The sequence below is a fragment of the Streptomyces himalayensis subsp. himalayensis genome (assembly GCF_013778455.1).
In the GTDB taxonomy this organism is placed as follows: Bacteria; Actinomycetota; Actinomycetes; order Streptomycetales; family Streptomycetaceae; genus Streptomyces; species Streptomyces himalayensis.
On sequence record NZ_JACEHE010000007.1, the window covers coordinates 223347 to 280796 of the forward strand.

General features: G+C 69.7%; 49 protein-coding genes and 6 pseudogenes (1 of these 55 cut by a window edge). 34 read left to right on the forward strand and 21 right to left on the reverse strand.

Going from position 1 to position 57450, the window contains the following annotated elements:
• Positions 1-149: 149 nt before the first annotated feature.
• From H1D24_RS14480 to H1D24_RS14495, 4 genes are all read right to left on the reverse strand, one after another.
• Complete coding sequence (locus H1D24_RS14480) at positions 150-473, reverse strand: DUF6221 family protein (RefSeq protein WP_181657939.1); 324 nt, start codon at positions 471-473, stop codon at positions 150-152.
• Positions 457-639 (reverse strand): hypothetical protein, encoded by a 183-nt coding sequence (locus H1D24_RS14485; protein ID WP_181658052.1) that lies wholly within the window; start codon positions 637-639, stop codon positions 457-459. The genes H1D24_RS14480 and H1D24_RS14485 overlap by 17 nt, the downstream gene beginning before the upstream one ends.
• A 313-nt stretch (positions 640-952) precedes the next feature.
• Positions 953-1822 carry a helix-turn-helix domain-containing protein gene (locus H1D24_RS14490; protein ID WP_181657940.1) on the reverse strand — a complete coding sequence of 290 codons (870 nt, stop codon included), beginning with the start codon at positions 1820-1822 and terminating at the stop codon, positions 953-955.
• The gene (locus tag H1D24_RS14495; protein WP_181657941.1) at positions 1819-2703 is read right to left on the reverse strand and encodes a helix-turn-helix domain-containing protein; all 885 of its coding nucleotides are present in this window, start codon (positions 2701-2703) and stop codon (positions 1819-1821) included. Before H1D24_RS14495 ends, H1D24_RS14490 begins: the two co-directional genes overlap by 4 nt.
• Positions 2704-2875: 172 nt before the next feature.
• Here H1D24_RS14495 and H1D24_RS14500 point away from each other — a divergent pair, with 172 nt between their 5' ends.
• The 8 genes and pseudogenes from H1D24_RS14500 to H1D24_RS14535 all read left to right on the forward strand — a co-directional run.
• Positions 2876-3892 (forward strand): zinc-dependent alcohol dehydrogenase family protein, encoded by a 1017-nt coding sequence (locus H1D24_RS14500; RefSeq protein ID WP_181657942.1) that lies wholly within the window; start codon positions 2876-2878, stop codon positions 3890-3892.
• A gap of 76 nt (positions 3893-3968) precedes the next feature.
• Complete coding sequence (locus tag H1D24_RS14505) at positions 3969-4634, forward strand: SDR family NAD(P)-dependent oxidoreductase (RefSeq protein WP_181657943.1); 666 nt, start codon at positions 3969-3971, stop codon at positions 4632-4634.
• Positions 4635-4842: 208 nt separating this feature from the next.
• Positions 4843-5193 carry a cyclophilin-like fold protein gene (locus tag H1D24_RS43560; RefSeq protein WP_309484308.1) on the forward strand — a complete coding sequence of 117 codons (351 nt, stop codon included), beginning with the start codon at positions 4843-4845 and terminating at the stop codon, positions 5191-5193.
• 187 nt (positions 5194-5380) lie between these two features.
• A complete protein-coding gene (locus tag H1D24_RS14515; RefSeq protein WP_181657945.1) occupies positions 5381-6637 on the forward strand; it encodes an MFS transporter in 1257 nt (418 codons plus the stop codon).
• Positions 6638-6759: 122 nt separating this feature from the next.
• A complete protein-coding gene (locus tag H1D24_RS14520) occupies positions 6760-7527 on the forward strand; it encodes a glucose 1-dehydrogenase (protein ID WP_181657946.1) in 768 nt (255 codons plus the stop codon).
• A gap of 35 nt (positions 7528-7562) precedes the next feature.
• Complete coding sequence (locus tag H1D24_RS14525; RefSeq protein ID WP_181657947.1) at positions 7563-7991, forward strand: (R)-mandelonitrile lyase; 429 nt, start codon at positions 7563-7565, stop codon at positions 7989-7991.
• A 101-nt stretch (positions 7992-8092) separates the two neighbouring features.
• Positions 8093-10180: an alpha-galactosidase gene (locus H1D24_RS14530; RefSeq protein ID WP_374064239.1), complete on the forward strand. Its 2088-nt coding sequence runs from the start codon at positions 8093-8095 to the stop codon at positions 10178-10180.
• Positions 10181-10454: 274 nt separating this feature from the next.
• A pseudogene (locus H1D24_RS14535) lies at positions 10455-11085 on the forward strand (GTP 3',8-cyclase MoaA); the annotation flags it as partial.
• Positions 11086-11244: 159 nt separating this feature from the next.
• On the opposite strand, the gene H1D24_RS14540 reads toward H1D24_RS14535, so the two are convergent.
• Together H1D24_RS14540 and H1D24_RS14545 are read right to left on the reverse strand one after the other, a co-directional pair.
• On the reverse strand, positions 11245-14895 hold the full coding sequence (locus tag H1D24_RS14540) for a discoidin domain-containing protein (RefSeq protein ID WP_220136715.1): 3651 nt from the start codon (positions 14893-14895) through the stop codon (positions 11245-11247).
• Between the two features lie 231 nt (positions 14896-15126).
• Positions 15127-16392: an ROK family transcriptional regulator gene (locus H1D24_RS14545; RefSeq protein ID WP_258564061.1), complete on the reverse strand. Its 1266-nt coding sequence runs from the start codon at positions 16390-16392 to the stop codon at positions 15127-15129.
• 125 nt (positions 16393-16517) lie between these two features.
• Here H1D24_RS14545 and H1D24_RS14550 point away from each other — a divergent pair, with 125 nt between their 5' ends.
• From H1D24_RS14550 to H1D24_RS14570, 5 genes are read left to right on the forward strand one after another with little or no spacing between them, the layout of a single operon-like run.
• Positions 16518-17873 carry a GH1 family beta-glucosidase gene (locus H1D24_RS14550; RefSeq protein ID WP_181657950.1) on the forward strand — a complete coding sequence of 452 codons (1356 nt, stop codon included), beginning with the start codon at positions 16518-16520 and terminating at the stop codon, positions 17871-17873.
• A 13-nt stretch (positions 17874-17886) separates the two neighbouring features.
• Entirely contained in the window at positions 17887-19140 is a 1254-nt protein-coding gene (locus H1D24_RS14555; RefSeq protein WP_181657951.1) for a sugar ABC transporter substrate-binding protein, read from the forward strand.
• Positions 19141-19163: 23 nt separating this feature from the next.
• Complete coding sequence (locus H1D24_RS14560; protein WP_181657952.1) at positions 19164-20168, forward strand: carbohydrate ABC transporter permease; 1005 nt, start codon at positions 19164-19166, stop codon at positions 20166-20168.
• Between the two features lie 11 nt (positions 20169-20179).
• A complete protein-coding gene (locus tag H1D24_RS14565) occupies positions 20180-21013 on the forward strand; it encodes a carbohydrate ABC transporter permease (RefSeq protein ID WP_181657953.1) in 834 nt (277 codons plus the stop codon).
• Positions 21014-21037: 24 nt separating this feature from the next.
• Positions 21038-22627 carry a cellulase family glycosylhydrolase gene (locus H1D24_RS14570; RefSeq protein WP_181657954.1) on the forward strand — a complete coding sequence of 530 codons (1590 nt, stop codon included), beginning with the start codon at positions 21038-21040 and terminating at the stop codon, positions 22625-22627.
• A gap of 109 nt (positions 22628-22736) precedes the next feature.
• Here the strand turns inward: H1D24_RS14570 and H1D24_RS14575 are convergent, their stop codons facing one another.
• Positions 22737-23780 carry an NAD(P)-dependent alcohol dehydrogenase gene (locus tag H1D24_RS14575; RefSeq protein ID WP_309484309.1) on the reverse strand — a complete coding sequence of 348 codons (1044 nt, stop codon included), beginning with the start codon at positions 23778-23780 and terminating at the stop codon, positions 22737-22739.
• A 475-nt stretch (positions 23781-24255) separates the two neighbouring features.
• On the opposite strand from H1D24_RS14575, the gene H1D24_RS14580 reads away from it, so the two are divergent.
• From H1D24_RS14580 to H1D24_RS14590, 3 genes are all read left to right on the forward strand, one after another.
• Positions 24256-25626 (forward strand): metallophosphoesterase, encoded by a 1371-nt coding sequence (locus H1D24_RS14580; protein WP_181657955.1) that lies wholly within the window; start codon positions 24256-24258, stop codon positions 25624-25626.
• 181 nt (positions 25627-25807) lie between these two features.
• Entirely contained in the window at positions 25808-26527 is a 720-nt protein-coding gene (locus H1D24_RS14585; protein ID WP_181657956.1) for a DUF6152 family protein, read from the forward strand.
• Positions 26528-26538: 11 nt separating this feature from the next.
• Entirely contained in the window at positions 26539-27021 is a 483-nt protein-coding gene (locus tag H1D24_RS14590; protein WP_220136717.1) for a hypothetical protein, read from the forward strand.
• Positions 27022-27066: 45 nt separating this feature from the next.
• On the opposite strand, the pseudogene H1D24_RS14595 reads toward H1D24_RS14590, so the two are convergent.
• Together H1D24_RS14595 and H1D24_RS14600 are read right to left on the reverse strand one after the other, a co-directional pair.
• Positions 27067-27542, reverse strand: a pseudogene (locus tag H1D24_RS14595) (transposase family protein); the annotation flags it as partial.
• Positions 27543-27555: 13 nt separating this feature from the next.
• A pseudogene (locus H1D24_RS14600) lies at positions 27556-27854 on the reverse strand (SPDY domain-containing protein); the annotation flags it as partial.
• A gap of 307 nt (positions 27855-28161) precedes the next feature.
• Between H1D24_RS14600 and H1D24_RS14605 the strand changes: the two are divergent.
• Positions 28162-29130 (forward strand): SDR family NAD(P)-dependent oxidoreductase, encoded by a 969-nt coding sequence (locus H1D24_RS14605; RefSeq protein WP_220136718.1) that lies wholly within the window; start codon positions 28162-28164, stop codon positions 29128-29130.
• Between the two features lie 167 nt (positions 29131-29297).
• Here H1D24_RS14605 and H1D24_RS14610 read toward each other — a convergent pair.
• Positions 29298-29559, reverse strand: a pseudogene (locus H1D24_RS14610) (MmyB family transcriptional regulator); the annotation flags it as partial.
• Positions 29560-29576: 17 nt separating this feature from the next.
• Between H1D24_RS14610 and H1D24_RS14615 the strand changes: the two are divergent.
• Together H1D24_RS14615 and H1D24_RS42355 are read left to right on the forward strand one after the other, a co-directional pair.
• Positions 29577-29805 (forward strand): annotated as a pseudogene (locus H1D24_RS14615) (molybdopterin cofactor-binding domain-containing protein); the annotation flags it as partial.
• A 208-nt stretch (positions 29806-30013) separates the two neighbouring features.
• On the forward strand, positions 30014-30142 hold the full coding sequence (locus H1D24_RS42355) for a hypothetical protein (RefSeq protein WP_258564062.1): 129 nt from the start codon (positions 30014-30016) through the stop codon (positions 30140-30142).
• Between the two features lie 86 nt (positions 30143-30228).
• On the opposite strand, the gene H1D24_RS14620 is transcribed toward H1D24_RS42355, so the two are convergent.
• From H1D24_RS14620 to H1D24_RS14625, 3 genes and pseudogenes are all read right to left on the reverse strand, one after another.
• Positions 30229-30996: a glucose 1-dehydrogenase gene (locus tag H1D24_RS14620; protein WP_181657958.1), complete on the reverse strand. Its 768-nt coding sequence runs from the start codon at positions 30994-30996 to the stop codon at positions 30229-30231.
• Positions 30997-31138: 142 nt separating this feature from the next.
• Positions 31139-31366, reverse strand: a pseudogene (locus H1D24_RS41735) (DUF6112 family protein); the annotation flags it as partial.
• Positions 31367-31435: 69 nt separating this feature from the next.
• Positions 31436-32551, reverse strand: a complete 1116-nt coding sequence (locus H1D24_RS14625) for a C40 family peptidase (protein WP_181657959.1) — start codon at positions 32549-32551, stop codon at positions 31436-31438.
• 495 nt (positions 32552-33046) lie between these two features.
• On the opposite strand from H1D24_RS14625, the gene H1D24_RS14630 reads away from it, so the two are divergent.
• On the forward strand, positions 33047-33793 hold the full coding sequence (locus H1D24_RS14630) for a DNA-methyltransferase (RefSeq protein ID WP_181657960.1): 747 nt from the start codon (positions 33047-33049) through the stop codon (positions 33791-33793).
• A 534-nt stretch (positions 33794-34327) separates the two neighbouring features.
• On the opposite strand, the gene H1D24_RS14635 is transcribed toward H1D24_RS14630, so the two are convergent.
• A complete protein-coding gene (locus H1D24_RS14635) occupies positions 34328-35452 on the reverse strand; it encodes a tyrosine-type recombinase/integrase (RefSeq protein ID WP_258564063.1) in 1125 nt (374 codons plus the stop codon).
• Positions 35453-35866: 414 nt separating this feature from the next.
• Between H1D24_RS14635 and H1D24_RS14645 the strand changes: the two genes are divergently transcribed.
• Positions 35867-36325: an SPW repeat protein gene (locus tag H1D24_RS14645; RefSeq protein WP_181658043.1), complete on the forward strand. Its 459-nt coding sequence runs from the start codon at positions 35867-35869 to the stop codon at positions 36323-36325.
• A gap of 74 nt (positions 36326-36399) precedes the next feature.
• On the opposite strand, the gene H1D24_RS14650 is transcribed toward H1D24_RS14645, so the two are convergent.
• Positions 36400-37170, reverse strand: coding sequence for a FadR/GntR family transcriptional regulator (locus tag H1D24_RS14650; protein WP_309484311.1), 771 nt, complete (start codon positions 37168-37170; stop codon positions 36400-36402).
• A gap of 257 nt (positions 37171-37427) precedes the next feature.
• Here H1D24_RS14650 and H1D24_RS14655 point away from each other — a divergent pair, with 257 nt between their 5' ends.
• From H1D24_RS14655 to H1D24_RS14675, 5 genes are read left to right on the forward strand one after another with little or no spacing between them, the layout of a single operon-like run.
• Entirely contained in the window at positions 37428-38768 is a 1341-nt protein-coding gene (locus H1D24_RS14655) for an L-fuconate dehydratase (protein WP_181657962.1), read from the forward strand.
• Positions 38765-39538: an SDR family NAD(P)-dependent oxidoreductase gene (locus tag H1D24_RS14660; protein ID WP_181657963.1), complete on the forward strand. Its 774-nt coding sequence runs from the start codon at positions 38765-38767 to the stop codon at positions 39536-39538. The genes H1D24_RS14655 and H1D24_RS14660 overlap by 4 nt, the downstream gene beginning before the upstream one ends.
• A gap of 5 nt (positions 39539-39543) precedes the next feature.
• Positions 39544-40572 (forward strand): aldo/keto reductase, encoded by a 1029-nt coding sequence (locus tag H1D24_RS14665; RefSeq protein WP_181657964.1) that lies wholly within the window; start codon positions 39544-39546, stop codon positions 40570-40572.
• Complete coding sequence (locus H1D24_RS14670; RefSeq protein ID WP_181657965.1) at positions 40569-40880, forward strand: L-rhamnose mutarotase; 312 nt, start codon at positions 40569-40571, stop codon at positions 40878-40880. The genes H1D24_RS14665 and H1D24_RS14670 overlap by 4 nt, the downstream gene beginning before the upstream one ends.
• Before the next feature lie 9 nt (positions 40881-40889).
• A complete protein-coding gene (locus H1D24_RS14675; protein WP_181657966.1) occupies positions 40890-41738 on the forward strand; it encodes an amidohydrolase family protein in 849 nt (282 codons plus the stop codon).
• Between the two features lie 14 nt (positions 41739-41752).
• On the opposite strand, the gene H1D24_RS14680 is transcribed toward H1D24_RS14675, so the two are convergent.
• Positions 41753-43195, reverse strand: a complete 1443-nt coding sequence (locus tag H1D24_RS14680; protein ID WP_181657967.1) for a lipase maturation factor family protein — start codon at positions 43193-43195, stop codon at positions 41753-41755.
• 205 nt (positions 43196-43400) lie between these two features.
• On the opposite strand from H1D24_RS14680, the gene H1D24_RS14685 reads away from it, so the two are divergent.
• The 3 genes from H1D24_RS14685 (at position 43401) to H1D24_RS14695 (ending at position 47764) form a co-directional block, all read left to right on the forward strand.
• On the forward strand, positions 43401-44651 hold the full coding sequence (locus H1D24_RS14685) for a DUF6777 domain-containing protein (protein ID WP_181657968.1): 1251 nt from the start codon (positions 43401-43403) through the stop codon (positions 44649-44651).
• A gap of 63 nt (positions 44652-44714) precedes the next feature.
• A complete protein-coding gene (locus tag H1D24_RS14690) occupies positions 44715-46790 on the forward strand; it encodes a SpoIIE family protein phosphatase (RefSeq protein WP_181657969.1) in 2076 nt (691 codons plus the stop codon).
• Between the two features lie 59 nt (positions 46791-46849).
• Entirely contained in the window at positions 46850-47764 is a 915-nt protein-coding gene (locus tag H1D24_RS14695; RefSeq protein ID WP_181657970.1) for an Fpg/Nei family DNA glycosylase, read from the forward strand.
• Between the two features lie 9 nt (positions 47765-47773).
• Here H1D24_RS14695 and H1D24_RS14700 read toward each other — a convergent pair whose 3' ends face one another.
• The gene (locus tag H1D24_RS14700; RefSeq protein ID WP_181657971.1) at positions 47774-48424 is read right to left on the reverse strand and encodes a zf-HC2 domain-containing protein; all 651 of its coding nucleotides are present in this window, start codon (positions 48422-48424) and stop codon (positions 47774-47776) included.
• Between the two features lie 192 nt (positions 48425-48616).
• Here H1D24_RS14700 and H1D24_RS14705 point away from each other — a divergent pair, with 192 nt between their 5' ends.
• The 4 genes from H1D24_RS14705 to H1D24_RS14720 all read left to right on the forward strand — a co-directional run bounded on the left by H1D24_RS14705 (position 48617) and on the right by H1D24_RS14720 (position 52748).
• A complete protein-coding gene (locus H1D24_RS14705) occupies positions 48617-49369 on the forward strand; it encodes a LytR/AlgR family response regulator transcription factor (RefSeq protein WP_181657972.1) in 753 nt (250 codons plus the stop codon).
• 168 nt (positions 49370-49537) lie between these two features.
• Positions 49538-49876, forward strand: coding sequence for a hypothetical protein (locus H1D24_RS14710; protein ID WP_181658044.1), 339 nt, complete (start codon positions 49538-49540; stop codon positions 49874-49876).
• Positions 49873-51540, forward strand: coding sequence for a sodium/solute symporter (locus H1D24_RS14715; protein WP_181657973.1), 1668 nt, complete (start codon positions 49873-49875; stop codon positions 51538-51540). Before H1D24_RS14710 ends, H1D24_RS14715 begins: the two co-directional genes overlap by 4 nt.
• Positions 51537-52748, forward strand: coding sequence for a sensor histidine kinase (locus tag H1D24_RS14720; protein ID WP_181657974.1), 1212 nt, complete (start codon positions 51537-51539; stop codon positions 52746-52748). Before H1D24_RS14715 ends, H1D24_RS14720 begins: the two co-directional genes overlap by 4 nt.
• A 39-nt stretch (positions 52749-52787) precedes the next feature.
• Here the strand turns inward: H1D24_RS14720 and H1D24_RS14725 are convergent, their stop codons facing one another.
• Together H1D24_RS14725 and H1D24_RS14730 are read right to left on the reverse strand one after the other, a co-directional pair.
• Positions 52788-53303 carry a hypothetical protein gene (locus H1D24_RS14725; protein ID WP_181657975.1) on the reverse strand — a complete coding sequence of 172 codons (516 nt, stop codon included), beginning with the start codon at positions 53301-53303 and terminating at the stop codon, positions 52788-52790.
• 134 nt (positions 53304-53437) lie between these two features.
• Entirely contained in the window at positions 53438-53980 is a 543-nt protein-coding gene (locus tag H1D24_RS14730) for a sigma-70 family RNA polymerase sigma factor (protein WP_181657976.1), read from the reverse strand.
• Positions 53981-54222: 242 nt separating this feature from the next.
• Between H1D24_RS14730 and H1D24_RS14735 the strand changes: the two genes are divergently transcribed.
• Complete coding sequence (locus H1D24_RS14735) at positions 54223-55419, forward strand: CapA family protein (protein WP_181657977.1); 1197 nt, start codon at positions 54223-54225, stop codon at positions 55417-55419.
• Positions 55420-55428: 9 nt separating this feature from the next.
• On the opposite strand, the gene H1D24_RS14740 is transcribed toward H1D24_RS14735, so the two are convergent.
• Together H1D24_RS14740 and H1D24_RS14745 are read right to left on the reverse strand one after the other, a co-directional pair.
• Positions 55429-56874 carry an amino acid permease gene (locus H1D24_RS14740; protein ID WP_181657978.1) on the reverse strand — a complete coding sequence of 482 codons (1446 nt, stop codon included), beginning with the start codon at positions 56872-56874 and terminating at the stop codon, positions 55429-55431.
• Between the two features lie 116 nt (positions 56875-56990).
• Positions 56991-57450, reverse strand: partial view of a universal stress protein gene (locus tag H1D24_RS14745; RefSeq protein WP_181657979.1) — the 3' portion only. The gene runs 5 nt beyond the window's last position; 460 of the gene's 465 nt are visible here — the last part of the coding sequence; the start codon falls outside the window, past its right edge — the gene reads right to left on this strand; its stop codon occupies positions 56991-56993.

Sequence of the window (57450 nt, forward strand, 5' to 3'; positions counted from 1 at the left end):
GCGTGGCTGGGTCGGTGTCAGCGGGAGATGTCTGGTCTGGTGGTGACTTCGGATGGCGGTGGGCGGCTTGAGAGCCCGTGCATGTCGGTGATCTGTGCCGGAGCCGAGAGTTGAAGTCGCTCAGCTCTGCGGATGTGCCGGGGTGCTGGTCAGGGATACCAGTTGTCCCGCCAGCCGGGATGCAGCTCGAAGGGCAGTGCGAGCGCCTTCATGGTCTGGAACGCGAGGATCGAGTCCAGGGGCCAGCACAGGCCCTCGTCCTGCTCGCGCTTCATCCGCTGCACGCAACGCCGGAAGATCTGACGGTGGATGGCGATCCGGTCGAGAATCCGGGCCGGGCAGGGACAGCCGTAGCTGACGCGCCTCGTCTCATGCGAGGCCGGGCAGTCGAGCTTCTGGAAGAGCACGGCGTCGCGTTCCTCCTCGTCCCACCGAACGTGGAGGAACGACGCCAGATCAGTGACGGTGTCCATGGTTCAATCCGGTGGCGCGTTCGGACTGGGCTTTGGTCTGGGCCAGGTGGTACGAGTTGGTGCCGGTCTCGATGATGTTGCAGCCGAAGCTCTTGCGCGGCTCGGGCCAATGCGAGTTCGGCGCCCTGCGGATCGTGTGCCACGCCACCCCGTACTTGCGCTCCAAGGCGCATCAACAAGCCAGCACGATGGTCACGGCGGATCGCCGCGTACAACTCGACCTTGGTCGTCGACATGCGCATCCGGGCCCTCCGCGAGAGAGGCACCGCCGATCCTCCCGCCACAAGGCCCCAACTGCCGTCAAAGACTGGGAGACAACACCCCTCAGAACGCCCAACCACCTCCCGCCCCAAAACAAACGCTTCCCCAGCTAACGTAGATAGTTACGCGCGCGAGCCGCAGGTCACGCGCGCGGACCCAGGGAGCGCTCGGTACGGCCCGGCAGGGTCACCGTTCCGTCGGTCTGGGCGCGTCACCGGTCAGCGGAGGGGAGAAGAGGGCGCCACGTTCTGGTCGGCGGCCCAGGAGGCGAGGATACGCAGCCGCTCGTGGGTGGGAGAGCCGGGGGCGGCTGTCCAGACGGTCAGGTGCTGGTCGGGATCGGTGTTGGCGGTGAGCGTGTCCCAGTCCAGGACGAGTTCGCCGACGACCGGATGGTTGAGGGTCTTGGTGCCCACGGTGCGGGCCGCGACCCGGTGATCGCCCCACCACTGGGCGAACTGCTGGTCGCGCGTGGACAGTTCACCGACCAGCTCGATCAGTCGGGGATCCTCGGGATACTTCGCCGCCTCCATCCGCACCTGCGCCACAGCGGTCTGCGCCGAGCCCTCCCAGTCGGCGTACAGGCTGCGCATCGCCGGATCGGTGAAGATGAGCCGCGGGTAATTGCGGTGCTTCTCCGGAATCCGGGAGAAGTCGGTGACCAGGGCTGCCGCCAGCGCGTTCCACGCCAGGATGTCACCGCGCCGCCCCTGCACGATGGCCGGGGTGGCGGTGAGATCGTCCAGCACCCGCTGCAGCTGCGGCTGGACCTTCTGCCTGCCGTGGCGCCGGGTGCGGGTGGTGGTCTTGCCCGCGAGCTGGAAGAGATAGCCTCGCTCGTCGTCGTCCAGGTGGAGGACGCGAGCGATGGTGTCCAGCACGGGAGCCGACGCCTGCATACGGCCCTGCTCAAGACGCGTGTAGTAGTCCGTGCTGATCGAGGCGAGCTGAGCGACCTCCTCACGGCGCAGCCCGGCCACCCGGCGGGGCCCGCCGGTCTCCGGCAGCCCGACCGTGCGGGGGCTCAGTTCGGAGCGGCGCTTCTTGAGGAACTCGCCGAGCTCATTGAGAGGAACGTTGCTGGTCATGCTTCCCATCCTGACGAGGCCGGCAGGTTCTGGTCGGCGGCCCAGGAGGCGAGGATGCGCAGCTTGTCGTGCGCGGGGGATCCCGGGGCGGCGGTCCAGACCGTCATGTACTGGTCGGGGTCGGTGTTGGCGGTGAGGGTGTCGCAGTCGAGGGTGACCTCTCCGACGACCGGATGGATCAGGGTCTTGGTGCCCACGGTGCGGGCGGCGACGCGGTGGTCTCCCCACCACTGGGCGAACTGCTGGTCGCGCATGGACAGTTCACCGACCAGCGCGATCAGACGGGGATCCTCGGGATACTTCGCCGCTTCCATCCGCAGCTGCGCCACCGTCACCTGCGCAGCCGTCTCCCAGTCGGCGCACAGGCCGCGCATCACCGGATCGGTGAAGATGAGCCGCGGGTAATTGCGGTGCTTCTCCGGAATCCGGGAGAAGTCGGTGACCAAGGCTGCCGCCAGCGCATTCCACGCCAAAATGTCACCGCGCCGCCCCTGGACCATGGCAGGAACGGAGGTGAGGTCCTCCAGCACCCGCCGCAATTGCGGCTGGACCTTCTGCACGCCACGGCGCCGCGTGCGCACGGTGGTTTTGCCCGCGAGCTGGAAGAGATAGCCCCGCTCGTCGTCGTCGAGACGGAGAACACGGGCAATGATGTCCAGCACCGGGGCGGACGCCTGCATACGACCCTGCTCAAGACGTGTGTAGTAGTCCGTGCTAATGGAGGCAAGTTGGGCGACCTCCTCGCGGCGCAGTCCCTCGACCCGGCGCGGCCGGGTGGTCGACGGAAGTCCGACCGTGCGCGGGCTCAGCTGTGAGCGGCGCTTCTTGAGGAACTCTCCCAGTTCATTCAGGATGACATTGCTGGCCATGCTTCCCAGCATTACATCGATCGCACCCGGGGAAGGGGGGAGAATTTCCTCCCTGGATGTTCCGCTCCCCCGATAAATTCCTCCGCTTTTCACGCCCGCCCTCGCGTGTGAGGCTCGATTTCGAGCAGCCATTCCTGCCTTTGGCTGCGGCTCACCACCCTCGTACCGAAGGAAGCACCCCATCATGCGCGGAGCAGTCATTCACGCCCCCGGTGACGTGCGCTTCGAGACCCTGGACGACCCGAAGATCAGCCGTCCGACCGACGCGATCATCCGCACGGTCGCCACCTGCGTGTGCGGCTCGGACCTGTGGCCCTATCGCGGCGCGGAGCCGGTGGCCGAGCCCCATCCCATGGGGCACGAGTACGTCGGCATCGTCGAGGAGGTCGGCAGCGAGGTCACCCACGTCAAGCCGGGCCAGTTCGTGGTCGGGTCGTTCGCCACCTCGGACAACACCTGCGCGAACTCTCTGAACGGCTGGCAGTCCTCCTGCCTGCACCGCGAGTTCATGAGCACCTGCCAGGCCGACTACGTGCGCATCCCCAATGCCCACGGCACCCTCGTCGCCACCGACGAGCACCCGGGCGGCGAGTTCGTGCCCAGCCTGCTCGCGGTCTCCGATGTGATGGGCACCGGCTGGTACGCCGCCCTCGCCGCCGAGGTGAAGCCCGGCTCCACCGCGGTGGTGGTCGGCGACGGAGCGGTCGGTTTGTGCGGTGTCATCGCGGCCAAGGAACTGGGCGCGGAGCGGATCATCACCATGAGCCGCCACGCCTCCCGCCAGAAGCTGGCCCTGGAATTCGGCGCCACTGACATCATCAGCGAACGCGGCGACGAAGGCATCGCCCGCGTCAAGGACCTCACCGGCGGCATCGGCGCGGACTCCGTGCTGGAGTGCGTCGGCACCGCCGAGTCCATGCGGCAGGCCCTGCACTCCGCCCGCCCCGGCGGCAACGTGGGCTTCGTCGGCGTCCCGCACGACGTTTCGGTCGAGGGCCAGGAGCTGTTCTTCTCCCAGGTCGGCCTGCGCGGCGGCCCCGCCCCCGTGCGCCGCTACCTACCCGACCTGATCGACCGGGTCCTGTCCGGCCGGATCAACCCGGGCAAGGTCTTCGACCTCACCCTGCCCCTGGACCAGGTCGCCGAGGGCTACAAGGCGATGGACGAGCGCCGCGCCATCAAGGCCCTCCTGAAGCCCTGACCGCACACCGTCCCGCCGCCGGGGCCGGCATGCAAAGCCCGGACCCGGCGCTGCCCCTCGCCACCAAGGACTCACCGTGACCACTTTCGCTCTCATCGGTGCCGGACCCGGCCTCGGGCTCGCCACCGCCCGCCGTTTCGGAGCCGCCGGCCACTCCGTCGCCCTCATCGCCCGCAACACGGAGAAGCTGGCCAGCCTGACGGCCGAACTGGCTGGCGACGGCATCGAGGCCCGCGGCTTCGCCGCCGACGTCCTCGACATCGAGTCCCTCGACGCAGCCCTCTACGGGTCCGCGAGGGCCCTGGGGCCCATCGAGATCCTCCAGTACAGCCCGGTGCCCCGGGCCGACTTCATGAAGCCGGTCCTGGACACCAGTGCCGACGACCTCGACGCGCCGCTCGCGTTCTCTGTCAAGCGCCCCGTCACCGCGGTGAACGCCGTCCTGCCCGGCATGCGGGAGCTCGGTCGCGGCACGCTGCTGTTCGTCAACGGCTCCAGCGCCGTACGCCCCAACCCGAACGTGGCCGGCACCTCCATCGCCTTCGCCGCCGAAAGCGCCTACGCCCGCATGCTCCACGACACCCTCGCCCCGGCGAACATCCATGTCGCTCAGCTGATCGTTCCCGGCGCCATCCGGCCCGACGCCGAACACAGCAGCCCCGACGCCCTGGCCCGGCGCCTGTACGACATCCACCGCGAGCGTGAGGGCTTCCGCCACTACTCCGAGCCCCTTCCCGACTGAGACCCGGAGCACTGCCATGAACTTTGCCGCCCGCCGCGCCCTGGTCTGCGCCCTCCCGGCAGCCGCTCTCCTACTGGCCGTCACCGCCTGTACCAGCGACTCATCAGAAGCCACGCCGGCCTCCGCGTCCTCCTCCCCGGCATCGTCGGGGCGGCAGGAGACATCGACATCCGCCGCATCCAGTGCATCGGCCGACAGGAACACCGCCATGGCCATCCGAGTCACCATCGACGGCCGGCCCGTCGACGGCACTTTGAACGACAGCCCTGCCGCCCGCGACTTCGCCGAGCTGCTCCCGCTCACCCTGGATCTGGAGGACTTCCACCAGACGGAGCGGATCGCGGACCTGCCGCGCAGGCTGACCACCTCGGACGCTCCGGACCCCGCCGTGCCCCGGGTCGGCGACCTGGCCTACTACGCACCCTGGGGCAACATGGCCCTCTACTACCGCGACGGCGACTCCGCCTCCGCCGACCTGATCGTCCTCGGCCACGTCGACGAGCGCGACACCGAACGTCTCGCCGACGCGGGACACATCACCATCGAAGCCGCCCCCTGACCCGGCCGGCAGCCACCACAAGCATCCGGTCGGCGCCCCAGGGGGAAACGTCCTCCCCTTTGCGTCCCCCTTCGGCCGCGGAACCGTGAAAGAGGTGACCGCCGTCCGCTCCGGCGGCCTCCCCGTCACCCACCCTGGCCTGCCCGTATTCCGCTTCCTCCCTTCCGCTCAAGGAGAGACCACACGTATGCCTTCCACATCCGGGACCACCTCCGGCAAGCTCCCCTTCGTCGTCTGGGTGCTGGCCGCAGGTACGTTCCTGATGGGCACCACTGAGTTCGTCGCCGCCGGGCTGCTGCCCGAATTGTCCACCGACCTCGGAGTCAGCGTCTCCCGGGCCGGGCTGTTGATCACCGCCTTCGCCATCGGCATGATCATCGGTGCGCCGACCATGGCCATGGCCACCCTGCGCCTGCCCCAGCGCCAGACGCTGATCCTGGCCCTGTCCGTCTTCAGTCTCGGTCACGTGGTGGCGGCCCTCAGCACCTCCTTCACCGTCGTCCTCGCCGCCCGGGTCGTCACCGCGCTGGCCACCGGAGCGTTCTGGTCCGTCGGTTTCGTCGTCGCCACCGCCGCCTCGGGCCCGGCGAGGGCCACCCGCGCGACCGGCGTCATGATCGGTGGGCTGACCCTTGCCAACGTCGTCGGCGTGCCCATCGGGTCTTTCGCCGGTCAGTTCGTCGGCTGGCGCGGCCCGTTCTGGGCCCTTGCCGCTCTCTCCGCGCTCGCCGCCGTCTTCATCGGCCGCTTTATTCCGACCCAGGAGCAGCGGACGACCGTCTCGCTGCGCGCCGAGTTCGGCGCGCTGCGCCAGGGCCGGCTGTGGCTGGCGCTGAGCGCCGCCATGCTGATCATGGGCGGTGTCCTGGCGAGCTACAGCTACGTCACCCCGCTGCTGACCGACCGCGCCGGGATCCCGGCGGGCGCCGTCCCGCTCGTCCTCATCGCCTTCGGCGTCGGTGCCCTGGGCGGCACCACCACCGGTGGCCGTCTGGGTGAGCGCTGGCCGATGGCCACCACCATCACCGCCGCCGCAGCCACCGCCCTCGTTCTGCTCCTGATGATCCCGCTGTCCACCAACGCGGCCACGGCCACCGTCCTCGTCTTCCTCATGGGCCTGACCGGATTCACGGTGAACCCCGTCGTCACCTCGCTCGCCATGCGTTTCGCCGGCGACGCCCCCACCCTCACGTCCGCGCTGACCACCTCCGCCTTCAACGTCGGCGTGGCCGGCGGGTCCTGGATCGCGGGTACGGCCCTGGACTCCTCCCTCGGCGTGACCGGGCCGCCCCTGGTCGGCACGGTCATCGCCGTACTCACCCTGCTCCCGCTCATCGCCCTCGCCGTCCGCGGCACCTCCGGCAGGAGCCGAATCGTGGCTCAGCGCACTGCCCCGGCCCACGCGCTGGGTGACGAGCCGGCACAGACGCCGTCGCGTCGCTGACCGCAGCCCTGGCCGCCGTACACGGCGGACGTGGCCCAGCGCAGAGGGCAAGCGAGCACCCCCGCCATGAACTGAACGGGGAACCCCAAACCACAGAACAACCCACGATGGGAGAGCACGACGTGAACCCCACCTATGACTTCACCGGCCAGGTCGCCCTCGTCACGGGGGCCGGCGCCGGCATGGGCCTGGCGACCGCCCGCGCCTTCGCCGAGGCCGGGGCCGCCGTCGCCCTCACCGACATCGACGAAGCCGCCCTCAACGCCGCCGTGAAGGACCTCACCGACGCAGGCCACCGGGTCCTCGCCCTCACCTGCGACGTCAGCGACGAGGACCAGGTCGCCGCCGCGGTCGACCGCACCGTGGAGACCTTCGGCCGCCTGGACATGGCCTACAACAACGCCGGCATCCAGATCCCGCCCAGCGACGCCGCCGAGGAACCCGCCGCACGCTTCGACCGCGTCAACGCCATCAACCTCCGTGGCGTCTGGGCCTGCATGAAGCACGAGCTGCGGCACATGCGCGACCGGGGCAGCGGAGCCATCGTCAACTGCTCCTCGCTCGGCGGCCTGGTGGGCCTCCCCGGGCGCGCCTCCTACCACGCCTCCAAGCACGGCGTCATCGGCCTGACCACCAGCGCCGCCCTCGAATACGCCCCGCGCGGCATCCGCATCAACGCCGTCTGTCCCGGCACCATCGACACCCCCATGGTCAGCGGCATGATCGCCAAGGGTGAGCTCGACCGCGCGGACGCCGAAGCCAACCAGCCCATCAACCGTCTCGGAACCGCCGAGGAGATCGCCCAGGCTGTCCTGTGGCTGTGCAGCCCCGGGGCTGGCTTCGTCATCGGAGTCGCCCTCCCCGTCGACGGCGGCTACGTCGCCCGATAACAACCGTCAACGTCCGCAAGAGATGTGAGGGAACCATGGAATTCGTCCAGCAGCAGCCCACCAGCAAGGCCCCGGCGGACTGGTTCACCGGTGACGTGTGGTGGGACGTCATCTTCGCCGGCCAGGAGCCGTCCCGAATGCGCGCCAACCTGGTCCGCTTCTCCCCGGGCGCGCGCACCAACTGGCACTCCCATGTGCTGGGCCAGACCCTGCACGTCTTCTCCGGCGTCGCCCTGATCGGCACCCGGGACGGCACGATCTTCGAGGCCCACCCCGGCGAGACCGTCGACTGCCCGCCAGGCGAGGAGCACTGGCACGGCGCGGCCCCCGACCGGTTCATGGAGCACCTCGCCCTGTGGGAGGCCAAGGGCGACGGCAGCACCGAAACCACCTGGGCCGAGCCGGTCACCGACCAGCAATACAACAGCCCGCGCACCCGCGAACTGCCGCAGACCACCTCCTGATCCCGAGCCCGACACGCCGAAGGACGATCCGTGCCATGAAGAGCCCCACCAATGCCCCAACCGAAAGACTCATCCATCTCCGGTCAGCAGGCGTGAGCTTGGTGCTGGACCTGCGGGGCAACGGCTTGCCCACCGTGCTCCACTGGGGCGCCGATCTCGGCGACCTCACCCAGGAGGAGCTGTCGCAGCTGGCCGAGGCCGTCACCATGCCGAACATGCCGGGGTTCGACGATGTCGTACCACGTGTCGCGTTGCTGCCCGAGCACGGCACCGGATGGCCGGGCCAGCCCGGTCTGACCGGGCACCGGCAGGGTGCGGACTGGTCACCCCTGTTCGCCCTCGACTCGGTCGAGACCGACGGCCTCTCGGTACGGATCCGGGCCGCCGACAACACCGCCCGGCTCGGTCTCGTCCTGGAAGCCGGGCTCACCCCGTCTGGGCTGGTGCGGATGCGTGCGGCCGTACGCAACGACGACACGGTGTGGCCGTACACGCTCGACGGGTTGATGCTCGCGCTGCCGGTACCCGACGCTGCCACCGAACTGCTCGACCTCACCGGCCGCTGGTGCCGTGAACGCGCCCCGCAACGCCATCCGTTCAACGCCGGCACCTGGCTGCGCGAGACCCGCAGCGGGCGCACCGGCCCCGACGCCGCCCTGGTCCTGGCGGCCGGCACGCCGGGCTTCGGCTTCGGCAGCGGCGAGGTGTGGGGGCTGCACATCGCCTGGAGCGGCAACCACCGGATCCTGGCCGAACGGTTGCCCACCGGCCGCCCGGTCGTCGCCGCCGGCGAACTGCTGCTTCCGGGCGAAGTGATCCTCGGCCCCGGCGAGCAGTACACCGGCCCGTGGCTCTACGGCTCCCACAGCGACCAGGGCCTCGACGGACTGTCCGCCCGCTTCCACGACCACCTCCGTGCCCGCCCCGGACATCCGCACCGGCCCCGCCCGGTGGTGCTCAACACCTGGGAAGCCGTCTACTTCGACCACGACCTCGACACGCTCACCCACCTCGCCGACCTCGGCGCCGAGGTCGGCGTGGAACGCTTCGTCCTGGACGACGGCTGGTTCCGCCACCGCCGCGACGACCGGGCCGGACTCGGAGACTGGTACGTCGACGAGACCGTCTGGCCAGGCGGCCTCCACCCCCTCATCGACCATGTCCGCGCGCTCGGGATGGAGTTCGGCCTGTGGGTCGAACCGGAAATGGTCAACCCCGACTCCGACCTGGCCCGCGCCCACCCCGAATGGATCCTGGCCACCGGTGGCCGCACCCCCGCCGACCGCCGCCACCAGCAGGTCCTGGACCTCACCCACCCCGAGGCGTACGCCCACATCCTGGAGCGGCTCGACGCCCTGCTGACCGAGTACGACATCGCCTACCTCAAGTGGGACCACAACCGCGAACTGGTCGACGCCGGCCACTCGCCCGACGGTGAACCCGCCGTCCACGCCCAGACCCTCGCCGTCTACGCGCTGCTCGACGAACTGCGCGCCCGCCACCCGCGCCTGGAGATCGAATCCTGCTCCAGCGGTGGCGGACGCGTCGACCTCGCCATCCTCGAACGCACCGACCGCGTCTGGGCGAGCGACTGCAACGACGCCCTGGAACGCCAGTCCATCAACCGCTGGACCGGTCTCCTCCTGCCGCCCGAACTGATCGGCTCCCACATCGGCGCCGCCCGCTCCCACACCACCAGCCGCACCCACGACCTCGCCTTCCGGGCCGGCACCGCGCTCTTCGGTCACCTCGGCATCGAATGGGACCTGACCCGCGCGAGCGAGAGCGAACGCGCCGAACTCGCCCGATGGGTCTCCCTCCACAAGCAGCTCCGCGGCCTGCTGCACACCGGCCGCGTCGTCCGCGTCGACCACCCCGACCCGGCCCTGTGGGCCCACGGCGTCATCTCCCACAATCGGACCGAAGCCGTCTTCGCCCTCGCCGCCGTGGCCACCCCGGTCGCCGCCCACCCCGGCACGCTACGGCTGCCCGGCCTCGACCCGAACACCACCTACCACCTGCGCCCGCTGGCCCCGGCCGACCAGGTCCCCGGCATGGAACGCGGAACCCCCGCCTGGTGCACCAAGGACGGCATCACCCTGCCCGGCAACGTCCTGGAACGCGTCGGCATTCAGATCCCCAACCTCCATCCCGAACAACTCATCCTGCTCCACCTCACGCGCCGCTGAGCCTCCACCATCTGGCTCGAGGCCGACGGACTGCCCGCCGCTGCTGAGCATGTCAATCGGAATCGCGCCCAGTGGCCGAGGTGCGACTTAAATCGCACCACAGGAAGCTCCGTCACCCTCACCTTGCTCAGACCCCCGCTGGGCCCGGTCTGCACGCCCGGAGTGTCAGAAAGCGTCCTCCAGCACCCTGGCGCATGCGGACCGCACTCGCTGCCCTCCCTCCCACACACCGCTGTCATGGACCCAAGGATCCTGAACACTTCAACTTGACAGGGAAACCCTGCGCTCGGACGTCTTCAAAGCCCTCACCCGCCGGGACCGCCACGAGGACGTCCTGGAGGGCCTTCAGGCCGCCCGCGAGGCCGGCCTGAACCCCGTCAAGGTGAATGCGGTCCTGATGCCCGGCCTCACGACGACGAGGCTCCCGACCTCCTGGCCTGGGCGGTGGAGCAGGGCTACGAGCTGCGCTTCATCGAGCAGATGCCTCTGGACGCCCAGCACGGCTGGAAGCGTGAGGGCATGGTCACGGCCGGCGACATCCTCGCCTCTCTCCGCACCCGCTTCGATCTGACGCCCGAGCCCGCGGGCAAGCGCGGTGCGGCCCCGGCGGAACGCTGGCTGGTCGACGGCGGCCCGCACCGCGTCGGTGTCATCGCCTCGGTCACCCGCCCGTTCTGCGCCGCCTGCGACCGCACGCGCCTCACGGCCGACGGCCAGATCCGCACCTGTCTCTTCGCCAAGGAGGAGACAGACCTCCGATCGGCCCTCCGTTCGGATCGGACACCCCCGACGAGGACATTGCCCGCATCTGGCGCCTGGCGCTGCGGGGCAAGAAGGCGGGCTCGGGGCTGGACGATCCGACGTTCCGGCAGCCGGAACGACCTATGTCGGCCATCGGCGGTTGAACGAGTGCGCGACGGGCGGCGAGTGCGGCGGTGTCGCGACGCACCGTCGTGAGGGGCAAGAGGTCCGCTCGTGGTCCTCGGCCGAACCCGCTTCTGTCCGATCGGGGCCGGTCGGACAGAAGCGGGAAGGTCGGAGAGGACCGTCGTGGGCCGGTGGGGCTATTCGAAGACGCGCAGTTCCGCGATCGACCACCAGGAGCCGGCTGCCTTGGTGAGGGTCACCCTGATGTACCGGGCCTGGGTGATGGGGAAGTTGACTGTGGTGACGGCGTTGGTGCCTTCGCCGTTGGCGATGGTGCGCCAGGTGGTGTTGTCGTCGGACACCTCCACGGTGAAGCCTCGGGGATAGTCGTTGGTGCTCGTCCCGGAGTCGAGGACGAGGTGGTTGAACCACTGCCGGGAGCCGATGTCGGCCTTGAACCACTGGCCGGCGGCCTGCGGGGCGCCGATGCTCCAGCGGGTGCCGGAGTCGCTGTCGAGCGCGTTGCCTGCTGCTCCGCCCGGCTCGGTGGCGGATGCGGTCGCGGTCCAGCCGGTGCGGCTGCGTTCCAGTTCTCCGTAGAGGTTGAGTTCGTGGATGGACCACCAGCTCGTGGAGGAGCCCGTGAGTGCGATCTTGAGGTGCCGTGCGGTCTGGACCGGGAACTGCGCCAGTACGGCGGCGCCGGTGCCGTTGCCGGTGGCGGCTGTGGTCCAGTTGGCGCCGTCGGTGGAGACCTCGATCCGGTAGGTGCGCGGGTAGTCGCCGGTGGAGGTGTGGGCGTCGAGCAGCAGCCGGTTGAAGGTCCGGGTCGTGCCGAGGTCGATCTGGTAGGACTGGCCGGTGGCCTGCCCGGTGCCGGTGCTCCAGCGGGTGGTGGTGTTGCCGTCCAGGGCGTTCGCCGGTGAGCTGCCGGACTCGGTCACCGAGGCGTTGGCCGTCCAGGCGGCCCGGCTGAGTGCGGGTTCGGAGTAGATGTGGAGTTCGGCGATCGACCACCACTCGTGGGCGCTGCCGGTCTGAGTGATGCGAACGTAGCGTGCATACTGCGGCGCGAAGGGGATCGCCTGCTTCCAGCCCCAGCCCTGGCCGGTCTTCACCGTGGTCCAGGTGCTGCCGTCGCCGGAGACCTGGATGCGGTAGCCGCGGGGGTAGTCCCACTGGTCCCCGCTCCTGGTCTCGAAGGAAATCTGGTCGAAGACTTGTCTGCTGCCCATGTCGACCTGGAACCACTGGCCGTCCGCCTGCGAAACGCCGGTGCTCCACCGGGTGCCGGTGTTCCAGTCCAGGGCGTTCGCAGGTGAGCTGCCGGATTCGGTGGCCGAGGCGCTGGCGGTCCAGCCGGTCTGGTCCAACGGCACGGTGGCCATCCAGGGCTCACCGCCCGTGAACTTCGAGACGGTTTCGATGAAGCTGGTGTTGGGCTGGAAGTTTCCGGTGCCGAACTGTCCGATCTTCGCCGAGGCGGTGGCCGAGGTGTCGTTGTTGATGACGGGTACCGGGCTGGGGTTGCTGTTGTAGAAGCCCCAGTAGCCGCCCGCGCCGTTGTAGTGGTCGCCGCGGACCTTGTAGTTCCAGTTGGTCCAGGAGACGTTCAGGGCGTTGAGGCCGGACATGAACTTCGACCAGACGTCGTCGAAGTGGTAGAGCGAGTATTCGCCGTACAGGACGGGGACGTTCCAGTTCGGGTCTTTCTGCTTAGCGGCGACGTCGGCGAGCTGGGTTTCCACGAGGTTGTTCTGGGCGTTCCAGTCCTTGCCGCCGGCGAAGTCGTACGGGTGCAGTTCGTAGGCGACGTTGGTCCAGCCGTGGGTGGCGGGCGGTGTGATGTTGTTCCAGCCGAAGAAGGCGGCGATGTAGATGGTGTGGTCGGGGTCGATGGCGCGGACGGCGTCGTAGAGCCGGTCGTAGTACTGGCTCTTCTGGTTGACGTCGTCGGCGTCCTCGCCATAGTCGAGCAGTGGTTCGTTGATGAGGTCGTATCCGGCGACGGCGGGGTTGCCCTTGTACCGGGTGGCCATCTGCTGCCAGATGTCGACGGCCCAGTCCTGGTAGGTGGTGTTGGTCCAGAAGCCGTTGAGGTTGGGGCCGATGCGTCCGCAACTGCCCCAGGGGCAGCCGCCACCGGGCACGGTGTGCAGGTCCAGCAGGACGTAGATGTCGCGCTGGGCGGCCTGCGCGATCAGCCAGTCGATCTTCGTCCAGGCGTTGCTCTTCCAGGTGCCGTCGAGGTTCAGCAGCTCGGTCCAGCCGATGGGCAGCCGGATGAGGTTCATGCCCATCGTCTTGATGTTGTCGAGGTCGGCGGCGGTGATCCAGGTGTCCTGGTGGGTCGTGATCAGGTTCTCGGCCGTGGTGGCGCCGAAGCGCTTCTGGTAGGCGAGGTTCATCGAGTAGTCGTCGTTGTTGAGGTAGACGTTGACCTCACCGACCGACCACCAGTTGGCCGACGTGCCTGTCTGAGTGATCTTGACGTATCTCCCGCGGGCGGCCGCGAAGTTGATGGCAGTCGCCTTGCGGCTGCCGGTTCCGGCGGCGACCTGGGTCCATGTACTGCCGTCGCTCGAGACCTGGACGGTGTAGCCGCGCGGGTAGTCGTTCTCCTCCGTGGAGTTCTTCGCGGTGTCCAGGACGATCTGGTTGAAGGTGTGCGTCGCGCCCATGTCGACCTGGAGCCACTGCCCGCCGGTCTGCGGCGCTCCGGTGCTCCACCGCGTGCCCGCATCCCCGTCCTTGACCTTGGCCGGCGTGCCGCCGGACTCGGTGGCGGATGCTGTGACGGTCCACCCGGTGCGGTCGAACTCCGCGCCGGAGTAGATGCCGAGTTCCGCGATGGACCACCAGTTGCTGGTGCTGCCCGTCTGCTTGACACGCAGGTAGCGCGCCGAGGTGCTGTTGAACAGCTCGACGACGGTGGTCCGGGAGCTGCCGCTGCCACTGGCGGCCTTGGTCCAGTTGGTGCCGTCGTGCGAGTTGAGGATTTCGTAACCGCGGGGGTAGTCGCCGGCTGAGGCGGGCCCGGCGTCGATCAGAATCTTGTTGACCGTCTTGGTGCCACCGAAGTCGACGGTGAACCACTGGTCGGGAACCTGGGCGGTGCCGCTGGTCCAGCGGGTGTTGACGTCGCCGTCGAGCGCGGCGGACGCCGGATGGCCCGCCTCGGACGACGAGGCGGAGGCGCTGAACCCGCCGTTGTGCAGCACCGGGTCGGAGAAGAGGTTGAACTCCGCGACGGACCACCAGCCGGCGGAGCTGCCGGTCTGCACGACCCTGACGTAGCGGGCGACCTGGGCGCTGAAGGCCGCCGAGGTGTTCTGCTGCGAGCCGTTGCCGCTCGCGACGTTCTTCCAGGTGGAGGCGTCGTCGGACACCTCGATCCGATAGCCGCGTGGGTAGTCGCCGCTGAAGCCGGCCGCGTTGACGTACGCGCGGTTGAACAGCGTCGGTGTGCCGAGGTCGAACTGGAGCCACTGGCCGTTCGCCTGGCTCGCTCCGGTGTTCCAGCGGCTGGTGTTGTCGCCGTCGAGCGCGCTGTCCGCCGTCGCGTTGTTGTGCGAGGCGGTCGGGGTCCAGCCGGTGCGGTCGAGGGCGAACTCACCGAGAGGTGACATCCAGTCCTCGAAGGTCAGCCAGCCGCCGAGGTTCGTGCCGCGCAGCGTCACGATCTCCCCGGTGCCCGAGTTGCGCTTGAGATACTTGCCGTCGGCCTTGAGGAAATCGCTCGCTCCGATGGCGGCCCGGGCCTGTGGCGCGGGCAGTGCGGTGATGACCGCTGCCTGTCCGATGAGGGCGAGGACGAGGGCGAGCAGCAGAGTTCTGACTCGTTGCACGTGCGCCTCCAGCTCGTGGGTTGTTGCCCTGTGCCGGGACGGCGCCCGTTCTGCCCGGCGGTGGGGACCGCTCCGACTCCCCGGGGGCATGCCTCGGAGCCGCGCATGCGGTGGGAAGCGGGATCGAGAGATCAGGGGCGGTCGGCATCCGGCGCTGCCGCGCGCCGGGAACGGCCCCTGGTTACCGGAGCATGAAGTCGTGTGACGGTATGTGTCAAGGGGGTTGCGTGATTACGGGCGGAGCGCGGCGCGTTGCTGCGTCGCGCCCACGGCGCCGGTGGCCAGGAGCTCGTCCACCGGCAGGGTCGCCGCGCCCATCGCCACCGCGTCCACACCGAGTTGCGCCACGGTGATGTCCGTCCGCTCGAACGGCTGGCGCAGTGCGTACCGCGCCGCCGCGTCACGGATGGCGGGCAGGTGTGACCGCCCGAGCAGGAGGCCGACCCAGCCGCCGAGGACGATGATCTCGGGGTTGAACAGGTTCACCAGGTTGGCAACCCCGGCGCCCACGTACTCCACGGTCTCGGCGAGCACCGCCGCGGCGGCCTCGTCGTCCGGATCGTGTACGACGAGCTGTGCGACCGCGGCCTCGGGCGCGACCCCCTCCAGTGGCGGACGGCCGGTGAGGCCCGTGTACCGGGCGAGGAGCGCGTCCGCGCCGACGTACGCCTCCAGGCAGCCGGATCCTCCGCAGCGGCACGGCCTGCCGCCGACCTGGAGGACGGTGTGCCCCCACTCGCCGGCGCTGCTGGTGCTGCCGCGGTAGATGGATCCCCCGGTGACGACGCATGCTCCGACCCCGGTGCCCAGCAGCGCGATGACCGCGGCGCTGCGGCCGCGGCCTGCCCCGAACCACATCTCCGCCTGGCCGAGCGTCTTCGCACCGTTCTCGATCAGCAGCGGCTGGTCGATCCGCTCCCGGAGCAGGGTCTCCAGCGGCACCGACTGCCAGCCCGGAGCGTGGCCGTGCACCAGCACCTCGTCGTCGTGTTCCACCAGGCCGGGTACGCCGACGCCCACACCGAGGACGTGGCCGGGCGGGACACCCGCTTCGTCGATCACGGACCGCACCGTGGCAGCCACGGTGTCGGCCAGTTCCTCGACCGCCGTCGCATGCGCCAGCGGGTGGTCGGCAGCGGCTCGTTGCTCCATCGACAGGTCGAACAGCTCGGTACGGATGCGCGTTTCCCCGACGTCGACTCCGACGACGTAGCCGTAGTCCGCGTCGATGCGGAGTACCTGCCGTGGGCGGCCGCCGTCGGAATCCACGGTGCCCGCATCGACGATGAGCCCCTCGTTCTGGAGCTCACCGATCACATTGCTGACCGTGGCCTGGCTCAGACCGGAGGCCCCGGTCAGCTCGGGCCGGGTCAGCCGGCCTTCCAGGAACAATGGGCGCAGCAACGCCGACCTGTTGCGTCGCCGCAGGTCACGGACCGTGCTGACCTTCGCCATCGAGTCCCTTCCCGTTTTCCCGCCGGACATCATCTCAGCCATCCCCCTTGACAGTCCTCGACCGCGACCCTTCAATCACACCTTAAATAAAGCTTATCAACAAGCAGGGCCGCCGGGCGTGCCGCCGCCTGGCGGGCCGTGCCACGGCAGCGAAAGACGAGGGGTTCATGCCTGATCTGTCCGCACTTCCCCCGGACTTCCTCTGGGGTGTGGCGACCTCCGCCTACCAGATCGAAGGGGCTGTCGATGCCGACGGCCGGCTTCCCTCGATCTGGGACACCTTCTGCGCCCGGCCGGGTGCGATCGAGAACGGGGACACCGGGGATGTCGCGTGCGACTCCTATCGGCGCCGGCCGGAGGACCTGGCGCTGCTGAAGGAGCTCGGAGCTGGCTCATACCGCTTCTCCGTCGCCTGGCCGCGCGTCGTCCCCACCGGTTCGGGCCCGGTCAACCGGGCGGGCATCGCCCACTACGACCGGCTGGTCGACGACCTGCTGGCCGCCGGCATACGTCCCTTCGTCACCCTCTACCACTGGGATCTGCCGCAGGCGCTGCAGGAGAAGGGGGGATGGCCGCACCGGGACACCGCCCGGCACTTCGCCGACTACGCCGCCGTCGTCGCCGAGGCCCTGGGAGACCGCGTCACCGACTGGGTCACGCTCAACGAACCGCTGTGCTCGGCCTGGATCGGCCACCTCGAGGGCACGATGGCCCCCGGCATCACCGATCTCGGCCAGGCGGTGCGGGCCTCCTACCATCTGCTGCTCGCCCACGGCCTCGGTGTGCAGGCGATACGGGCCCACGCGAGCGCCGCCCCCTCCATCGGCCTCGTCACCAACCTCAGCCCCTGCGAACCGGCCACCGACCGCCCGCAGGACGTCCTCGCCGCGCAGCACGCCGACGGGCACATCAACCGCTGGTGGCTGGACCCGGTGCACGGCCGGGGCTTCCCCGCCGACATGCGCGAGCTGTACGGAACCGAGCTGCCCGAGCACCCCGGTGACCTGGATGTCATCGCCTCCCCGACGGACTTCCTCGGCCTCAACTACTACTTCCGCATGGTGGTCGAGGCCGACACCGGGGTGCCGGGCTTCCGTCAGCTGGCGGTACCCGGCGCGACCACCACCGACATGGGCTGGGAGGTCCACCCGGGGGGCCTCACCGACCTGCTGCTTCGCCTCACCAAGGACTACGGCGTCCAGCGCCTGTACGTGACCGAGAACGGCTCCGCCTGGCCCGACCGCCCCGGCCCCGGCGCGACCGTGGACGACGCCGAGCGAACCGCCTTCCTCGAGGACCACCTCCGGGCCTGCGCCCACGCGGTGGCCCAAGGCGCCCCGCTCCAGGGCTACTTCGCCTGGTCTCTGATGGACAACTTCGAATGGGCCTACGGCTACCGCCCCCGCTTCGGCCTCGCCCACGTCGACTACCCCACCCAGACCAGAACCCTCAAGCGCAGCGGACGCCGGTACGCCGAGCTCATCGCCGCCCACACCACCGGCCGCCCGGCCACTCGTTCGTGAAGGAGTCGGACTCATGAGAAGAACCCGCACAGCGGCCACCACCACGGCCCTGGCATCACTGCTGCTCGCCACCGCGTGCGGAGGCGGCTCCGGGACCGCCGGTTCGGACGGTGACACACTCGAGGTCTGGGTGATGTCGTCCCAGACGGGCAACGAGGGACCCACCTTCGAGCAGCTGGTGGCCGACTTCGAAAGTGTCAACCCGGGCACAAAGATCGAGGTCCAGCCCATCCCGTGGGAGAACGCCAAGGACAAGATCGCCACCGCCGTCGCGTCCGGTGACGGTCCCGATGTGGTGCAGGTCGGGCTGTCCCTGCTGCCCGAACTCGTCGACTCCGGCGCCCTCATGGACCTGAGCGACGAGATCGGCTCCCATCCCGAGCTGGCGGCCGACCGCTTCGTCGAAGGTGCCCGCCCCACCATGCAAACCGACGGCAAGACCTACAGCGTCCCGTGGGTCACCGACACCAGGGCCCTGTTCTACCGCACCGACCTGCTGGCCGAGGCCGGCTACGAGCAACCCCCGCAGACCTGGGCCGAGTTGAAGGACGCCGCCACCAAGCTCAAGGCGCGAGGCGGCAAGAACTTCGGTATCAGCCTCAATGTCGGCGACCAGTTCCTGCCCCTGATGTTCACCTGGCAGGCCGGTGGCGACGTCCACCGCGACGACACGGTGGACTTCGGCGTGCCGGAGTTCAAGGAGGCCGTCGCATACGAGAACTCGTTCTTCACCGCAGGACTCACCCCGAAGGCCGGCCCCTGGAAGTACGACGAGGTCCAGGGCTTCAAGACCGGCGTCACCCCGATGTTCGTCTCCGGCCCGTGGATGACCAAGGCGATCCAGGAACAGGCACCTGAGATCAACGGCAAGTGGGCCCTGTCCCTGATGCCCGGCGACACCACCCGCACGGCGTTCCTCGGTGGCTCCAGCCTCGGTGTGTTCTCAAAGTCCAAGAACTCCGAGGGAGCACTGAAACTGCTGGCGTACCTGTCGCAGAAGGACACCCAGCTCGCCTGGTACAAGGCCTCCAACGCCCTGCCCGCCGTGTCCGAAGCCCTCGCCGACCCGGCCCTCACCTCCGACCCGAACACCAAGGTCTTCACGGAACAGCTGAAGCAGGCGAAGATCGCCCCGCCCATCAAGCAGTGGGACGCCGTCGCCCAGGAGATGACCCGCGCGGTCGAGCAGATCACCATCGGAGGCGCCGACATCGACAAGACCCTCGCCTCACTCGACACCAAGGTCTCCGGCCTCACCAGCCGGTGACACCAGTCCGCCAGGAGCAGTCCATGTCGATCGACATCGGCGGCCGCAAGCTCACCCCCACCGGTGAGCAACCCCCGGTGGCGCAGTCCGCCCTGTCCCAGGTGACGCCCGCGCCCGGGACAGGGCGCCTACGCGCCGCAGCACGCGCCGTCCGCCGCGGCTACCACCCGTACGCCTTCATCGCCCCGTCCACTCTGCTGCTGATCGCCTTCGGTATCGTCCCGATCGCACTGGCCCTGTTCGTCAGCTTCACCGATCTGGATCTCAAGGGATTGGGCGACCACTCACAGGTCCGCTTCGTCGGACTGGAGAACTACACGCGGCTGTTCGACGACCCGCTCTTCCACCGGTCGGTGCTCAATACGGTGATCTTCGTGGGCCTCGGCGTGCCCGGCGTCCTCGTGGTGTCCCTGACGGTGGCGCTGCTGCTCAACACCGCCACCACGCGGCTCTTCCGCTGGCTGCGCGCCCTGTTCTTCCTGCCGTCGATCACCAACATCGTCGCGATCGCGGTGGTCTGGGGCTACCTCTACCAGACCGACTACGGTCTGCTGAACCAGCTGCTGTCCGTGCTCCACATCGACGCCGTGCCCTGGCTGGACGACCCCGAGACCTCACGCTTCTCGCTCGCGCTGATGGCGATCTGGCGCGGCAGCGGACTCAACGTCATGATCTTCCTCGCCGCCCTGCAGGCCATCCCCACCGAGTACTACGAGGCCGCCGCACTCGACGGAGCCGGCCGGTGGCACCGGCTGCGGTACATCACCCTGCCCATGCTGCGCTTCGCGATCTTCTTCGTCGTCGTCACGACGCTCATCGCCTGGCTGCAGTTCTTCGAGGAGCCGTTCGTCCTCACCAACGGCGGCCCGCTGGACGCCACCACATCGGTGTCCCTGTTCATCTACAAGACCGGCTTCAACCACTTCGAGTACGGCTACGCCTCGGCGGGCTCCTTCGTGCTCTTCCTGATCATCATCGTCGTGACGGCGATCCAGTTCCGCTCCCGTCGCGCCGAGCTGGACGCCTGAAGGGGCCGGCCATGACACGTCCTGCCACCCGCTCCCGGCGCAACGAGCGTCGCGCCACCGCCCTCGTCCTGCTGATCGGCGGGCTACTGTTCGCCGCCCCGTTCCTGTGGTCGCTCTCCAGCAGCTTCAAACCCCGCGACGAGGTCCTCGACGTCCCGCCCAGTCTCATCCCCGACAACGCCACGTGGGCCAACTTCGCCCGGCTCGTCACCGAGCTGGAGTTCGGCCGCTACCTCGGCAACACCCTGGTGGTGGTGGCCCTGTCCTTCGCGGGGCTGCTGTTCAACGCGATGGCCGGCTACGGCTTCGCCAAGTTCCGCTTCCGTGGGCGCAACACGCTTTTCTTCACCGTGCTCGCCACCATGATGATCCCGGTGCAGGTGGCGATGATCCCGACCTACCTGCTGCTCAACGAGGCGGGACTCACCAACACCCGGCTCGGGATCGCCCTGCCCACCCTGGTATCGGCGTTCGGGGTGTTCCTGTTCCGCCAGTTCATGACGACCGTCCCCGACTCGCTGCTGGAAGCCGCGCGGCTCGACGGCGCCAGTGAGGCCCGCATCTTCTTCCGCATCGTGCTCCCGCTATGCGGGCCGATCCTCGCCGTGCAGGGCACACTCACCTTCATCGCCGCCTGGAACACCTTCCTGTGGCCGCTGATCATCGCCAACGACCAGAACCTCTACACCCTGTCGGTGGGCCTGAGCCTGCTGCGGGGCCAGAACTCCAGCGACTACGGGCTGCAGATGGCAGGAGCGGTCTTCATGGTCGCTCCTGTGCTCGTCGTCTTCATCGCCTTCCAGCGCTACGTCGTCCAGGGCTTCACCACCTCCGGGCTCAAGTAGCCCGCCCTTTCAGGAGATCGATCCATGACACTGTCCCTGCTTCGCCGCGAGGGCCGGCAGATCGTCGACGCCGTCGGGCAGCCGGTGCTGCTGCGCGGCGTCGGCCTCGGCAACTGGCTGTTGCCCGAGGGCTACATGTGGCACTTCGGCGACGACGCGGCTAGTCCCTGGCAGATCGAGGCGCTCATCACGGACCTCATCGGTCAGAAATCCGCCCAGGAGTTCTGGCGCCGCTTCCGTGACACCTACATCACCGACCAGGACATCGCCGCCATCGCCGCCTACGGCTACAACTCCGTCCGGCTACCGATCAACTGGCGCATCGTCATGACGGAAGGCGGCGAGTGGATCGAGGACGGCTTCGACCTGATCGCCCGCACAGTGGAGGCCTGCCGCCGCCATGACCTCTACGTCGTCCTCGACCTGCACGGCGCCCCCGGTGGCCAGACCGGTACCAACATCGACGACTCCGCCGGCTGGCCCGACCTGTTCACCGACCCCCGCAACCGGCAACTCACCATCCGCCTCTGGCAGGAACTCGCCCGCCGCTACCGCCACGACCCCGTCATCGCCGGATACGACCTGCTCAACGAACCGCTTCCGGGCGACCACCGGGACCGCTACCGCGACCAGCTCGTACGCCTCTACCAGGACCTGATCAGCGCCGTCCGCGCCGTCGACCCCGACCACCTGATCATCCTGGAGGGCATGCACTGGTCCAACGACTGGAGCATCTTCACCGAACTGTGGGACGACCAGGTCGTCCTGCAGTTCCACAAGTACTGGAACGCACCCGACACCGACAGTATCCGCCCCTACCTCGACACCCGCGAACGCCTCGATGTCCCCATCTGGCTCGGCGAGAGCGGCGAGAACCACCTCGCCTGGTTCCAGGGCACCTTCGGGATGTGCGACGACCTCGGCATCGGCTGGAACTTCTGGCAGTGGAAGAAGCTCGGCACCCGCGTCTCCCCGGTCTCCATCCGAGTCCCCGACGACTGGCACCTCATCCAGGCCGCTGCCGCAGGCGGCGACCGCCCGGACGCCGAGACTGTGGCCAAGATCCTCGACCAGTACCTCGACAACATCGCCCTCGACGCCTGCGAACAGCACCAGGACGTCGTCCACGCCATGATGCGCCGCGCCCCGCTGCGGCTGTACGCCGCCCACTTCCCGGTCGGCGGGGACGGCATCTCCTGGTCCGCGACCCGCCTCGACACAGGGCTGCGCAGCTTCCGCGAGAGCGAAGGCGTCACCCTCGCCTTCGCAGACCCTGAGCACACCGGCGAGGTGTCCTTCCCGGCCACGGGAGACCCGTACCCCCGTCCGGCGGACGCGCTCGAGGTACGGCTCGCGGCGGGGGAGTGGGTCACCTACCGCTTCGACGTGCGCGCCGAGACCGACCTCACCGCCACCCTCCTCGGCGCGACCTCCCCCGACACCCGTCTGCGACTCTCCCTCGACGGCACCGACCTCCCTGCGGACCCGTCCGCCCTCGGCCACGCCGCCACCGCCCTCGGGCGGGTCGGTGTCGGCCCGCACACCCTCACCGTCACGGTCGACAACGGCTGGGCGCGTCTCAGCGCGATAGACGTGGGCACAAGACAGACCTGACATGCCACTGCGGTGGGCACTCGGCGGCGGTGGAGCTGCCGGTACGGGACGTGCCGCAGGCGAGTAGCCCGTACCGGCCAAGGCCTGCATCAGGAGCTCGGCGACCGGTTCACGCCAGCGTGGAGGTGTCGATCACGAAGCGGTAGCGGACGTCGGACGCGAGGACACGCTCCCACGCCTCGTTGATCTTGTCGGCCGGGATGACCTCGACGTCGGAGCCGTAGCCGTGTTCGGCGCAGAAGTCCAGCATCTCCTGCGTCTCGGAAATGCCGCCGATCAGCGAGCCGGCGAAGTTCTTGCCGCCCATGATCAGGGAGAACACGCTCAGCGACAGCGGCTCGGCCGGGGCGCCGACGTTGACCAGGGTGCCCTCCACCGCGAGGAGCGACAGGTAGGCGTCGAGGTCGAGGCCGGCGCTCACGGTGTTCACGATGAGGTCGAAGGTGCCCGCAAGCTGCTCGAAGGTGGCGGGGTCGCTGGTGGCGTAGTAGTGGTCGGCGCCCAGGCGCAGGCCGTCGTCCTGCTTCTTCAGCGACTGGGACAGCACCGTGACCTCGGCGCCCATGGCGTGCGCGTGCTTGACGGCCATGTGGCCGAGCCCGCCGAGGCCGACAACGGCGACCTTCTTGCCGGGGCCCGCGCCGAAGCGGCGCAGCGGTGAGTAGGTGGTGATGCCGGCGCACAGCAGCGGAGCGGCGACGTCCAGGCCGATTCCCTCGGGGATGCGGAGGACGAAGTCCTCGTCGACGACGATGTGGGTGGAGTAGCCGCCGTGGGTGAGGGTGCCGTCCTTGTCGGTGGCGCCGTAGGTGGCGGTCATGCCCTTGAGGCAGAACTGCTCGCGGCCACTGCGGCAGTTGGCGCACTCGCGGCACGAGTTGACCATGCAGCCGACACCTGCCCGGTCGCCGACCTGATGCTTGGTGACCTCGGGGCCCACCGCGGTGACGATGCCGGCGATCTCGTGGCCGGGCGCGACCGGGTAGCTCTGTGGGCCCCAGTCGCCGCGGGCGTGGTGGATGTCGGAGTGGCAGATGCCGGCGTACTTGATCTCGATGAGGACGTCGCGCGGACCGAGGTCGCGTCGCTCGATGGTGATCGGAGCAAGCGGTTCGGTGGCCGACATGGCGGCGTATGCGTTGACGGTGGGCACGTCTCTCCTGGGGTGTGGTGCTCGGTGCGTGGTGCTCATGCGCGAGGGCGCTCTTGCAGGCCACGGCGTGATGGCACTGCGGCACAGCGAGAGCCTCGCCTCGCGTGCCCGACCGGGAGCGAGACCCGGCGGGACGTCATCGAGCCTCGCACTGCCGTGTGCTTCCGAAAAGGGGAGAGATCTCTCCCTGGATCCGTCACTTCCCCGGAAGCTCTCCTTGTCGAGCCCCTGATCGGCATGACCACCGTGATCCAGGGAGAAAATTCGCCCCCCTTGGCGGGGCATTCGATCAGCCGTCCCCTGGTTAGTGTGCTGTGGACATCGGTCGCGACCATCGGGCTCCGCACACCGCGGACGCCGGGTCACAGATCACCCGCACGTCCCGTGACGCGACCGGTCACAAGCCGTAGAGGTACGCCTCCGCCCCAGGCCGAGTCGTCGTCGGGAACGTCTCAAGGAAGGACTGCGCCGAGCCGTGGTCAATGTGTTGGTCCCCATCGCCGTACTGGCGGCTTTCGGCGCACTCCACTGGTACGCGTGGCGCCGCCTCGTACGCGAGACCACCTCCCGGGGCTCGGCTCTCCGGCGAGCAGGAAGCGTCGCCTTCGTGGCCGCCCCCCTGCTCACGGTGGGCACGCTGGCGGCCGGCCGTGCGGGAGCGCCGTTCCCCCTCCAGCAGATCATGGCCTGGCCCGGATACCTGTGGCTGGCGCTCTTCCTGTACCTGCTGCTCGCACTTCTGGCGGGCGAGATCGTCCGTCCCCTGCTGCGGCGCCGGCTCGCCCGGCGGGACACCGGGATGGATCACGGGACCCGGCAGGACGCGGAAGCCACGGCTGCACACCGCGGTGAGCCCGGCGCCGAGCAGGACAAGGAACTCGTCCTGGCCGGCAAGCTCTGGCCCGTCACCGCACAACGCGACGAGTCCGGTGGCGCACTGGACACGGCCGAACACGTCGCCGTGCCGGCACCCGCACCCGCACCGGAGCCCGAGCAGTCGCCCGCCACCGCTCCTGCCGGGCCCTCGCGGCGCCTGTTCGTCTCCCGCGTTGTGGGCGGTGCTGCCGCGGCTCTTGCCGTCGGTACCGTCGCCCACGGCACGTACGGCGTCCTCCGCGGCCCGCAGGTGAAGCGCGTCACTGTTCCGCTGGCCAAACTGCCCCGCAGCGCGCACGGGTTCCGGATCGCCGTGGTCAGCGACGTGCACCTCGGGCCGATCCTGGGCCGCGGATTCTCCCAACGGGTCGTCGACACCATCAACGCGACGCAGCCCGACCTGATCGCGGTCGTCGGTGATCTGGTGGACGGCAGCGTCGAGGACCTCGGCCCCGCCGCACAGCCGCTCGCACAACTCCGGGCGCGGCACGGGGCCTACTTCGTCACCGGCAACCACGAGTACGTCTCCGGCGCCGAGCAGTGGATCCACAAGGTACGTGACCTGGGGCTGCGTCCGCTGGAGAACGCACGCACCGAGCTGCCCGGCTTCGACCTTGCCGGGGTCAACGACGTGCGCGGCGAAGACGAGGGCCAGGGCCCCGACTTCGTCCAGGCGCTCGGCGACCGCGACCGTTCCCGCGCCGCCGTGCTCCTCGCCCACCAACCCGTCGTCATCCACGATGCCGTTCGCCACGGCGTCGACCTCCAGCTCTCCGGCCACACCCACGGCGGCCAGCTCTGGCCCACCAACTTCATCGCCGAACTGGCCAACCCCACCGTCGCCGGGCTCGAACGATACGGCGACACCCAGCTCTACGTGAGCCGGGGCGCCGGCGCCTGGGGCCCACCGGTCCGCGTGGGCGCACCGTCCGACATCACGGTCGTCCAACTCGCCTCACGCCAGGCCTAGGGCCTCTCGTTCGGATCATGCCGGCCTGATCCGAACGAAAGACCCTAGTCGTAGTCCGCACCAAAGACTCCTACTGAAAGTGCCCTGTCAGTACCTCCCACGGCAGGCACGCCCTGTTCCCTGCACGATGAGGTCCGCTGGATGCGGAACACCCCAAGCCCTCTGGAAGGATCGACTCGCCATGCGCTTCATCACGATCGCCGCACCGCCGGCTCGCACCAGCGCCCGTCGCATCAGGCTATGGACAGCGTCCCTGGTCTCCGCGACGATGCTCATCTTGTTCTCGGCGGGTGCCGCGCAGGCGCATCACGGGTTCGACGACTACGACACTGATCGCCTCTACTACATAGCGGGTGCCGTCTCGCAGGTCCGCTGGGGCGAGCCACACTCCCACTTCACCGTGACCGTCGACAGCGATCTCCCCGCTGACACACCCCAGCGCGATCTGCCTGACGGACTGCAGGACGCCCCCGACAGCGACCCGATCAACGCCGCACCGTCCTACAGCGGTTCTCACGACGAGCTGGAGGTCACCATCGCGCCGCCGAGCTTCACGTCGATGTGGGGCCTCGACCGCGAGCTCAACGACGGCGAGCGGATCGAAGCCGTCGGTTACATCGGCAAGAGTCACACCGACGAGTTCCGTCCGGTCGTGTTCTGGTACGAAGAGGGGAAGCCTGTCAACCAGGTGCTCAACGAGGAACTCCCGGCGACGCCGCTGCCGGTCCCGTATCCGAAGGGCGACGCACCGTCCGCTGACGCCGACCAGGCTTCCCCGTCGGCCTCAGCGGACTCCGACGACACGTCACCGACTGCGGTGTGGGCCACGCTCGGTGTCGTACTGGTCGCCGTCGTTGCCGGTGGAGCCTTCTACCTGCGAGCACGCTCGCCCCGAGGGTGATGGCGCTCGTCATGGACAATGTCTTCTCCTGGCTGGAGGACAGCTGGTTCGCCGAGGCCGTCCGCGGCACGGCCTACCTGTACCCGATGCTCGAGAGCGTCCACATTATCGGCATCGCCCTCCTCATCGGCCCGGCCGCAGCATTCGATCTTCGGCTGCTGGGGCTCGGCCGGCGGGCGCTGCGGGTGACGACCGCGGCCAACTACCTGCTCCGCCTGTCACACCTCGGCTTCGTGATCGCGGCAGCCACCGGCGTAGCCATGTTCCTGCCCGGGGCGAGCCTCATCGCCGACCGTGGCAGTGCTCCGTGGAAGCTCGGCCTCATCCTGCTCGCAGGTCTGAACATCCTGATCTTCCATCGACGGACCTACCGCAGCGTGGCCGACTGGGATATGGACCAGCCGACGCCTGTCGCCGCCCGGCTCGCCGCGGTCGTCTCCCTCACGTCGTGGTCGGGTGTCACGATCGCGGGGAGGCTCCTGGCCTACACCTAAAGGGTGTGTTCGGGCAGGCCGGGGCCGGTTTTGGGGCTGGCTTGATCACGCGGCCAGGGCGAGGTTGCGCATGTGGGCGACGGTCTGACCGCGTGGTGGAGGCCGGTGCCGCGCTGGCGGCAGTCGCGGAGGATGTTGTAGTGCTTCATGCGGGCGAAGGCGTGCTCGATGCGGGCCCGAACTCTGCGTTGCTCGGCGTTGTCGTCTTCCTCGCCGGGCAGGAGGGCTCTGTCGGGGCGTCTGCGGTGCGGGACGACAAGCCCGATGTTGATGCATGCGCCCTCGCCGAGCACGGTCACGCCTTCGCAAGTCCTGGCCAGGCCGGAGTCCCTCCAGGCCTTCGCGTGCGCAGTGTTGCCGGGCACCGGGCGGGCCGCCGCGATCCCCGGCTTGCTATCGGGGTCGATGACGACCTGCACATTCGCCGAGATGCAGAAGTTGCGTGAGGACGCGCCGACCTTCCGGTCGCGGACCGGGACGAGGGTGCCGTCCACGATCCTGTCTGAGGCAGGACCGGGGCGCGGCCCTCTTGTGTCAACCGGCCGGCGCGCGCAGGAGCCGGTCCCGGGTCGTTTCGGGCACCACCCGGCGCGAGACCGGTGCGGTCGAGCTGAAGGAGGCGGCGAAGGCAGCCACGAGACTGTGAGGAGCGCTGGCGCCGAAAGACACCGCCCACAGGCACGGTGCACCGAGTGCGTGCTGGGCTCATGCCCGCCATCCGGCCGACCCCACCTCATCCGGCCCGGTGGTTAGGGCGCGCGGGTCGGCGTCCTGGATAAGGGCGGCACCTCGCCGAGACTGAGGTGCGAGGTGAACGTGGCCCCGACCAGAGCATCATCATCTGGACCGCAGCCCCCGGATCCGCCTCACGTACCAAGCTCCAGCAGCTGCGCGGCGTCCCTCGGTGAACCGGCGGTTCAGTCGGCTCGTTCGATGGTCACGTCCCTGATGGCTGAGAGGTCTCGTCGATCCGGCCGAGGCGCGCGACTCGTTCTCCCTCACCGCGCGCCCACCGTGTTGGCTTTCTGTGCGGAAGCGGGTGTGACGGCTGCGCTGACGCTCGGGCCCGCCGCACACCGAGTTTCCGCAGCGACCATGGCGTGTCAGCGCCTCCCCCGGAAGAGAAAGCAGCACCCCGGCATGACCAACATGACCCGACGCTCCCTCCTCCTCTCCGCGGCCGCGCTCGGCATGGGAACCCTGGCCTCCTGCACCACAATCGGGAAATCCGGCGGCACGCCGAATGAAGGCGGCCGTTCGGCGGGCAACGGCGGCAGGTTCGGGGTAGGGGACTACAACACGCAGGAAGTCGCCGACGAGCTGCGCTACATCGAGGAGAACATCGGCCACCTCCCCAAAAGTGACGCCAAGCGCATCCTGATCACCGGCTCAACCGGAGGTCTCGGCCAGCTCACCGCCGCCTACCTCCTCGCACGCGGGCACAGCGTCGTCGGCCACGCACGCAACGACCGGCGCGCAGCAGACGTACAGCGAGACCTCCCAGGGCTGGAAGCCGTCGTCACCGGGGACCTGTCGAACCTGGATGAGACGAGGAGGCTCGCCACCCGGATCAATGAGCTGGGAGCGTTCGACGTCATCATCTACAACGCCGGGGAGTACGGCGTTGCGAATGCGGAGATCCTGAACGTCAACTCGCTGTCTCCGTACCTCCTGACGAGCCTGGTCGATGCTCCCCAGCAGTCGATCTACCTCACCTCCGATCTGCACTTGGGCGGCGACCTCAAGCTCGGTGAGCTACGAACCGGCGGCACCGACGTCACCTACGACGACAGCAAGGTCCAGATCCTGACGCTCGCCATGGCCGTCGCCCGGCGGCGTCCCAAGCTCCGCGTCAACGCGGTGGCCCCGGGCTGGGTGCCGACCATGATGGGGTTCGCCAACGGCCCGTACGCCCCCGACGACCTCCGTGCTGGCTACATGACTCAGGTCTGGCTGGCCGAGGGCAGCGAGCCTGCGAGTCGCGGATCCGGCGGATTCTTCTTCCACCGCGAACCGGAGGACGACGTTCACCCCTCGGTCCGCGACACCCGCGCGCAGGACGACCTGCTCGACGCCTACGCACGGCGCACCGAGGTCACCCTGCGATAGGCCCGGTGCTCCGCGGCCTTGAGAAGCGCGGCGCGGGTCCGGTGAAGGGTTGAAGGCCGGAACTGCGCCTCCCACCGGCCCTCCCGCTCCCTTCCCGGCTCCGGCCGGACCCGAGGGCTCCATGCGGCTGAGCAGGGAGGGTGGCGGCATCGCAGCGCTGTCGGAAGTCAGCTGGTCGCCGATCGTTCCGTTTCCGGGTCGGATTCCTGCGTGGCGACGAGGCGCAGTCCCTCTTCGGAGGGTGAGCCAGGCTCGGCGGTGTGGATGGTGAGGGTGAGGCCGGGGGCAGCGGCCATCTCCAGGACCTCGAAGGCCAGTGAGAGGTCGCCGACGGCGTGGTGGTGGAAGTGCCTGGTGCCGGTGCCGTGGTGCCGGACGTTGTGCACGCCACCGGGGACGGAACTCGTCACTGCGTATGCACCACTCCCCGCAACCACCGCAATCCGATGGAGCCGCACGCCACCATCGCCCGCTGGAAGGACGGCAAGCTCACCGTCTGGGACAAGACCCAGTGGGTGGTGGGGCACCCAGACCGAACCGGCCGCCGTCTTCGGACTGCTCCTGGACTCCGTTCGCGTCATCTCCCCGTTCGTCGGCGGCGCGTTCGGCACCGGAGTGCGCTGCTGGCCCCACACCACCGTCGCCGCGCTCGCCACCCGCGCGGTCAAGCGCCCCACCTGACGGCCTCGGGAGGCGGGCGATCCCGATGACGCCAGGCAATGGCCCGACACCCAAAAGCGTCCTTCCAGGGGCAGCCGCCCTCGGCCGCATTGCACGTGACTTCCAGCTGCGTATGTCGGTGATCGACGCCGAGCCCTAGACGACCCACGACCCAGGACCCACGACCCACGACCGGTACGGCCGGACTGGTCATCCCGGCTCCGTGGCAACCGCCCTCGCTCACCGCAACCAGGGAGCCGTCGACGCATACAGCCTGTACCTCGCCCCGCACACCGACGGACTGCTCTATGCCGCCCGCCGTGCTCTCGAGGAGCTGCCGCTGGCCCGCTAGGATTCCGGATGGCGGACCATGCTGGACGCCTCCGCAACGGCCTGCCGCCCCGGCCGCTCACCGCGCCGGCCCCCCGTGGGCTGCCGCTATCGGGCGACGTAGCCGCCGTCGACGGGGAGGGCGAAGCCGACAACGAAGCCGGCTCCGGGGCTGCACAGCCACAGGACGGCCTGGGCGATTTCGTCTGCGGTGCCGAGGCGGTTGATGGGCTGGTTGGCTTCGGCTGCGGCGCGGTCGAGCTCTCCCTTGGCGATCATGTCGCTGACCATCGGGGTGTCGATGGTGCCGGGGCAGACGGCGTTGATGCGGATGCCGCGCGGTGCGTATTCGAGTGCCGCACTGGTGGTCAGGCCGATCACTCCGTGCTTGGAGGCGTGGTACGAGGCGCGGCCGGGGAGGCCGCCGAGGCCGCCGAGGGAGGAGCAGTTGACGATGGCTCCGCTGCCCTGGGTCCGCATGTGGCGGAGTTCGTGCTTCATGCTGGCCCAGATGCCGCGCAGGTTGATGGCGTGGACGCGGTCGAACTGGTCGGCGGGTTCGTCGGCGGCATCGGCGGGCGGGATCTGAATGCCGGCGTTGTTGTAAGCCATGTCGAGGCGGCCGAAAGTCTCAACCGTGCGGTCGACCGCGCTGGCGACCTCGTCCTCGTCGGTGACGTCGCAGACCAGGGCGAGGGCCTGATGGCCGTCGTCGGTGAGCTGTTGCACGGCCGCATCGAGAGCGGCTTCGTTGATGTCGGTGAGGGCGACGGCGGCTCCCGCTTCGGCGAAAGCGCGGGCCGTGGCAACGCCCATGCCGGAGCCGGCTCCGGTGACGAAGGCGACCTGGTCGCGGAAGTCGTAGGTGGGATTCATGCCGTGTTCTCCCGTCGAGGGCTGAGTGGTGGATGGGTGTGCAGGCGTGCATCAGTGCCGAGCGGGCGCCGGTGCGGTTTCGTCCTCTCACGCGTGGGCCGGAGTGGCGCGCCGGGCGACGATCCGAGTGGTCTGCGACGTGCACCAGGACACCCTTCTTGCCATTGGCCTCCGTCTGATGGCCGCCGCTGTGGTGACCCCAGGCCCACACACCCGCGGACACCGCCATGGAGCCGACGACGGCGATGATGCCGAAGAGGTTGATCGACCCCATGACTTTCTTCAGCACCGACACGCCTGGCAGGCCGCCCTCGTTGGGGCTGACGCCGGGGTCATAGGCGAGCTGCACGACCGTGTCGATCACATGCATCAGAGGAACTCCTGTTCGATTTGCGGCTGGCGGAAAGCCCGCCTAGTGCAGGGAGGGGAAAGGGGTTTGTCAGAGGACGCGGCGGGCGGCGAGGATCTCGCTCTTCCAGGACGCGAGCGTGACGATGCGGACCACGTCGCCGGTCCTGGGGGCGTGGATGACCAGGCCCTCGCCGATGTACATCCCGACGTGCTCGGGAGCGGCGGCAGTGCCCTCGGCGAACAGCAGGTCGCCAGGTGCGATGGCACTGACCGAGACGGCCTTGCCCTCCTTGACCTGCGTATAGGTCGTGCGGGACAGCGTCACCCCGGCGGCCCGATAGGACTGCTGCATCAGCGATGAGCAGTCGCACCGGCCCATCGGGTCGGGCCCGTGCGCGTCGGTGCAGCTCCCACCCCACTGGTAGGCGGTGCCGAGCTGGCCCATCGCCCAGCGGATGGCCGTCCGCGCCTTCGCAGATGCGTTGGCCGGGATCGCGTACCCGTCGGGCGCCGCCCCTGCCGGGATTGGATCGAACGTCGAGCCGTCCGCGCCGGCACACGAGGCAGGAGTTGCTGCCGGGCCGCCGTTGTTCTGGTCGGTGTCTTCCTCACCGGAGTTGAGGTGCGGGGCCAGCGCCTTCTGGAGGGCGGTCGCCAGTGGCTCCCACTTCGTGTAGGCGTCCGGGAAGCCGCTGCGCTGCACGGCCTGCGCGGCCTGGGTTACGGTCATCGACTCCCAGCCCGGCACCTTGCGCAGGCCCTCGTAGTACGTGGTCGACGCATATACCGGATCGAGAATCTCCTCGACCGTGCCCCAGCCCTGCGATGGACGCTGCTGGAACAGGCCGACGGAATCCCGGTCCCCGTAGGTCAGATTCCGCAGACCGCTCTCCTGCAGGGCGGTCGCCAGCGCGACGACCTGGCCACGGGCCGGAATCTGCATCGCGAGTCCGGTCGCCGTGATGACCCGAGCGTTCGGAATCTGCTCGGCCGGCGAGGCCAGCCCCGGTACTGAGACGTCGGTGCCGGAACCACCGGCCAAGATGTCCTCCACCTGCTCAGCGACGGCTGCAGCTTCCACGGACTGCGCAGGACCGGTCTGACAGGCGGTCGTGGCAACCCCGCTCGCCGCGAACAGCACTGGCGCGGTCAACAGGAGCGGTCCGCAGGCCAGCAGAGCGATCGCCGCACCGGTCTTCTTCATGAGACAGGCCCGGCGTCGCCCTGCCGGGTGGCCGCCGAGCGGAAGCACGGGGGTTTCTCAGGCATGCAATCTCCACGTGCTGCGAGACGGCGCGGTGCCGGCGGCCGGGTGAGACGGCAGCCGGAACTGCGCCGTCCATTCCCCGCCGACAGGCGGACTGATGGACGTGGAGCCGGTGCAACACCGGCTCCACGTCGGGATCGAGCGCGGCAGCGAGCCGCGCTCGTAATCTCTTGAGATGCACGGGAACTCCTGAGGAACAGGGCCAAGCCCGGCGGGCGTGGCGGCGCGAAGGAATGTGGAAACACACAGGTCAGAGCCATGCCTTTGGCTGGGCTGGCTAACGAGGCGAGACAGTAGATGCGCATTCCGGCCGCACCAAACGACCACAGCAGCCACCACCCAGGAACCTGTACGCCGTCGGCTACGTACGGCCGAGATCGCGGGCTACTGTCCGGCGCGTTCGTCCCTCTCCCCGGAGAAAGGCCCGCGCCCTTGAGCTACACGCTGCACCGCGGCGACGCCCTGACCGTCCTGAAGACCATTCCCGACGAGAGCGTCCACGCCGTCGTCACCGACCCGCCCTACAACTCCGGAGGCCGCACCAGCGCCGAGCGCACCAGCCGTAGCGCCCGGGACAAGTACGTCACCAGCAACAGCGCCCACGAACTCGCCTCCTTCCCCGGCGAGAACCGCGACCAGCGCAGCTACCGAGCCTGGCTCACCGACCTGCTCACCGAGTCCTACCGGGCCTCCGTCGAGCACGCGCCCGCCCTCGTCTTCACGGACTGGAGGCAGCTACCCACCACAACAGACGCCCTCCAGATGGCCGGTTGGACCTGGCAGGGCCTGATCCCGTGGATCAAGCCGGCCAGCCGCCCGCGCAAGGGAGGCTTCAAGCAGTCCGCCGAATTCATCGTCTGGGGCACCAAGGGACGCCTCGACAACACCCGAGACCTCTACCTTCCGGGCGACTTCACCGCCTCCCAGCCCCGCAAGGACCGCGTCCACATCACCCAGAAGCCCATCGACGTCATGCGCCAGCTCGTCCAGATCTGCCGCGAGGACGGCACCGTCCTCGACCTGTTCACCGGCAGCGGCTCCACCGGCGTCGCCGCCCTCCACGAAGGCCGCAACTTCATCGGCATCGAACTCTCCGAGCACTACGCCGAGATCGCCGACGAGCGCCTCCGCACCGAACTCACCCAGGACAACGTGGAACTCGCCGGCCCGGAGGCGTGATGCCGAGACCTTACCGAGCCCCACGTAGACGCCCGAAGGGCGGGACACCAAAACCACGGTGTCCCGCCCTTCCATGCAACGCGGGCCGGCATGGCAGTGGGCGGCACCGGCACACTGCCGTCGGCTCCGCGGCGGCGGATGCTACCGGGCAACGCCTCCGCGACGGGCACCGACACCAACCCCGTGACCGGCGGCGACGTCACCGAAGTTGGGACCACGGCCGGATCTGTGCCGCACAGCCCTTAGCAGCGAGCGATCACACCTTGATTGGGTGCGGACGGAATCCTCCAATAACCTCCCGTTGAACCGTCTGAGGAGGAGCCGATGGATCGTCAATATGTCGGTGTCACTGAAGCAGCCGCCTACCTCGACATGTCCCGGCGATGGATGTATCGAAGAGTCCCACCGGCATGGGATCCCCAGGTACTACTTCGGCGGTCAGCTGAAGTTCCGCATCCAAGATCTCGACCGTTGGGCTCAGCAGCAGAAGGTAGTTTGAAGTGGGGCCGGGCATCAGCCCGGCCCCACTTGTCGTTACAGGCTCTCGTTCAGCGCCATCGCGGCACGGCCGATGGAGGCCGGCATCAAGTGCCTGTAGATCTTGAACGTCATGATGATGTTCTTATGCCCCATCCATTCCGCTACGTCCGTGATCGGTATGCCCTTGGACAAGCAGTTGGAGGCGAAGTAATGACGGAGTGAGTAGGGGTTCAGCTTTCGAGTGATGCCTGCCCTCTTCCTTGCGGCGCTCCACTGATACTGGAGCGTGGTGTGCGCCCAGTAAGGGCTTCGCTGGGTGCGAAGCAGGTAACCGTGCGAGTCCGCGCCGTATTTCTTCGCGTAGGTGAGTAGCGACTCGCGGACTACCGCAGGGAGGGGAACCTCACGGAACTCGCCGGCCTTTCGGTGCTTCAGCCGTGAGGGCGCGCGCTTGACCCCGTCTATCTGCTCGGTGATGCGGTAGACATCGTCGGCGACCACTCGTTCGATGTTCGCCGCGTACGCTTCCCCGTTGCGATGACCGCAGCCGGACATCAGGTCGATCAAGAGGCGCAGGCCGTCCGAGGCCGCATCCTTGAGCGCGTGGATCTCGTCCAGAGTGGGGATGGTGACCGGCCGAGGAATGTATCCGGGCGCGATCACTCCGTCAAAAGGGTCCTCGGGAATTGCTCCCTTGCGACGCGCGTCCAGGAGGATCTTCTTGAGCGTGTCGAAGGCGTTCTGCTGGGTGGCCAGCCCTACGTTCCGCTCCTCCATGGACATGATGAAGTCGTCGATCACCGTCGGGGTGAACGTGTACAGACGCCGTGACCCCAGGGCGGGCAAAATTTGACTCTGAAGTAGTTGATGGACGGTACGAATACTGCCGTCCGCGTAATGACGCTGTCGGGTAATCCAAGAAGCGGCGTGTTCTCCGAAGCGCTGCTTTCCCAGCCTTCGCTTCAGTTCCGCCTGGTCCCGTGGAGTGTTGCGGCGCTCGTCGTAAAGCTTCGTCAGCCGATCCAGCGCGTCCTGCTGCGTGGCAAAACCCGTTTCTTCGCGCTGCCGCCCCATTGCATCGCGGTAACGGATGGCGTACGGGTGCGGACACCGTCCCTGTCGTGCGCATCCGCAGCTCTTGTGGAAGCTGCCCATTCCTCGGATGAGTTTGGTCGCCAACGTGCACGTCTCCTGACCCATGCTGGGAAGTTGCTGACCTGTGGGCCTGAGCATGATCGTGACCTGCGGCCGCGCCAAACTACGCCACGTTGATCAGCATCTTCATCGGTGCCTCCTCAGTGCGTTTGCAACAGTGCTTTCACCCTGGTTTGTGCAGGTCAGAGCAGGTCGTGCAGGCCGTACTGGTCGTGTGCCGGTTCGTGTGCCGGAGAGTCCCGCGGCACGTCCAGTATGGGGCGGATCACACGGCGGGTCACGAACTGGGCAGGTCCGGCGCCCCGCGGTGCAGTCGATGCCATGCAGACCGGCGGGCAGCTGATGGTTATACGGCGCCGTTGGGGTACCCGGCCCGAGGTGTAAAACCGGCAAGACAATTCGGAGGTGATGGCCGTGACGACTTCGCCCCGGTCGGACATGGAAACGCATCCCGACATACTCGATATGCGGCACCGTCACGACATGGCCGAGCGCGCCGCTACCACCCCGCGCGCGCAGACCATCGAGACGGCGGCCCTCCTTACGGGCCTCTACCTTGCCGCTTCTCCCTGGATCGCGGGATTCAACGGTCTCTCGACCCTGGCGATCAACAACCTGATCGTCGGCATCGCGTACGCGGTGCTCCTGAGCGGCGGCTTCGGCCGCGCCTACGAGCGCACGCACAGCATGGCGTGGGCCGCATGTGCCCTCGGTGTGTGGACGATCATCTCGCCCTGGGTCGTGGCCGGTGACGTGAGCACCGCCAGGACGATCGTCAACAACGTCATCGTCGGTGTGATTGCTCTGGCTGTGGCGCTCGCCGCCAGCGCGGCCGCCCGTGAGGTGGACCGCCGTCGTGGTGCCGGCGCCCCCTATGGCGGAGGCCGTCCAGCCTGACAGCACACTCCGCTCCGGTGTGGTGACGCTGCGCGGGCGACGGCCACAGTGCCGGCCGCCGCCCCGCGTCGCTGTCACCATGCCGAATGCTCCACACGGTCAGAGGAAGCCGCGCCCCAAGTGCCGCTTCGCTGCACCTCGTTGCGCACTTCCATCTGGCTGCGAAGCCACGCCTCGACCTCCCCGACATGCGCTGCGGCGGCCGCTCGCGCCGCCTCCGGATCGTGGTCCACAAGGGCGCGATGGATACGGGCGTGCTCGCGGCGGGTGCGCTCGAACGCGCCCTCTTCCTGGTAGCCGCGCCAGACCCGGGCCCGGAAGGTGCGTGAGGACAGCCCTTCCACGATCGCGGCCATCGTCTCGTTCCCGGCGGCGGCGACGATCGCCCGGTGGAACGCCAGATCGTGGAAGAGGATCTCCTCCGGATCGTCGGTCGCGTTCATCGCCTCCAGGTGCTTCTCCACATCGGCGAGCTGCTCGACGGTGATCCGCGCCGCCGCCAGCGCCGTCGCCGTCGACTCGAGGATGCGCCGTACCTCCAGCAGCTCGACCAGTCGCGGACCGCGGGAGAGATCGGCGACGACACCGAAGGTCTCCAGCAGGTCCCCGGCCTCCAGCTGCGTGACGTAGATGCCGGAGCCGTGCCGTGCCTCCAGCACGCCGAGCACGGTGAGGGCGCGGATCGCCTCGCGCATCGAGCTGCGCGAGATACCGAGCCGAGTGGCCAGATCACGCTCGGTCGGAAGCCGCTGGCCGGGCTCCAGCCGCCCCTCGCCGATCATCGCCTTGATCTGCTCTATGGCGCGCTGCGTCACGGTGCCCTTCTGCGGGGCCGTCTCGTCCACGGCACGTCCTTCCGTCGCCTCGGGCGCCGAGTCTAATGGTGGATGTGGTCGGACCACTATGGCGGTGAATACAGGCCAAGCAGGGGAAAGTGGGCGCCAGGCACTGTCGTGACCCCTAAGTGGTCTGATAAATATGCGTCGCGGCTGGAAGGGGACCGGCGATCCCGGACCGCCCGACGGTCGCCCGTGTGACGACAGGCCGCGCCCAGGACCGCCCCTGCGGCCGAACCCCGTACCGGAACACCGAAAGGCCACCTGTGTCCGCGACTCCCGCCCGCATCACCGCGGTCGACACCTACGACATCCGCTTCCCGACGTCCCGGGAACTCGACGGCTCGGACGCCATGAACCCCGACCCCGACTACTCGGCGGCGTACGTGGTCCTGCACACCGACGCCGGGGACGGGCACGAGGGACACGGCTTCACCTTCACCATCGGGCGGGGCAACGATGTCCAGGTGGCCGCGATCGACGCCCTGCGGCCGCATGTCCTCGGGCGGGACGTCGAGGAGCTGTGCGGCGATCCCGGAGTGCTCAGCCGGGACCTGGTCGGGGACAGTCAGCTGCGCTGGCTCGGCCCGGAGAAGGGCGTGATGCACATGGCGATCGGCGCCGTCGTCAACGCCGCGTGGGACCTCGCCGCGAAGCGTGCACACAAACCGCTCTGGCAGTTCCTCGCGGACGCGGAGCCCGAGTGGCTCGTCTCGCAGGTCGACTTCCGCTACCTCACGGACGCGCTCACGCCCGACGAGGCGCTGGAGCTTCTGCGCCGCGGCCGGGAGGGCTCCCACGCGCGCGCCGCGGACCTGCTGCGGCGCGGCTTCCCCGCGTACACCACGTCACCCGGCTGGCTCGGCTACAGCGACGAGAAGCTGACCAGGCTCGCCGCGCAGGCCGTCGCCGACGGCTTCACGCAGATCAAGCTCAAGGTGGGCGCCGATCTCGCCGACGACGCCCGGCGCTGCCGCGTCGCCCGCTCCGTCGTCGGCCCCGATGTGCGCATGGCCGTCGACGCCAACCAGCGCTGGGACGTGGACGAGGCGATCACCTGGACACGGGCGCTCGCCGAGTTCGACCCGTACTGGATCGAGGAACCCACCAGCCCCGACGACGTGCTCGGCCATGCGGCGATCCGGAAGGCCGTCGCGCCGGTCAAGGTTGCCACCGGCGAGCACGTCCAGAACCGCATCGTCTTCAAGCAACTGCTGCAGGCCGGCGCGATCGACGTCCTGCAGATCGACGCGGCCCGGGTCGGCGGCGTCAACGAGAACCTGGCGATCCTGCTGCTCGCGGCCAAGTTCGGCGTGCCCGTCTGCCCGCACGCCGGCGGCGTCGGCCTGTGCGAACTCGTCCAGCATTTGTCGATGTTCGACTACGTTGCCCTTTCCGGTACCACCGAGGACCGTGTCATCGAGTACGTCGACCATCTGCACGAGCACTTCCTCGAACCGGTGGTGATCCGAGAAGGTCACTACCAGGCGCCCACGGCGCCGGGCTTCTCGGCCACCATGCGGCCCGAGTCCATCGCGGAGTACACGTACCCGGGCGGCGCCTTCTGGGTCGCCGACCTCTCGCAGCGGAAGGAAGCAGCGGCATGACGCACGCCCAGGACTTCGGTGGGCTCAAGGCCCTCGTCACCGGCGGTGCCTCGGGCATCGGCCGGGCGACGGCCGAACTGCTGGCCGCCCGCGGCGCCCGTGTGGCCGTGCTGGACCTGAACCCGGAGGCCGTGAAAGACGGGGACAAGCCCCTCCTCGCATACCGCGCCGACGTCACCGACGACGCCTCCGTACGCGAGGCCGTCGCGGCGGCCGTCGCGGACCTCGGCGGCCTGGACGTCCTGGTGAACAACGCGGGCATCGGCGCCCAGGGCACCGTCGAGGACAACGACGACGACGAGTGGCACCGCGTGCTGGACGTCAACGTCGTCGGCATGGTGCGCACCGCCCGCGCCGCGCTGCCGCACCTGCGCGCATCCGATCACGCAGCGATCGTCAACACCTGCTCGATCGCCGCCACCGCAGGGCTGCCGCAGCGCGCCCTGTACTCGGCCACGAAGGGCGCGGTGTACTCGCTGACCCTGGCCATGGCCGCCGACCACATACGCGAGGGCATCCGCGTCAACTGCGTGAACCCCGGCACGGCCGACACCCCCTGGGTCGGCCGCCTGCTGGACGCCGCGGACGATCCGGCAGCCGAGCGTGCAGCGCTGGAGGCGCGCCAGCCCACCGGGCGCCTGGTGTCGGCGGACGAAGTCGCGGGCGCCATCGCGTACTTGGCGAGCCCGCTCTCCGGCGCCACGTCAGGCACGGCGCTCGCCGTCGACGGCGGCATGCAGGGGCTGCGGCTGCGGCCCGTGGGACAGTGACCGCCATGCGTACCCGCACTCTCGGCCGGGGCACCGTCGCGGTGACGGAGCTGTCGTTCGGCGCCGCGGGCATCGGCAACCTGTACGCGGCGGTCGACGACGAAGAGGCGTACGCCGCCGTCGAGGCCGCCTGGGATGCGGGCGTCCGGTACTTCGACACGGCGCCGCACTACGGCCTCGGCCTGTCCGAACGCCGCCTCGGCGAGGCCCTGCGCGAGCGCCCCCGCGCCGCGTACACCGTGTCCACCAAGGTCGGCCGGCTTCTCGAACCCGGGGACGGCGGCGGGGACGACCTGGCGAACGGCTTCGCCGTGCCCGCGACCCACCGCCGCGTCTGGGACTTCAGCGCCGACGGCGTCCGCCGCTCGCTGGAGGACAGCCTCACCCGGCTCGGCATGGACCGCGTGGACGTCGTCTATCTGCACGACCCCGACGACCACGCCGAACAGGCCTTCCGCGAGGGTTACCCGGCGCTCGAGAAGCTCCGCTCCGAAGGCGTGGTCGGCGCGATCGGGGCAGGGATGAACCAGGCCGAGATGCTGACCCGGTTCGTGGTCGACACGGACATCGACGCCGTCCTGTGCGCGGGCCGCTACACGCTCCTCGATCAGAGAGCGCTCACCGCACTGCTCCCGGCCGCCGCCGCGCGCGGCACATCCGTGGTCGTCGGCGGCGTCTTCAACTCCGGTTTGCTCGCGGACCCGCGCCCCGGCGCCACGTACGACTACGCCGCAGCGCCCCGCGACATCCTTGACCGGGCGCTCCGGCTGAAGGACCTGGCCGAGCGGCACGGCACCACCCTGCGCGCTGCCGCCCTCGCCTTCCCGCTGGCGCATCCGGCGGTCACAAGCGTGCTGGTCGGCACGCGTTCGGCAGCCGAAGTCCAGGACGCGGCAGAGCAGTTCGCGGACGCTGTGCCCGCGGCCTTCTGGGCGGAGCTGCGGGCCGAGGGGCTGCTGCCCGGCGACGCCCCCGTGCCCGGAGACGCCGCCCCCACAACCGAAGGGCCCCTACCCGGAGACGAGCCGTCATGAGGATCGCGCTGCACACCAAGGTCCGCGCCGACCGCATCGAGGAGTACGAGGCCGCACACTGCGAGGTCCCGCCGGAGCTCACCGCCGCGATACGCGCCGCCGGTGCCACCTCCTGGACGATCTGGCGCAGCGGCACCGACCTCTTCCACGTCCTGGAGTGCGAGGACTACGGACGCATGCTCGCCGAGCTGGAGAAACTGCCCGTCAACATCGCCTGGCAGGCGCGCATGGCCGAGCTCCTGGACGTCGTCCACGACTACTCGGCCGAGGGCGCCGACGCGGGCCTGCCCGTCGTATGGGAGTTGTGAGGGGGAACCGTGACGGATCCGATCGTCGACGCGCACCACCACGTGTGGGACCTGTCGGTACGGGACCAGGACTGGATCACCGGACCGGACCTGGCCCCGCTCCGGCGCGACTTCGGCGTGCCGGATCTCGAACCGGAAGCGCGCCCGCTCGGCGTCCAGGCCACCGTCCTCGTACAGACGATCACTGTCGCCGAGGAGACCCCGGAGTTCCTGGCGCTCGCGGCGGAGAGCGCTCTCATCGCCGGAGTCGTCGGCTGGACCGACCTCACCCGTCCCGATGTCGCCGAGGCGCTCGCAGCCCTGCGGGAACTCCCGGGAGGACGGTACCTGGCCGGAATCCGGCACCAGGTGCAGGGCGAGCCGGACCCGGAGTGGCTGCTGCGCCCCGACGTACGCCGGGGTCTGGCCGCGGTCGCCGAGGCGGGTCTCGTCTACGACCTCGTGGTCCTGCCCCACCAGCTGCCCGCCTGCGTCAAGGCGGCCGCCGACCACCCCGGCCTCACCTTCGTCCTCGACCACCTCGGCAAACCGCCCATCGCCTCGGGGGAGCTCGAACCCTGGGCGAGCCATGTCCGTGCCCTCGCGGCGCTCCCGAACACCGTCTGCAAGCTCTCCGGGATGGTGACCGAGGCGGACTGGCGCGCCTGGACGGTCGAGGATCTGAGGCCCTACGCGGACACGGTGCTGGACGCCTTCGGGCCCGAGCGGCTGATGTTCGGCTCGGACTGGCCCGTCTGCACCCTCGCCGCCTCGTACGCCGAGGTCACCCGTGCGGCCGATGCGCTGACCGGGACGCTCGGCGCGAACGAGCGAGCCGAGGTCTTCGCGGGGACCGCCACCCGCGTCTACTGCCTCTGACCTCTGTGCGGGCTCTACCGCCTGTGAGCTCTACCGCCCTGAGCCACCACGTCGAGCCGCGTCGGCGGCAGGAACTCGCGGATGTACGTGCGATGCCAGCACGCCCCCGTCGCGCGCAGCTCGCGCCACGTCGTGAAGCGGTACTGGTACAGGCGGGCCCGGATGTACCGCGGCGGGCTGTCCGGCGGGAACGGCGAGCGGCGCAGCAGCCGCAGCGTGTCCCGGTCGTTCTCCAGCAGCCGCTCCACCAGCGGCCCGAACCAGGATCCCGCGTACGCGGGGGAGATGCCGGCGAACCACATCATCCAGTCGAGCCGCAGATGGTAGGGCGCGTACTGGCGCGGCCAGCGACGGGGATCGCCCGGCTTGCCCTTGAACTCGTACTCCCGCCAGTCGGAGTCCGCGCGCGGCACCTCGTCCGCCGTGCCCTCGATCACCACCTCCTGCCGGATGCGGTTGATGCTGCCGAAGGCGCCGTAGGTGTTGACGAGATGGAACGGGTCGAAGGAGCAGTTCATGATCTGCCGGCGCGAGATCAGATTGCGCGTGGGGCGGTAGCTGAGGACCAGCACCAGAGCCGTGACGGCGAGCACGACGATCTCGTACCAGAGAGGGGTGGGAGGCAGGTCCGGGGGCGCGGCGACGGGGGAGAAGTCCACGGCGGACAGTGCCACGACGATCGTGATCCAGTTCAGCCAGGAGAAATTGCCCGACAGCACCAGCCACAGCTGGGTGAGGATCATCAGGCAGGCCGCCGCCGACGCGATCGGTTGTGGGGTGAACAGCAGCACGGGCACGACGAGTTGGGTGAAGTGGTTCGCCGCGACCTCGACCTTGTGCAGGGGCTTCGGGAGGTGGTGGAAGAACCAGCTCAGCGGGCCCGGCATCGGCTGGGTCTCGTGGTGGTAGTCCAGGCAGGTCAGCTTCCGCCAGCAGGGGTCCCCGCGCAGCTTGATCAGCCCGGCGCCGAACTCGACGCGGAACAGCACCCACCGCAGCAGGAACAGCACCAGGACGGGTGGGGCCGTGCGGTCGTTGCCGAGGAACACGGCGAGGAAGCCGATCTCGAGGAGCAGGGACTCCCAGCCGAAGCCGTACCAGGTCTGGCCGACGTTGACGATCGACAGATACAGCAGCCAGGGGACCAGCCACAGCAGCATCGCGGCCCACAGGGGGAGGAGGCCGTCGACGCCGGCCAGCAGAGCGGCCGCGACCAGGCACCCCGACCACGAGCAGAGCGCGAAGAACCTGTCCGAGTAGTGCAGTTGGAACACGCTCGGCGCGTCGCGGAACGGCACCCGCGCCACATAGCGGGGCACCGGCAGCATGCCCCGCTCTCCGAGCAGGGCACGGAACTGCAGGGCGGCGGTCAGGAACGCGACCAGATACACGGCGGCGAGGGCCCGCTGGAAGATCAGCCGGCTCAGCCAGTAGTCGGGTGCGGTGAACCATTCCACGGACCCTATTTTTGCGCCTGAACCGGCGCCGCTCTCGCGGACCTGGTTGCTCGCCGTATGGATTTCTCCCTTGATGGTTGCGGTGTTCTTCGGTTTCACGGCTGGCGCCGACTGGTGCAGGGCTGACTCGTTCGGCTTGCGAGATGGCAGGGGGTGAAACAGACAATGAGTGACAAATTGCTCGAGCGAGAGACGGGACAACACGGTGCGCTCACCCATCAGGAGCCATGCCGCGGCCTTCGCGATATCCGCGGCCCTTCTCGTCGCCGGCGGAGCAGGCCTCACCGGCTGCACGGCCACCGGCAGCGCGAGCGCCGTGGACGGTGAGGAGGAACTCCGTCTCCAGCCCGTGGCGGAAGCGGGGCCCGACCCGTTCACCGACTCCACCGCCACGCCCACCCCGACGCCGTCGCCCGCCACCCGCTCGCCGGAGCCGCCCACACCCTCCGGCACCGCGACGGCCGACGTGAAGGGGCGGTCCGTCGACGGCTCCACGCCTGGGCTGTACGGCGGCACGCTCTCCGAGAGCAGCTGCGACGTCGAGAAGCAGGTCCGCTTCCTCACCACCGACCAGGCCAAGGCCCGCGCCTTCGCCCGGGTGGTGGGCGTCGCCCAGGCCGACGTCGCCACGTATCTGCGTGGCCTGACCCCTGTCGTGCTGCGGACCGACACCCGCGTCACCAACCACGGCTTCCGCGACGGACAGGCGAACGGCTTCCAGGCCGTCCTCCAGGCCGGCACCGCCGTCCTCGTCGACGACCGCGGCCTGCCGCGCGTGCGCTGCGCCTGCGGCAATCCGCTCAAGTCGCCGGTCGCGACGCGAACCGACCCCGTTGTGAAGGGACAACCGTGGCAGGGCTACCGGCCGGCGCAGGTCGTGGTCGTGACCCCCGCACCCAAGATCATCGTCAACATCACGATCGTGAACATCGTCAACAACACATGGATCGAGCGGAAGGCCGGGGACGACGGCGACCGCGACCGCACCGTCCCGCCGCCCGCCACCCCCAGTCCCACCACTCCGAGCCCGGAGACCCCCAGTCCCACCACTCCGAGCCCGGAGACGCCCAGTCCCACCACCCCCAGCCCGGAGAGCCCCGGTCCCACCACGCCGAGCCCCGACGACACCTCATCGCCGACGGACTCCCCGCCCGCATCGCCGCCCTCCCCGCCCACTCCTCCGACGCGCTCCCCGGAGGAGTCACCGCCCGACACCGACCGCCCCTCTCCGGATGACGACACCGAATCGCCCCCGGAAGATCTGCCGGACGGCCCGACCGAGCTGGAGCCCCGGCCCGAGCCGCCCCCCGCCCGGGGCACCCAGGGCGTACCGGACGGTGGCGTGGTCCCCCTCGAGCCCCTCCTGCCCGAGGACCGGATGGACGCGCTGCCCGAGAGCCGCCCGGACGGCCGACCGGCGCGCCGCCCGGACCGACCGGCCACCGTCGAGAGCTGAGCGCCCGCCCAGGCAGTGCGCCGAGAAGTCGAAGATTCAGCCAAGTGGTGGCAAGGTGGCACCATGGCTGACCGCGGAGCGGGTGGCCTGTCACTCCCGGACGACTGGCCTGCAGACCCGGACCCCATCCTCGCTCTCAACCGCACAGGCTGCTTCGACTGGGACCTGGGCAGCGGTCTCATGCACATGGACGCACACGCCCTCGAGGTCTTCGACCTGCTCCCCGGCGAATACGACGGCCGCCCCGAGTCCCTCGCCGTCCGCGTCCCTCCGTTCGAGGCCCACCGTCTGGACGAGACCGTCTCCCATGCCCTCAAGGACGGAAGCGAGGACTACGGCGCGTACTTCCGCGTCCGCTGCCGCGACGGCTCCATGCGCTGGACCCACACCCAGGGCTGCATACGGCGTGACGTGTCGGGCCGCCCGAAGCGCATCGTGGGCGTCGTCCGTGACGCCACGCAGGAGCTGAGCGACATCACGGCACGGCGGATTCTCGCCGACGAGGAAGTGGCACGTCGCCGGCAGACCAGCATCGTGCAGAGCACCACCGCCGCGCTCGCTCACGCACGTACCGTGCAGGACGTCATCGACGTACTCCAGGACAGCCACGGCCTCACCCACCTCGGCGCGACCAGCCTGGTCATGGGCCTGGTCGAGTCCGGGCGGATCCGGCTCGTCGCCGAGGGCCCCAAGGACAGCTATGTCACCGGCACGCGCATCACGCGCATCGACGAGCCCTACCCGATGAGCGAGGTCGTCCGGACGATGGCTCCGCGGTTCATCGAGTCGCCGGAGGAGTTCGCGACCTCGTACCCGATCCTGTGGCCGCACATCACGCATCTCGGCATCACGGCCGCCGCGTATCTGCCGCTCATCGCGCAGGCCAGGCCCATCGGTGCGCTCGGCCTGCTCTACCAGGACAAGACGGGCTTCACCGACGAGGAGCGCAACGTCCTCGTCGCGCTCGGCAGCAGCATCGCGCAGAGCCTGCAGCGCGCCATGTTCTACGAGCAGGAGAAGGACGTCGCCCAGAGCCTTCAGCAGGCCATGCTGCCGCGCACCATCCCGGGCGTTCAGGGCGCCGACATCGCGGTCCGCTACCGCTCCGCCGCGCTCGGCCGGGACATCGGCGGCGACTGGTACGACGTGATCCCGCTGCCGGGCGGCCGCGTGGGAGCCGTCATCGGCGACGTCCAGGGCCATGACGCGCACGCCGCCGCCGTGATGGGCCAGCTGCGCATCGTGCTGCGCGCCTACGCCGCCGAGGGCCACACCCCGCCCACCGTCATGGCCCGCGCCTCCGTCTTCCTGAACGAACTCGACACCGAACGCATGGCCACCTGCCTCTACGCGGACGCCGACCTGACCACGGGCGTCGTCCAGCTGGTCCGGGCCGGACATCTCGACCCCGTGGTGCGGCAGCCCGACGGCAGCTGCCGCCGGCTGCCCGTCGATGGCGGGCTGCCGCTCGGCCTCTCCGCCGACTTCGGGCAGCTGGAATACCCCGTGACGACCGTGGAGCTGGACCCCGGTCAGACGCTCCTCCTCTGCACCGACGGCCTCGTCGAACAGCCGGGCGCCGATCTCGACGACGGCATGCTGGCGCTCGCGGACCTCGTCCGTTCCGGTCCCGCCGACCTCTCGGACCTCGCCGATCTGCTGTGCGGGGCGGTCGACGACCGCAACGGCGAGGACGACGTCGCCCTCCTGCTCCTGCGCCGGCGCAGCACGGACGCCCCGCAGTCCGGCGGACGCCTCCAGCAGCACGTCCCGCTGGGCGACCCGGAGGCGCTCGCCGAGTCCCGGCACATGATCCGCGCGGCGGTACGGGCCTGGGGCGCCCACGACCGCGCCGACGACATCGAACTCATCGCCGGCGAGCTGATCACCAACTCGCTCGTGCACACCGAGGGCGCCGCGATCGTCACCCTCCGGGTCCTCAGCGGATCCGAACGACGGCTGCGCGTCGAGGTGGAGGACTCCACCAGTGCCCTGCCGCACCGCCGCGAGGCCGGTACCAACGGTCTGTCCGGGCGCGGCCTCTTCCTCGTGGACCGCCTCACCGATGTGTGGGGCGTGGAGGCACGCGGCGGCGGCAAGCTCGTGTGGTGCGAGTTCATCGTGCCGGCCCGCACCTGATTCCCTTCGCCGCCTTGCCGCGCCTGCCCGGCAGAGGCGCCGGGTGGCACTCTGGTTCCATGCCGGAACTCCCCGAGGTCGAAGCGCTCAAGGACTTCCTCACCGACCATCTCGCCGGGCGCGAGATCGTGCGGGTGCTGCCCGTCGCGGTGAGCGTCCTCAAGACGTACGACCCTCCGCTCAGCGCCCTCGAAGGACGCGCCGTCACGGCCGTGACCCGGCACGGCAAGTTCCTGGACGTCGACGCGGACGGGCTCCACTTCGTCGTCCATCTCGCCCGCGCCGGCTGGCTGCAGTGGAGGGACCGGCTGCCCGACGGTCCCGCCCGTCACCCGACCACCGCCCCTCACCGACGCGCTACGCGCGACCCCTCCTTGATGCGCCCCGGAAAGGGCCCGCTGGCGATGCGAGTCGCACTGGAGACGGGGGAGGGGTTCGATCTGACCGAGGCCGGAACGCAGAAGCGGCTCGCCGTGTACGTCGTCCGCGATCCGTCCGAGGTCCCTGGCGTCGCCCGGCTCGGTCCCGACCCGCTCGCCGCGGGCTTCGACGAGCAGCGCTTCGCGAAGCTCCTCGAGGGCGAACGGCGGCAGCTCAAGGGGGCCCTGCGCGACCAGAGCCTGATCGCCGGGGTCGGCAACGCCTACAGCGACGAGATCCTGCACGTCGCGAAGATGTCCCCGTTCAAGCTCGCGTCCAGCTTGACGGACGAGGAGACTCATCGGCTCTACGAGGCGCTGCGCACCACCCTCGCCGAGGCCGTGGAACGGTCGCGCGGCCTTGCCGCGGGGCGGCTGAAGGCTGAGAAGAAGAGTGGGCTGCGGGTGCATGGGCGTACCGGTGAGGCCTGTCCGGTGTGTGGCGACACCGTGCGTGAGGTTTCCTTCAGCGCCTCATCCCTGCAGTACTGCCCTACCTGCCAGACGGGCGGCAAGCCGCTGGCGGACCGGAGGATGTCGCGGTTGCTGAAGTGAGGTTTCCCGTCACGGCCGCCCCAGCATGACCAGCAGCTTGCCGTCGGCCGTGCGTATCTCGAAGTGGTCGATCTCGTCCGGGTGCAGGGCCGTGCCCGCCTCCGGTGTCATCGGCGTGTCAGTCCCGCCTGTGGCGGTCCAGCTCGTCACCTTCTGTTCCGTGCCGTCCTTGCCGACGGCCACCAGTTCGCACACCCGCGGGCCGACCGCATCCCACACCGCCAGACCGACCTGCGTTCCCCAGGTGTGGTTCTGAGTCGTCAGCGTCGCCGCCACACCGGTCCGTCCGTCGCGTGCGCTCACCCGTGCCGTATCCGCCACGGACCCGGCGACGATAGCCGTCGCAGGTCCCGCCACGGCGAGTACCACCGCTGCGGCCACCGCGCACAGCCCCCGCCGGCGCCGCGCCCGGCGGGCCACCGCCACCTCGCCGAGGAGTCGGTCCAGGAGCCGTGGGCGCGGCACCGCCAGCGGGGCGACGCCGCGCGGAGTCGCCCGCGTGTAGAGCATCAACTGCCGGAGTGCCGGGCCGAATTCACTCACTTGTGCCACACAACCGGGGCACTCCATGAGATGCTCCTCGAAGCGGAAGGCGTCCGTCGCATCCAGGACGCCCAGCGCGTAGGCGCCCGCGTCGCGATGGCGTTCAAGGGACCTCATGCCGAATCCTCGTGCCGGTGGTGCTGGGTCAGGGGGTCACGGCCCCGATGGTCGGGGGCGGTGCTGCTCGCCCGTGGCGGCCTTGTTCGTCCGTGACGGCGTTGTTCGTCCTCCCGTACGCAGCAGGTCGCCGAATCACTCAAGCGCCTGCCGGATTGGCCCCGCCCGAGTGACCACCTAGACTCCAGCCGCATGCTGCGCGTACTGGCCGTCGACGACGAGGAACCCGCGCTCGCCGAGCTGCTCTACCTGCTGCGGGCCGACCCGCGGGTGCGCAGCGCGGAGGGTGCCACCGACGCGACCGACGCGCTGCGCCGGATCGGCCGCGCCCTCGACGCGGGCCCCGACGGCGGCGACGCGATCGACGTGCTGTTCCTCGACATCCAGATGGCCGGTCTCACCGGGCTCGACGTCGCGCGCCTCATCGCGGGCTTCGCGCGGCCCCCACTGATCGTGTTCGTCACCGCCCACGAGGACTTCGCCGTACAGGCGTTCGATCTCAAGGCCGTCGACTACGTCCTCAAGCCCGTCCGCAGGGAGCGCCTCGCGGAGGCGGTGCGCCGGGTCGCCGAACAGGCCGCGGTCGCCCGGCCCCCCGCCATCGACCGGTCCGCCGACCGCATCCCGGTCGAACTCGGCGGGGTCACCCGCCTCGTGAACATCGCCGACATCACGTACGCCGAGGCGCAGGGCGACTACGCACGTCTGCACACCGGCGACGGCAGCCACCTCGTCCGCATCCCGCTCTCCACGCTCGAGGAACGCTGGCAGCCGCACGGTTTCGTACGGATACACAGGCGGCACCTCGTCGCGCTGCACCGTATCGACGAACTGCGGCTCGACGGGGGCGGCATGAGCGTCCGGGTCGGCGAGGCCGTCCTGGCCGTCAGCCGGCGGCACGCGAGCCGGGTGCGCGAGCTGCTGATGCGGCAGGCGGGTTCCTGACCACCGGGCGGGGGCAGGCCGGCTTCACCGCACCGGGCCCGGCAGGCCAGGCGTCTTCTGACGGCCGTCAGTGACCTGGTCTGAGCTGCCCCTTCCGTAGAAGCCGGAGCGCTGCCTACACTCCACGCCGTGTCCGCCAGCGCTGAGCCAGCACCCCGCCGCGAGGTCGTGACGGGCGAGCCCCGTCGGGTGCACCGGCTGCCTCGGCACCGTACCCAGTGGGAGATCGACGAGCAGACGACGCTCGGCGCGGCCTACGTCCGCTCCCTCATGCGCAGCCAGCTGCGCGCCGGGATCGCCGCGTTCGCCGTGCTCGCCCTGCCCGTCGTCACCCTGCCGCTGTTCTTCGCCGCGCTGCGCAACGCCACCGTCGTCTGGGTGGTCCTCGGCTTCGGCTGCTATCCGCTGCTCGTCCTGATCGCCTGGTGGTACGTGCGGCGCGCCGAGCGCAACGAACGCGACTTCGCCCGCCTCGTCCGCGGCACCGATCCCCCGGGGACACCGTGAACGAGGCCTATGCGATACCGGCGGTCGCAGCCGTCGTCCTCGTCACCGTCCTCATCGGCGGCTTCGGGCTGCGTATCTCCCGTACCACGTCCGACTTCTACGTGGCCTCGCGCACCGTGGGCCCGTCCCTGAACGCGGCCGCGATCAGCGGCGAGTACCTCTCCGCCGCGTCCTTCCTGGGCGTCGCAGGACTGGTCCTGGTGTACGGCCCCGACATGCTCTGGTACCCCGTCGGCTACACCGCCGGGTACCTCGTCCTGCTCGTCTTCGTGGCCGCCCCGCTGCGCCGCTCCGGGGCCTACACCCTGCCCGACTTCGCCGAGGGACGACTCGAGTCGCGTCAGGTGCGCACCGTCGTCAGCGTCCTCGTGGTCGGCGTGGGCTGGCTGTATCTGGTGCCCCAGCTCCAGGGCGCCGGGCTCACGCTGCAGATCCTCACCGGGGCCCCGCGCTGGCTCGGCGGCGCGCTCGTGGCGGCTGTCGTGGTGCTCGCCGTCGCCGCGGGCGGCATGCGCAGCATCACCTTCGTGCAGGCCTTCCAGTACTGGCTCAAGCTCACGGCGCTGCTGGTCCCGGCCTTCTTCCTGCTGCTCGCCTGGCACCGCGACGGCGGTGCGCCGCCCGCGTTCCCGGCGGTACCGGACCTGCCGGCCTCCGGTGCGGGCGCCGGGCAGCCGATCGCCACCAGCCGCGCGGACCACCCGCTGTACGCGACGTACGGCCTGATCGTCGCCACGTTCCTGGGCACCATGGGACTGCCGCATGTCGTGGTGCGCTTCTACACCAGTCCCCACGGGCGCGCCGCGCGCCGCACCACCGTCTTCGTGCTCGCCCTGATCGGGTTCTTCTATCTGCTGCCCCCGCTGTACGGCTGGCTCGGCCGGCTGTACGCGCCCGAGCTCACCCATACCCCGGATGCGGACGCCGCCGTCCTGCTGCTGCCGGGGCGGGCCGTCGGAGGGCTCGGCGGCGACCTGCTGGGCGCGCTCGTCGCGGGCGGGGCGTTCGCGGCGTTCCTGTCGACCGCGTCGGGTCTCACCATGGCCGTGGCGGGGGTGCTCAGCCAGGATGTGCTGCCCGCGCGCGGCGTACGGCACTTCCGGCTGGCGACCGTTCTGGCGATGACGGTGCCGCTCGGCGGGACGCTGCTGGTCAGTGCGGTGCCGGTGGCGGACGCGGTCGGCATGGCGTTCGCGGTGTCCGCGTCCTCGTTCTGCCCGCTGCTCGTGCTCGGCATCTGGTGGCGGCGGCTCACCCCGCCCGGCGCGCTCGCCGGACTGCTCCTCGGCGGCGGCTCGGCCCTCGCCGCGGTGACGCTCACGTTCGCCGAGGTGGTGCGGTCCGGCTGGCTGCACACCCTGCTCGCCTGGCCCGCCGTGTGGTCGGTGCCCGTCGGCTTCCTGGCCATGATCCTGGTCTCCCTCGCAACGCCGGGCAGCATCCCGCCGCACACCAGCGCCACGATGACGCGGCTGCACCTGCCGGAGTCGCTGACCGTCCGCCAGACGGCCGCGGCGGCGGAGGGCGGCAGCACGAGCCCGCCCGGCACCAAGAGCACCCCCAGCGGTACGAGCACCCCCAGCGGCACGAGCACCCCCAGCGGTACGAGCTTCCCCGGTAGCACGAGCTCTACCGGCAGCACGAGCACCCGGGAGGGACGGTGACCGGGACCGCAGCCGCCGTGCTGCTCGCGCTCTGCCCACTGCTACTCGTCGGCGGGTTCCTTCTCGGGCGCCGCACCGCTCACCCCGCCGGGCGCAGCGATGTCGGCTCGCCCGTCGAGCACGCCACCTTCGAGACCCTGCACACCGCGTCACTCGCGGCGCCCCCGCTGCGCGCCGGCCTGACGGAGGACACGGCCCGCAAGTCGGCCCGGCGGCTGCGCACGCTGCTGGGCACCGACGCGCTGTGCCTCACCAACCGGTCAACAGTGCTGGCCTGGGACGGCGTCGGCGAACACCACGCCAAGCTGGTCATGGAGCGGCTCGCCGGGCTGCTCCCCACCGGCCGCAGCGCCGCCTTCGACTGCGGATGCGACGACGTCGACTGCCCGCTGCGCTGGGCGGTCGCCGCACCGATCGTCGTGGACCAGCGGGTGCTCGGCGCCCTCGTCGCGTACGCTCCCCGCGACTCCGCCGTACTGGCCAGGGCCGCCGACGAGGTGGCCCGCTGGGTCTCCGTCCAGCTGGAGCTGGCCGAGCTCGACCGTTCCCGCACCCGCGTGATCGAGGCCGAGATCAAGGCGCTGCGCGCACAGATATCCCCGCACTTCATCTTCAACTCGCTCGCGGCCATCGCGTCGTTCGTCCGCACCGACCCCGAACGGGCCCGCGAACTGCTGCTGGAGTTCGCCGACTTCACCCGCTACTCCTTCCGGCGGCACGGCGAGTTCACGACGCTCGCCGACGAGCTGCACTCCATCGACCAGTACCTGGCGCTGGTACGGGCCCGCTTCGGCGAGCGGCTCGCGGTCACGCTGCAGATCGCACCCGAGGTGCTGCCGGTTTCGCTGCCGTTCCTGTGCCTGCAGCCGCTGGTGGAGAACGCCGTCAAGCACGGCCTGGAGGGCGCCGTCACGCGCAGCCGCATCACGATCAGCGCCCAGGACGCGGGGGCGGAGGCGGAGGTCGTCATCGAGGACGACGGGATCGGCATGGAGCCGGAGGCGCTGCGGCGGATCCTGCGCGGCGAGGGCGGCCCCTCGGCCGGTATCGGGCTGTCGAACGTGGACGAACGGCTGCGTCAGGTCTTCGGCGACGACTACGGGCTCGTCATCGAGACCGGCGTGGGCGCGGGCATGAAGATCACGGTACGGATCCCCAAGTACCGTGCGGGCGTGCACTCGTCACCGCCCGAGCACGACCCGGCGTGAGGCGGATGCCGGGGGTCACGGGAGAGGACTGAGGACAGTTCAGAACAGGTGGATCGCCAGATGCCCCAGCGGCAGCCCCAGCTGCCAGGCCGGTGTCCACACCTTGGGCGCGTCGTCCTCGCCGGGGACGGTCCCGCCGCCTGGGACGGCGTCCAGGTCGGGCGCCAGCAACTCGGTCTCCTGGAGCCAGCGCCACGCCGCGACGGCCAGCTCCAGATCGGGCGCGGGGTCGCCGGTCTCCCGCACCTGTGCCGTCAGCCGGTCCATGTGCTCGCGCACCCACTCGTGCCACGGCTGATCGTGCGCCGTCAGGGACAGCCAGGTCTCCAGCTGGGTGACCACCCGGATACCGGGCAGCTCCCCGTCCGTGTCGGAAAGGAAGATCGTCAGCGCCAGCGCGTCGCGCCCGGCACGGAACTCGAAGGACGTGGGCGGCATGAGATCGCCGGTCCGCAGCAGCTCGTCCGCGATGTACTCGGCGTACAACCAGGCCATCGGCACGGTCAGTTCGCCACCGCCGGTGCCGCCGGCACTGCCCTTGCTTCTGTGCAGCATCCTGTTCTGCCTCCTCCGGTCCATGCGCGTCTCGGGCCCCGAGCCCTCGTTCCGGAACACGGATGAGGACAGCCGATTACTCAACCAGGGCTCCGAGCAAGGCGCTTTACAGAGGTTTGACCCGGCCTGCCGTTTCATTGCAGGTCGGTTGCGTATTCCGGCAGAACCCGGCGCAGCGCGCGCAGCGCGTAGTACGCACGGGACTTCACAGTACCGGGCGGAATCCCCAGGGCTTCGGCGGCTTCCGCCACACTCGCCCCGCGGAAGTACACCTGCAACAGAACCGCCCGGTGTTCCGGAGTGAGAGTCTTCACAGCCTCCCGCACGTCCAGCGTGGCAGCCGCCCTCTCCGCGTGATCGGCGCACACGCGGGCGTTCTCCAGGACGGCGTCCCCGACCTCGGCAGGCCGGGCCTGCTGGGCCCGGCGCGCGTCGATGGCGAGCCGCCTGCCGACGGTGAACAGCCAGGGGCGTACGGAGTCGTAGGCGTCGGCGCACAGTGCCTCGGGGTGCTGCCAGGCGCGGACGAACGTCTCCTGCACGAGGTCCTCGGCACGTTGCCGGTCCCCGTCGGAGAGCCTCAGCAGCAGGGCGAAGAGGGGTCCGCCGTGCTCGCGCTGCAGCTCGGCCAGTTCCCGCTCGCCGGTCGTCCTCGTCATTGTGGTCGTGCCGGTCATGGGCGTATGGCAGCGCAGCCCGCCGCGTACGGACAGATCACGGACACGCCTCTGCGACGGGCGGTCGATGCGGTCGACGAGCGGTGCGGTGAACGGTCCACCGGTGCGGCCCGGCCAGGCTCATCCGTGGTGTGGGAAGCATCCCCGTTTCAGGTACTGAGTCGGTATGGGTAATTGACCCTGTTTGCCTCGTACATGAAGTTACGTAGGAAACATCCCCTTGAGGTGGAGGCCGGGCCGCGATGACACAGCGCACACGACGCATGTGCCGGGATACGGCGGCCGGGGCGGTGCTGCTGATCGGAACCGCCGGGGGCTGCACGGTGGCAGACCCGCCGGCGGACCCGGCCCCGCCGCGCCGGACCCTGCAGCAGCAGCCGGTCCCGCCCGCCGCGGGCGCCGGCGGCCGCGCGGAGCACGGATTCACGCTCGTCGCCTCCGGGGACGTCCTGCCGCATGCCTCCGTCATCCGCCGCGCGCACACCGACGCGGGCGGCACCGGCCACGACTTCCGGCCCATGCTCGCCGCCGTCAGGCCCGTCGTCGCCAAGGCCGACCTCGCGATCTGCCACATGGAGACGGTCTACGGCGCGGACAGCCACTACAGCGGCTACCCCATGTTCAAGTCGCCGCCCGAGGTGGCCGAAGGCCTCGCCGAGACCGGCTACGACGCCTGCTCCACCGCCTCCAACCACACCCTCGACGATGGCATCGACGGCATCCGCCGCACCCTGGACGCCCTCGACGCGGCGGGCGTCGAGCACGCCGGCTCGGCGCGCACGGCCGCCGAGGCGAAGGGACCGGCCTGGCTGCGCGCGGGCACGGCCAACGTCGCGCACCTCGCGTACACGTACGGAACCAACGGCATCCCGCGGCCCGCAGGGAAGCCGTGGGCCGTCGATCTCATCGACCGCGGCACCATCGTCGCGGACGCCCGTGCCGCCCGCCGGGCGGGAGCCGACGTGGTGGTCGTCTCGCTGCACTGGGGCACCGAGTGGCAGGACGCGCCCGACCGGCGCCAGCTGTCGCTCGGCCGTCAGCTCACGGCGTCGAAGACCGGCGGCCGCCCGGACGTCGACCTGATCCTCGGCACGCACGCGCACATCCCGCAGGCGTACGAGAAGGTCAACGGCACCTGGATCGTCTACGGCATGGGAGACCAGGTCGCCGGCCACATGTACAACCACGGAGGCGCGCACGACCCCCGCGGCAATCAGAGCAGCATCGCCCGCTTCACCTTCGCGCCGCCCACCCGGCCGGACGGCCGGTGGACGGTGGAGAAGGCCGAGTTCATCCCGCAGTGGTTCGATCCCGACACCGGCCGGGTCGTCCGTCTCGGCGCCGCCACGGACCCCGGCCTCGCGGACGTACGCGACCGGATCCGCCGGATCGTCCTCAGCCGCGGGGCGGCCGAGGACGGACTGGTCATGGCGGAGTAACCCGGTCGGCTACGGCGCCGTACCGCCGCCGGGCACCGGCTTGGCCTTCGCCATCTCCGATTTGCGGTACGAGTACCCGAAGTAGATGACGAGACCGACCGCGAACCACACGGCGAACCGCAACCAGGTCTGGGACTGCAGGAACGTGATCAGCCAGATGGAGAAGACGATGCCGAGGGCGGGCACGAAGGGCATCCACGGAGTGCGGAAAGTGCGCGGCAGATCCGGCCTCCGGTAGCGCAGCACGATCACCGCGGCGCACACCACGACGAACGCCAGCAGGATCCCGATGTTCGTCAGTTCGGCCGCCTCGCCGATCGGCAGGAACCCGGCGATGGCGGCCGACGCGAAACCGACGATCCATGTCACGCGCGTGGGCACGTGCCGCGTCGGATGCGTCTTCGCGAACCACTTGGGCAGCAGCCCGTCGCGGCTCATCGCGAACCACACGCGCGTGACGCCCAGCATGAACGTGAACATCACGGTGAGGATGCCGATGATCGCGCCGACCGCGATGATGTCCGCGAGCCCGGTGAGACCGACCGACTTGAAGGCGGTGGAGAACCCGCTCTCCTTGTCGATCTCCGTGTAGTGCTGCATGCCGGTCAGCACGAGGCAGGCCGCCACGTACAGCACCATCGAGATCGCGAGCGAGTAGATGATCGCCTTCGGCATATGGCGCTGCGCGTCCTTGGACTCCTCGGCGGCGGTCGACATGGCGTCGTAGCCGAAGACCGCGAAGAACACGGTCGCCGCACCTGTGAAGGCGCCACCGATCCCGTACGGGAAGAATGGGCTGTAGTTGGCGGTGTTGATGTGGAACACCCCGACACCGATCACCAGCAGCACGACCAGCACCTTGAGGACCACCACGGACGTCTCGAACCGTGCGGCGTTCTTGATGCCGAGATTCAGCAGATATGCGATCAGCAGACACAGCAACGCGGCGAACAGATCCACCCGGTGTCCTTCTCCGGTGCCGGGCGCGCCCAGCATCCAGGCCGGAAGGTCCGCTCCGGTCTCGCCCAGCAGAAAGCTGAAGTAGCCGGAGATGCCGATCGCGACCACCGCGACGATCGCGGTGTACTCAAGCAGTAGGTCCCAGCCGATGAACCATCCCGCGAACTCGCCGAGCACCGCGTAGCCGTACGTGTACGCCGATCCCGCCCGGGGGATGAGGCCCGCGAACTCCGCGTACGACAGCGCCGCGGCGGCGCTCGCGACACCGGCGACGAGGAACGACACGAGCACGGCCGGCCCTGCCGTGCCGTTGGCGACCGTGCCCGCGAGCGTGAAGATGCCGGCGCCGATGATGCCGCCCACGCCGATCGCGGTCAGCTGCCACAGGCCCAGCGTGCGAGTGAGTCTCTCGCTCTCGAGGCCCGCGTCGGCCTCCTCGATGTGTTCGATGGGTTTGCGGCGCAGGACGCCCTCACCCATGCGGAGCCGAGCCATGAGCCTCACCTCTTCGCGGACGACAGCCGACTGACGGGCCGGTCGGAACGGTCCAGGAGAAGGGGTGACGGAAAGTGCCACGCCCCTCACACGTAGGAGGGGTTCCCGCTTTTCCCTTACGGAACCACCGTCACAGGCCACCGCCCCGCCTTCACCAGCCGTACCGCCACGGAACCGATGATGCGGTGGCCCGCCTGCTCCGAGGCGCCGACCACAACGGCGTCCGCCTTGAGCTCGTCCGCGGCGCTGACCAGGCCGTTGTACGGGTCTCCGCGGAAGGTGTGGAACTCCCAGCGCACCTCGAATATGTCCTTCACCCGCTCGGCGGCCTCGCGGATCTCGGTGATGAGCCCCTCGGCGATCTCGTCGGTCGTCTCCGCCACCGGGACACCGAGCGCGGCGCCCGTGGCCATCACGGGCTGCACATAGACGATGGCGAGAAGCGCCCGCTGCCGGCGGGCCAGCCCCGCGGCATAGGCCGCTGCACGCAGCGAGGAGTCGGAGCCGTCGACTCCCACCACGATCACCTTGGGGCCGTCCGTACCCCGCTCGAACTGTGTCGGCTGCTGCTGATGG

Excerpts from the sequence above, each read along its gene's own strand:
- H1D24_RS14605 (WP_220136718.1), top strand. The coding sequence starts at position 28,162 with ATGACCAACATGACCCGACGCTCCCTCCTCCTCTCCGCGGCCGCGCTC.
- H1D24_RS14620 (WP_181657958.1), bottom strand. The coding sequence starts at position 30,996 with ATGAATCCCACCTACGACTTCCGCGACCAGGTCGCCTTCGTCACCGGA.
- H1D24_RS14570 (WP_181657954.1), top strand. The coding sequence starts at position 21,038 with ATGACACTGTCCCTGCTTCGCCGCGAGGGCCGGCAGATCGTCGACGCC.
- H1D24_RS14690 (WP_181657969.1), top strand. The coding sequence starts at position 44,715 with ATGGCTGACCGCGGAGCGGGTGGCCTGTCACTCCCGGACGACTGGCCT.
- H1D24_RS14735 (WP_181657977.1), top strand. The coding sequence starts at position 54,223 with ATGACACAGCGCACACGACGCATGTGCCGGGATACGGCGGCCGGGGCG.
- H1D24_RS14695 (WP_181657970.1), top strand. The coding sequence starts at position 46,850 with ATGCCGGAACTCCCCGAGGTCGAAGCGCTCAAGGACTTCCTCACCGAC.
- H1D24_RS14725 (WP_181657975.1), bottom strand. The coding sequence starts at position 53,303 with ATGCTGCACAGAAGCAAGGGCAGTGCCGGCGGCACCGGCGGTGGCGAA.
- H1D24_RS14495 (WP_181657941.1), bottom strand. The coding sequence starts at position 2,703 with ATGCTGGGAAGCATGGCCAGCAATGTCATCCTGAATGAACTGGGAGAG.
- H1D24_RS14545 (WP_258564061.1), bottom strand. The coding sequence starts at position 16,392 with ATGGCTGAGATGATGTCCGGCGGGAAAACGGGAAGGGACTCGATGGCG.
- H1D24_RS14590 (WP_220136717.1), top strand. The coding sequence starts at position 26,539 with ATGGACAATGTCTTCTCCTGGCTGGAGGACAGCTGGTTCGCCGAGGCC.
- H1D24_RS14515 (WP_181657945.1), top strand. The coding sequence starts at position 5,381 with ATGCCTTCCACATCCGGGACCACCTCCGGCAAGCTCCCCTTCGTCGTC.
- H1D24_RS14560 (WP_181657952.1), top strand. The coding sequence starts at position 19,164 with ATGTCGATCGACATCGGCGGCCGCAAGCTCACCCCCACCGGTGAGCAA.
- H1D24_RS14625 (WP_181657959.1), bottom strand. The coding sequence starts at position 32,551 with ATGAAGAAGACCGGTGCGGCGATCGCTCTGCTGGCCTGCGGACCGCTC.
- H1D24_RS14585 (WP_181657956.1), top strand. The coding sequence starts at position 25,808 with ATGCGCTTCATCACGATCGCCGCACCGCCGGCTCGCACCAGCGCCCGT.
- H1D24_RS14665 (WP_181657964.1), top strand. The coding sequence starts at position 39,544 with ATGCGTACCCGCACTCTCGGCCGGGGCACCGTCGCGGTGACGGAGCTG.
- H1D24_RS14660 (WP_181657963.1), top strand. The coding sequence starts at position 38,765 with ATGACGCACGCCCAGGACTTCGGTGGGCTCAAGGCCCTCGTCACCGGC.
- H1D24_RS14740 (WP_181657978.1), bottom strand. The coding sequence starts at position 56,874 with ATGGCTCGGCTCCGCATGGGTGAGGGCGTCCTGCGCCGCAAACCCATC.
- H1D24_RS14705 (WP_181657972.1), top strand. The coding sequence starts at position 48,617 with ATGCTGCGCGTACTGGCCGTCGACGACGAGGAACCCGCGCTCGCCGAG.
- H1D24_RS14480 (WP_181657939.1), bottom strand. The coding sequence starts at position 473 with ATGGACACCGTCACTGATCTGGCGTCGTTCCTCCACGTTCGGTGGGAC.
- H1D24_RS14700 (WP_181657971.1), bottom strand. The coding sequence starts at position 48,424 with ATGAGGTCCCTTGAACGCCATCGCGACGCGGGCGCCTACGCGCTGGGC.
- H1D24_RS14525 (WP_181657947.1), top strand. The coding sequence starts at position 7,563 with ATGGAATTCGTCCAGCAGCAGCCCACCAGCAAGGCCCCGGCGGACTGG.
- H1D24_RS14555 (WP_181657951.1), top strand. The coding sequence starts at position 17,887 with ATGAGAAGAACCCGCACAGCGGCCACCACCACGGCCCTGGCATCACTG.
- H1D24_RS14670 (WP_181657965.1), top strand. The coding sequence starts at position 40,569 with ATGAGGATCGCGCTGCACACCAAGGTCCGCGCCGACCGCATCGAGGAG.
- H1D24_RS14500 (WP_181657942.1), top strand. The coding sequence starts at position 2,876 with ATGCGCGGAGCAGTCATTCACGCCCCCGGTGACGTGCGCTTCGAGACC.
- H1D24_RS14550 (WP_181657950.1), top strand. The coding sequence starts at position 16,518 with ATGCCTGATCTGTCCGCACTTCCCCCGGACTTCCTCTGGGGTGTGGCG.
- H1D24_RS43560 (WP_309484308.1), top strand. The coding sequence starts at position 4,843 with ATGGCCATCCGAGTCACCATCGACGGCCGGCCCGTCGACGGCACTTTG.
- H1D24_RS14565 (WP_181657953.1), top strand. The coding sequence starts at position 20,180 with ATGACACGTCCTGCCACCCGCTCCCGGCGCAACGAGCGTCGCGCCACC.
- H1D24_RS14730 (WP_181657976.1), bottom strand. The coding sequence starts at position 53,980 with ATGACCGGCACGACCACAATGACGAGGACGACCGGCGAGCGGGAACTG.
- H1D24_RS14645 (WP_181658043.1), top strand. The coding sequence starts at position 35,867 with ATGGAAACGCATCCCGACATACTCGATATGCGGCACCGTCACGACATG.
- H1D24_RS14490 (WP_181657940.1), bottom strand. The coding sequence starts at position 1,822 with ATGACCAGCAACGTTCCTCTCAATGAGCTCGGCGAGTTCCTCAAGAAG.